General features: G+C 56.0%; 54 protein-coding genes and 1 other RNA gene (2 of these 55 running past the window's edge). 34 read left to right on the top strand and 21 right to left on the bottom strand.

The genetic code is table 11. The features are described 5' to 3' along the window. The 5 genes from AC2TCY_RS03980 to AC2TCY_RS03960 all read right to left on the bottom strand — a co-directional run. A protein-coding gene (locus AC2TCY_RS03980; RefSeq protein WP_480845643.1) for a BolA/IbaG family iron-sulfur metabolism protein crosses the window boundary here: on the bottom strand, positions 1-112 show its 5' end (the start). 125 nt of this gene lie to the left of the window's left edge; the window shows 112 of its 237 coding nt (coding positions 1-112); it begins with the start codon at positions 110-112; its stop codon lies beyond the left edge, outside the window. A 140-nt stretch (positions 113-252) separates the two neighbouring features. Continuing rightward, positions 253-2412: a phosphoribosylformylglycinamidine synthase subunit PurL gene (gene purL, locus AC2TCY_RS03975; RefSeq protein ID WP_480845642.1), complete on the bottom strand. Its 2160-nt coding sequence runs from the start codon at positions 2410-2412 to the stop codon at positions 253-255. Positions 2413-2500: 88 nt separating this feature from the next. Beyond that, a complete protein-coding gene (locus AC2TCY_RS03970; RefSeq protein ID WP_480845641.1) occupies positions 2501-3622 on the bottom strand; it encodes a BamA/TamA family outer membrane protein in 1122 nt (373 codons plus the stop codon). Positions 3623-3697: 75 nt separating this feature from the next. After that, the gene (locus tag AC2TCY_RS03965; RefSeq protein ID WP_480845640.1) at positions 3698-5956 is read right to left on the bottom strand and encodes a mechanosensitive ion channel family protein; all 2259 of its coding nucleotides are present in this window, start codon (positions 5954-5956) and stop codon (positions 3698-3700) included. A gap of 278 nt (positions 5957-6234) precedes the next feature. Continuing rightward, complete coding sequence (locus tag AC2TCY_RS03960; protein ID WP_480845639.1) at positions 6235-7143, bottom strand: LysR family transcriptional regulator; 909 nt, start codon at positions 7141-7143, stop codon at positions 6235-6237. Positions 7144-7312: 169 nt separating this feature from the next. On the opposite strand from AC2TCY_RS03960, the gene AC2TCY_RS03955 reads away from it, so the two are divergent. The 10 genes from AC2TCY_RS03955 to AC2TCY_RS03910 all read left to right on the top strand — a co-directional run bounded on the left by AC2TCY_RS03955 (position 7313) and on the right by AC2TCY_RS03910 (position 18757). Further along, positions 7313-10732: an indolepyruvate ferredoxin oxidoreductase family protein gene (locus AC2TCY_RS03955; protein ID WP_480845638.1), complete on the top strand. Its 3420-nt coding sequence runs from the start codon at positions 7313-7315 to the stop codon at positions 10730-10732. Positions 10733-10810: 78 nt separating this feature from the next. Next, entirely contained in the window at positions 10811-11689 is an 879-nt protein-coding gene (locus tag AC2TCY_RS03950; RefSeq protein ID WP_480845637.1) for a lysophospholipid acyltransferase family protein, read from the top strand. Between the two features lie 8 nt (positions 11690-11697). After that, on the top strand, positions 11698-12507 hold the full coding sequence (gene murI / locus AC2TCY_RS03945; RefSeq protein ID WP_480845636.1) for a glutamate racemase: 810 nt from the start codon (positions 11698-11700) through the stop codon (positions 12505-12507). A gap of 94 nt (positions 12508-12601) precedes the next feature. Beyond that, on the top strand, positions 12602-13630 hold the full coding sequence (argC, locus tag AC2TCY_RS03940; RefSeq protein WP_480845635.1) for an N-acetyl-gamma-glutamyl-phosphate reductase: 1029 nt from the start codon (positions 12602-12604) through the stop codon (positions 13628-13630). Positions 13631-13637: 7 nt separating this feature from the next. After that, positions 13638-14084 carry a cytochrome c maturation protein CcmE gene (gene ccmE, locus AC2TCY_RS03935; protein WP_480845634.1) on the top strand — a complete coding sequence of 149 codons (447 nt, stop codon included), beginning with the start codon at positions 13638-13640 and terminating at the stop codon, positions 14082-14084. A 152-nt stretch (positions 14085-14236) separates the two neighbouring features. After that, positions 14237-14848, top strand: coding sequence for a holin-associated N-acetylmuramidase (locus tag AC2TCY_RS03930; RefSeq protein WP_480845633.1), 612 nt, complete (start codon positions 14237-14239; stop codon positions 14846-14848). Continuing rightward, the gene (locus tag AC2TCY_RS03925) at positions 14839-15417 is read left to right on the top strand and encodes a holin family protein (protein WP_480845632.1); all 579 of its coding nucleotides are present in this window, start codon (positions 14839-14841) and stop codon (positions 15415-15417) included. Before AC2TCY_RS03930 ends, AC2TCY_RS03925 begins: the two co-directional genes overlap by 10 nt. Before the next feature lie 74 nt (positions 15418-15491). Continuing rightward, positions 15492-17456, top strand: coding sequence for a heme lyase CcmF/NrfE family subunit (locus tag AC2TCY_RS03920; protein ID WP_480846358.1), 1965 nt, complete (start codon positions 15492-15494; stop codon positions 17454-17456). Then, a complete protein-coding gene (locus tag AC2TCY_RS03915) occupies positions 17453-17908 on the top strand; it encodes a cytochrome c-type biogenesis protein (protein ID WP_480845631.1) in 456 nt (151 codons plus the stop codon). The genes AC2TCY_RS03920 and AC2TCY_RS03915 overlap by 4 nt, the downstream gene beginning before the upstream one ends. Before the next feature lie 72 nt (positions 17909-17980). Next, complete coding sequence (locus AC2TCY_RS03910; RefSeq protein ID WP_480845630.1) at positions 17981-18757, top strand: enoyl-CoA hydratase-related protein; 777 nt, start codon at positions 17981-17983, stop codon at positions 18755-18757. 9 nt (positions 18758-18766) lie between these two features. Here AC2TCY_RS03910 and bmt read toward each other — a convergent pair whose 3' ends face one another. Both bmt and AC2TCY_RS03900 read right to left on the bottom strand, forming a co-directional pair. Next, positions 18767-19783, bottom strand: a complete 1017-nt coding sequence (gene bmt / locus AC2TCY_RS03905) for a betaine--homocysteine S-methyltransferase (protein ID WP_480845628.1) — start codon at positions 19781-19783, stop codon at positions 18767-18769. 118 nt (positions 19784-19901) lie between these two features. Next, positions 19902-20222: a DUF1476 domain-containing protein gene (locus tag AC2TCY_RS03900; protein WP_480845627.1), complete on the bottom strand. Its 321-nt coding sequence runs from the start codon at positions 20220-20222 to the stop codon at positions 19902-19904. Positions 20223-20409: 187 nt separating this feature from the next. On the opposite strand from AC2TCY_RS03900, the gene purC reads away from it, so the two are divergent. From purC to AC2TCY_RS03865, 7 genes are all read left to right on the top strand, one after another. Further along, the gene (purC, locus tag AC2TCY_RS03895; RefSeq protein WP_480845626.1) at positions 20410-21165 is read left to right on the top strand and encodes a phosphoribosylaminoimidazolesuccinocarboxamide synthase; all 756 of its coding nucleotides are present in this window, start codon (positions 20410-20412) and stop codon (positions 21163-21165) included. Positions 21166-21280: 115 nt separating this feature from the next. Then, positions 21281-21949 carry a MarC family protein gene (locus tag AC2TCY_RS03890; protein ID WP_480845625.1) on the top strand — a complete coding sequence of 223 codons (669 nt, stop codon included), beginning with the start codon at positions 21281-21283 and terminating at the stop codon, positions 21947-21949. A 119-nt stretch (positions 21950-22068) separates the two neighbouring features. Then, complete coding sequence (purS, locus tag AC2TCY_RS03885) at positions 22069-22299, top strand: phosphoribosylformylglycinamidine synthase subunit PurS (protein ID WP_480846357.1); 231 nt, start codon at positions 22069-22071, stop codon at positions 22297-22299. A 24-nt stretch (positions 22300-22323) separates the two neighbouring features. Next, complete coding sequence (gene purQ, locus AC2TCY_RS03880) at positions 22324-22992, top strand: phosphoribosylformylglycinamidine synthase subunit PurQ (protein ID WP_480845624.1); 669 nt, start codon at positions 22324-22326, stop codon at positions 22990-22992. 126 nt (positions 22993-23118) lie between these two features. Next, the gene (locus AC2TCY_RS03875) at positions 23119-24807 is read left to right on the top strand and encodes a sensor histidine kinase (RefSeq protein WP_480846356.1); all 1689 of its coding nucleotides are present in this window, start codon (positions 23119-23121) and stop codon (positions 24805-24807) included. Positions 24808-24820: 13 nt separating this feature from the next. After that, positions 24821-26155 carry a sigma-54-dependent transcriptional regulator gene (locus tag AC2TCY_RS03870; protein WP_480845623.1) on the top strand — a complete coding sequence of 445 codons (1335 nt, stop codon included), beginning with the start codon at positions 24821-24823 and terminating at the stop codon, positions 26153-26155. Between the two features lie 512 nt (positions 26156-26667). Beyond that, positions 26668-29559 (top strand): Rne/Rng family ribonuclease, encoded by a 2892-nt coding sequence (locus AC2TCY_RS03865; RefSeq protein ID WP_480845622.1) that lies wholly within the window; start codon positions 26668-26670, stop codon positions 29557-29559. Between the two features lie 49 nt (positions 29560-29608). Here the strand turns inward: AC2TCY_RS03865 and AC2TCY_RS03860 are convergent, their stop codons facing one another. After that, the gene (locus tag AC2TCY_RS03860; protein WP_480846355.1) at positions 29609-29842 is read right to left on the bottom strand and encodes a sulfurtransferase TusA family protein; all 234 of its coding nucleotides are present in this window, start codon (positions 29840-29842) and stop codon (positions 29609-29611) included. Positions 29843-29948: 106 nt separating this feature from the next. Here AC2TCY_RS03860 and AC2TCY_RS03855 point away from each other — a divergent pair, with 106 nt between their 5' ends. The 4 genes from AC2TCY_RS03855 (at position 29949) to AC2TCY_RS03840 (ending at position 34306) form a co-directional block, all read left to right on the top strand. Next, complete coding sequence (locus tag AC2TCY_RS03855; protein WP_480845621.1) at positions 29949-30701, top strand: cytochrome c biogenesis CcdA family protein; 753 nt, start codon at positions 29949-29951, stop codon at positions 30699-30701. 89 nt (positions 30702-30790) lie between these two features. After that, positions 30791-31999 (top strand): hypothetical protein, encoded by a 1209-nt coding sequence (locus tag AC2TCY_RS03850; protein WP_480845619.1) that lies wholly within the window; start codon positions 30791-30793, stop codon positions 31997-31999. Then, positions 31996-33351, top strand: coding sequence for a cytochrome P450 (locus AC2TCY_RS03845; RefSeq protein ID WP_480845618.1), 1356 nt, complete (start codon positions 31996-31998; stop codon positions 33349-33351). The genes AC2TCY_RS03850 and AC2TCY_RS03845 overlap by 4 nt, the downstream gene beginning before the upstream one ends. 73 nt (positions 33352-33424) lie before the next feature. Continuing rightward, positions 33425-34306: a fructose bisphosphate aldolase gene (locus AC2TCY_RS03840; protein WP_480845616.1), complete on the top strand. Its 882-nt coding sequence runs from the start codon at positions 33425-33427 to the stop codon at positions 34304-34306. Between the two features lie 3 nt (positions 34307-34309). Here AC2TCY_RS03840 and AC2TCY_RS03835 read toward each other — a convergent pair whose 3' ends face one another. From AC2TCY_RS03835 to fumC, 4 genes are read right to left on the bottom strand one after another with little or no spacing between them, the layout of a single operon-like run. Then, positions 34310-34912, bottom strand: a complete 603-nt coding sequence (locus AC2TCY_RS03835) for a DNA-3-methyladenine glycosylase I (RefSeq protein ID WP_480845614.1) — start codon at positions 34910-34912, stop codon at positions 34310-34312. Positions 34913-34970: 58 nt separating this feature from the next. Beyond that, entirely contained in the window at positions 34971-35192 is a 222-nt protein-coding gene (locus AC2TCY_RS03830; protein WP_480845613.1) for a ribbon-helix-helix domain-containing protein, read from the bottom strand. Then, positions 35189-35365: a DUF4169 family protein gene (locus AC2TCY_RS03825; RefSeq protein ID WP_480845611.1), complete on the bottom strand. Its 177-nt coding sequence runs from the start codon at positions 35363-35365 to the stop codon at positions 35189-35191. Before AC2TCY_RS03825 ends, AC2TCY_RS03830 begins: the two co-directional genes overlap by 4 nt. Next, positions 35365-36759, bottom strand: coding sequence for a class II fumarate hydratase (gene fumC, locus AC2TCY_RS03820; RefSeq protein WP_480845610.1), 1395 nt, complete (start codon positions 36757-36759; stop codon positions 35365-35367). The genes AC2TCY_RS03825 and fumC overlap by 1 nt, the downstream gene beginning before the upstream one ends. Before the next feature lie 204 nt (positions 36760-36963). Here fumC and AC2TCY_RS03815 point away from each other — a divergent pair, with 204 nt between their 5' ends. Beyond that, positions 36964-37527 (top strand): hypothetical protein, encoded by a 564-nt coding sequence (locus AC2TCY_RS03815; RefSeq protein WP_480845608.1) that lies wholly within the window; start codon positions 36964-36966, stop codon positions 37525-37527. A 28-nt stretch (positions 37528-37555) separates the two neighbouring features. Here AC2TCY_RS03815 and AC2TCY_RS03810 read toward each other — a convergent pair whose 3' ends face one another. The 9 genes from AC2TCY_RS03810 to AC2TCY_RS03770 all read right to left on the bottom strand — a co-directional run bounded on the left by AC2TCY_RS03810 (position 37556) and on the right by AC2TCY_RS03770 (position 44558). Further along, positions 37556-38023 (bottom strand): SspB family protein, encoded by a 468-nt coding sequence (locus AC2TCY_RS03810; RefSeq protein ID WP_480845607.1) that lies wholly within the window; start codon positions 38021-38023, stop codon positions 37556-37558. A 76-nt stretch (positions 38024-38099) separates the two neighbouring features. After that, entirely contained in the window at positions 38100-39350 is a 1251-nt protein-coding gene (gene chrA / locus AC2TCY_RS03805) for a chromate efflux transporter (RefSeq protein ID WP_480845606.1), read from the bottom strand. Further along, positions 39347-40162, bottom strand: coding sequence for a chromate resistance protein ChrB domain-containing protein (locus AC2TCY_RS03800; protein WP_480845605.1), 816 nt, complete (start codon positions 40160-40162; stop codon positions 39347-39349). Before AC2TCY_RS03800 ends, chrA begins: the two co-directional genes overlap by 4 nt. 132 nt (positions 40163-40294) lie before the next feature. Further along, a complete protein-coding gene (locus AC2TCY_RS03795; RefSeq protein WP_480845603.1) occupies positions 40295-40726 on the bottom strand; it encodes an ester cyclase in 432 nt (143 codons plus the stop codon). A gap of 100 nt (positions 40727-40826) precedes the next feature. Continuing rightward, positions 40827-41173: a transfer-messenger RNA gene (gene ssrA, locus AC2TCY_RS03790) on the bottom strand. Positions 41174-41209: 36 nt separating this feature from the next. Beyond that, a complete protein-coding gene (locus AC2TCY_RS03785; protein WP_480845602.1) occupies positions 41210-41572 on the bottom strand; it encodes a DUF4345 family protein in 363 nt (120 codons plus the stop codon). A gap of 60 nt (positions 41573-41632) precedes the next feature. Then, positions 41633-42283, bottom strand: a complete 651-nt coding sequence (locus AC2TCY_RS03780) for a hypothetical protein (protein ID WP_480845601.1) — start codon at positions 42281-42283, stop codon at positions 41633-41635. 13 nt (positions 42284-42296) lie between these two features. Beyond that, a complete protein-coding gene (locus tag AC2TCY_RS03775) occupies positions 42297-43697 on the bottom strand; it encodes a selenium-binding protein SBP56-related protein (RefSeq protein ID WP_480845600.1) in 1401 nt (466 codons plus the stop codon). Between the two features lie 129 nt (positions 43698-43826). Further along, entirely contained in the window at positions 43827-44558 is a 732-nt protein-coding gene (locus AC2TCY_RS03770) for a FadR/GntR family transcriptional regulator (protein ID WP_480845599.1), read from the bottom strand. A gap of 89 nt (positions 44559-44647) precedes the next feature. On the opposite strand from AC2TCY_RS03770, the gene AC2TCY_RS03765 reads away from it, so the two are divergent. From AC2TCY_RS03765 to bamA, 12 genes are all read left to right on the top strand, one after another. Further along, positions 44648-45439: a DUF2182 domain-containing protein gene (locus tag AC2TCY_RS03765; RefSeq protein WP_480845597.1), complete on the top strand. Its 792-nt coding sequence runs from the start codon at positions 44648-44650 to the stop codon at positions 45437-45439. A gap of 4 nt (positions 45440-45443) precedes the next feature. Then, the gene (locus AC2TCY_RS03760) at positions 45444-46148 is read left to right on the top strand and encodes a DUF1326 domain-containing protein (RefSeq protein ID WP_480845596.1); all 705 of its coding nucleotides are present in this window, start codon (positions 45444-45446) and stop codon (positions 46146-46148) included. After that, positions 46148-46654, top strand: coding sequence for a DinB family protein (locus AC2TCY_RS03755; RefSeq protein WP_480845595.1), 507 nt, complete (start codon positions 46148-46150; stop codon positions 46652-46654). The genes AC2TCY_RS03760 and AC2TCY_RS03755 overlap by 1 nt, the downstream gene beginning before the upstream one ends. Before the next feature lies 1 nt (position 46655). After that, positions 46656-47750: a dimethylsulfoniopropionate demethylase gene (locus AC2TCY_RS03750; protein WP_480845594.1), complete on the top strand. Its 1095-nt coding sequence runs from the start codon at positions 46656-46658 to the stop codon at positions 47748-47750. A 56-nt stretch (positions 47751-47806) separates the two neighbouring features. Next, positions 47807-48802 (top strand): acryloyl-CoA reductase, encoded by a 996-nt coding sequence (gene acuI / locus AC2TCY_RS03745; RefSeq protein ID WP_480845593.1) that lies wholly within the window; start codon positions 47807-47809, stop codon positions 48800-48802. Between the two features lie 184 nt (positions 48803-48986). Further along, entirely contained in the window at positions 48987-49550 is a 564-nt protein-coding gene (gene frr / locus AC2TCY_RS03740) for a ribosome recycling factor (RefSeq protein ID WP_480845592.1), read from the top strand. A 9-nt stretch (positions 49551-49559) separates the two neighbouring features. Further along, positions 49560-50291 (top strand): undecaprenyl pyrophosphate synthase, encoded by a 732-nt coding sequence (uppS, locus tag AC2TCY_RS03735; RefSeq protein WP_480845591.1) that lies wholly within the window; start codon positions 49560-49562, stop codon positions 50289-50291. Continuing rightward, a complete protein-coding gene (locus AC2TCY_RS03730) occupies positions 50288-51070 on the top strand; it encodes a phosphatidate cytidylyltransferase (RefSeq protein WP_480845590.1) in 783 nt (260 codons plus the stop codon). Before uppS ends, AC2TCY_RS03730 begins: the two co-directional genes overlap by 4 nt. After that, complete coding sequence (gene dxr, locus AC2TCY_RS03725; RefSeq protein ID WP_480845588.1) at positions 51070-52242, top strand: 1-deoxy-D-xylulose-5-phosphate reductoisomerase; 1173 nt, start codon at positions 51070-51072, stop codon at positions 52240-52242. The genes AC2TCY_RS03730 and dxr overlap by 1 nt, the downstream gene beginning before the upstream one ends. A 5-nt stretch (positions 52243-52247) precedes the next feature. Further along, positions 52248-53600, top strand: a complete 1353-nt coding sequence (gene rseP / locus AC2TCY_RS03720; RefSeq protein ID WP_480845587.1) for an RIP metalloprotease RseP — start codon at positions 52248-52250, stop codon at positions 53598-53600. A 92-nt stretch (positions 53601-53692) separates the two neighbouring features. Next, positions 53693-53821: a hypothetical protein gene (locus AC2TCY_RS03715; RefSeq protein ID WP_480845586.1), complete on the top strand. Its 129-nt coding sequence runs from the start codon at positions 53693-53695 to the stop codon at positions 53819-53821. Positions 53822-53950: 129 nt separating this feature from the next. Beyond that, positions 53951-55998: the 5' portion of an outer membrane protein assembly factor BamA gene (gene bamA, locus AC2TCY_RS03710; protein ID WP_480845585.1), read on the top strand. The gene runs 313 nt beyond the window's last position; the window shows 2048 of its 2361 coding nt (coding positions 1-2048); the start codon lies at positions 53951-53953; the stop codon falls past the right edge of the window.

Raw genomic sequence — 55998 nt, 5'->3', positions numbered from 1 at the left:
CGTCTACGACCATGGCGGACATATGCACACCGTCCTGACCTCCAACCTGAATCTCCGCGTTCGGAAACGCTTCACGCAGCAGGTGTTCGATTTCGTGGGTGCTCATCGGCATGTAGGTTACTCCAGAAGGTCTTTCTCAAGATGTAGAGCGATGGACGAGCCCGTGCAAGGGGCTGCGATGCTCTCAAAAAAGGCAATCCCTGCACCTTGGCGAAGGTTCAGGAATTGTATTCGGCAGGGGATTGCCGACACTTAGGCGACGGCTTCAGCAAAGCTGGTACGGAACGTTGCGGTCAACTCGTTCAGTGGTGCCTCGGATGCTCCAATCTTGACGGTTTCGCCGGTAAAACGCCCCACCGACACCAACGGAACGCCGGCCTGACCGGCGGTAATCATCAGCGCCTCGGCCTGGTCGAAATTGCAGGCAACCAGATAACGCGCCTGATCTTCACCAAACAGGAATTCGGTCGATGCGTCATCGAGGTGGACACCTATGCCAGCCGCTTCCGCCAGTTCGAACGCGGCCAGCGCAAGGCCGCCATCGGCCAGATCGGTACAGGCTTTGATCATCTCGCGGTTGGCGCGGATGAAATCACCATTACGCGCCTCGGCGTCCAGATCGACATGGGGCGCATCGCCGTCTTCGCGGTTAAATACTTCGGCCAGCAGGGCAGACTGTCCCAGATGGCCATTGGTTTCCCCGATCACCAGGGCAACATGGCCTTCGCGTACTTCGTTTCCAATGATCTCATCTGAATGCTGCAACAATCCGACTGCGCCAATGGTCGGTGTGGGCAGGATCGCCTGTCCATCGGTCTCGTTGTACAGCGAAACGTTGCCGGACACGATCGGCATGTCCAGCGCGCCAACGGCGGCACCGATGCCCTGGATTGCACCGACAAACTGGCCCATGATCTCGGGCTTTTCCGGGTTTCCGAAGTTCAGGTTGTCGGTTGTTGCCAACGGTTTGGCACCAACTGCGGTCAGGTTGCGATAGGCTTCGGCCACGGCTTGCTTGCCGCCTTCGACCGGATTTGCGCGGACATAGCGAGGGGTAACATCGCTGGTGAAGGCCAGCACTTTGTCTGTCCCGTGAACACGTACCATACCCGCGCCCAAACCGGGCGTGCGGTTCGTGTCGGCCATGACCATTGTGTCATATTGCTCGTAAACCCACTGTTTACCCGCGTAGTTGGGCGATGCAAGCAAGGCGCGCAACCCATCGATCGGATCGATTTGCGGTACTTCGGTCAGCGCGGCTGGCTCAGGTGTTGGTTCCCATGGTCGGTCGTACTCGGGGGCAGTGGAGGAGAGTTTGGACAGGACGAGATCGGCCTTAACTTCACCATTGTGCATGATCAGGAAACGGTCTTCTGCGATAGTTTCCCCAACGATGGCAAAATCCAGATCCCACTTTTCGAACACGGCGCGGGCTTCGGCCTCAAGTTCGGGTTTGAGGACCATCAGCATACGTTCCTGCGACTCGGACAGCATCATCTCGTACGCCGTCATGTCTTCTTCGCGCTGTGGTACGTTTTCAAGATCGAGCCGGACACCCAGACCACCTTTGTCGCCCATTTCGACCGCGGAACAGGTCAGGCCAGCTGCGCCCATATCCTGAATGGAAATTACGGCGCCGGTTTGCATCAGCTCCAGCGTCGCCTCCATAAGGCGCTTTTCAGTGAATGGGTCACCGACCTGAACGGTGGGGCGCTTTTCTTCGATCGTGTCGTCGAATTCGGCCGAAGCCATGGTCGCGCCTCCGACACCGTCGCGACCGGTTTTGGCACCCAGATAAACGACAGGCATGCCAACACCCGACGCGGCCGAGTAGAAAATCTTGTCACTGTCAGCCAATCCGGCCGCAAAAGCATTCACAAGGCAATTGCCGTTATAGGCCGGGTGAAAGCGAACTTCTCCGCCTACGCACGGAACGCCAAAGCAGTTGCCGTAGCCGCCGATGCCTTCAACCACTCCGTTGACCAGTTGGCGGGTTTTGTGATGTCCCGGTTCACCAAAAGACAACGCGTTCATGGACGCAATCGGACGCGCACCCATGGTGAACACGTCGCGCAGGATGCCGCCGACGCCTGTTGCCGCGCCCTGATAAGGCTCGATATACGAAGGGTGGTTGTGGCTCTCCATCTTGAAGACCACTGCCTGACCGTCGCCGATATCTACTACGCCTGCGTTTTCGCCTGGGCCGCAGATCACTTGGGGGCCCGAGGTGGGCAGGGTGCGCAACCATTTTTTTGAGGACTTATATGAGCAATGTTCGTTCCACATGGCCGAAAAGATGCCCAGCTCAGTAAAGGTCGGCTCGCGCCCGATGATTTCGAGGATCATGTCGTATTCATCAGGCTTGAGCCCGTGGGCGGCAATCAGATCGGGTGTGATGGCGGGCTCTTGCATCGTTTATCCTGTGTCCAAGTGGGCCGAGATTGCGGGCCTTTTAGGGCAAGGGCGCTCCGGTGGGAAGGGCCAAGAGAGCGCAGGCGCGTCAGAACCGCTGGCCTACGTAGATATACAGGTTGTTTTCCTGCTCGTCATTGCGACTGACGTCGACTGAAAAGTCGAGTGGGAACTTCTTTGAAACACGATACCGCGCACCAATACCATAGGCCGAGTGGGTCCCACCGTCACTGAGGTCGCTGAAGCTGGATCCGACTTGTCCTGCCCCGGCAAAGGCGACCACCCCAATACGTTTCGTCAATCTCTGCCGCGCCTCAACCTGTAGAGATGCCGAATTGAAATCCAGAAACTGAGTGGCCGAAAACCCTCGGAAAGCATCAACCGTACCTAACCCGCATTGATCGAAAAATGGCGTACCCGAGGATGATCCACACACGGATGCCCGAGCGGCCAAGACTGTTTTCTCGCCGGGGCTGAAGTAATGGGTGTAGTTGGCATAGGCCTTCGAGTAATCCTCCAACACGCCTTTCAGTGAGTATCCATTATACGCTTCGACGTGCAGGTTATGGCCCAATGTGGGATAGACCGTGTCGTCGCGTGCATCCCAGTCTGAGATTAGCCCGATATTGCCGTATTCGGTGACCAGAAACTGATCGAAAGGCGGCGGAATTGGCGGCAGATTTGGGAAGTCCGGGGAAATGACTGTGTCCAAGTACCGTAAGCTCAAACCAAATGACAAGTCAGGCGTCACGCCATAGGAAACGCTAATTCTGGCCAGATCTCCGTCCTGTTGGATAGGTAGAACGCCGATATCCGTGAAAAGGTCGTATCGCACATCAGCCCGCCCATACAGTGCCTTGATAATCCAGCGATTTTGATCGAATGCAAGGTTTATAGAGGCGCCCCCGACCGTACTCCCATTATCGGATTTCAGCCCTCCAATTCCGAGAACCGAGGGTTTTGAGCCTTCATCCAGGGTGAAAAGATATCCGGCCCCTAAAACAAGACCAGAACCAATAGTGGGGTTGGAAAACGGGATGGGGGCAAGCACGAAAGACCCCCGCCGAAAGCCAATGTTTTCCTCTTTAGAAGCGCTATCCAGCCCGTTGGTTTGTACATCGACAACACTGCTGGAGCTTTGCGAAAAAGACTTGGTCGGAAGTGTGCCAAGTGAAATCGCAATTACTGCAAACACGGCGTTTCGAAGCATGTCTGCCCCTTCCGTGGCCAATTTGGTTTTCGGGCGAGTGACCCGTCTCCGGGTCACTCGTGCGTCAGGAAATCTCTATTTTCCTTCTTCTTTTTGTTTCGCTTGTTGAGCCACCGCATCACCCGCGGCGGCACCAATCGTAGCTTTCTGTTCATCGCTCAGGTGCTCGGCTTCATCCAAACCGGGAATGGCCACGCGGACCTCACGGCGCGCAAAGTCGATTCCGTTTGCATTGAACTCGGCCTTGACCCGATTGAAGATTTCCTTGCGCAATGTGAACTGTTTGCCGGGCTTCGCCATGAACTTGCCCCGGATGATCATGCCCACATCGTCAAAATCGAACACGCCTTGCGATTTGAACGGCTGTAGGAAGCCTTCCTTGTGAACCTCGTCCGCCATCATCTCGGCACCGATCTTTTTGAAGATCTTCTTGACCTTGTTTGGGTCGGTGTCGAAGGGAACGGTGAACTTCAGCTTCATGATCACCCAATCACGGCTGAAATTGGTCAACTTCTGAATCTCACCGTAGGGAATGGTGTGAACCGGCCCGCGGTGGTGGCGCAGCTGCATCGATCGGATCGAGATCTTTTCTACAGTGCCCATAGTACCGCCCACATCAACATATTCTCCAACGCGGAACGCGTCGTCGATCAGGAAGAAAATACCGCCGACGATGTCCGCCACCAATTTCTGTGCGCCAAACCCAATAGCTAGGCCCAGAACACCGGCACCGGCAAGCAGCGGAGTGATATTGATGCCCAGTGCACCAAGTGCCAACAGGCCGAAGATGACTGCGATCGTTACCTGAGCAGTAATCCGAAGCAACGGCAGTACCGTAGCCAAGCGAGAACCACCGACGCCGCCACCTTCGCCGCCAGCTTCCTCATCCAGCGCCTCTGCTGCGGTCTGTTCCTTGGCCAAGCGGCGGTTGATCCACAGTGAGACTACCTCGTTCATGATATAGCCAACAGCGATGATCAGCAGGAATTCGATGACCGTCCCGCCGACTTCGGCACTGACGCCCGCCGAGGCGACATGGCGAAGATCGAGTTGCCAGGCACGTGCGATCATGAACACAACGAACAAGCCCGCAATTACACGGCCAATCCGGATATAACTGCGCTTGGTTGAACGATAAGCACGCTCTGCCAGGGGACCTTCGCCGGACATCGGTGGCTGAAGGTGACGCACCAATCCGCGTATCAGAGTGTCGAGTGCAGGTGCGATCAACAACCAGAACATGGTGGTGAAATGCGGCCCCTGAACCAACAACGCACGAATTGCAGGATCGCGTTGCGCAGACAGGAACTCGACCAGCAGCCATATCACCGCCGAAACGCCAATGGCGAAGTAGGGGTAATATTGGGCAACCTCTTCGTCGAACTTGGTATGATCGGGATCAGTACCCAGCATCATCTGCGACAACCCCTCACGCGCAGTCCACGCGATTACGCCGATATAGACGTGAATTGCCGCGTTGAGCCAGAAGGCGATACGGGTATCGTCGGGAGTAACGCCGTTAAGCGCATTGAACCGGACGACGAACAACGTAAAACCGATCAGGATCAACAGGCCGATAAGGTTGCGGTGCAGGTATTTCGCCCAGTGATCGTCAATATTAACCAACCGAAACTGCGGCTTTTCGGGTGCCAGAATGAACCGAGAAGCTGCAGCGCCCAAACGAGGAATCCAGATCAGGTAGAACACAAAAGGTGCCGCATAAGTGATCTGTTCAACGGTCAGAAGTCCGCGCCCAACCGCGCGGATGACGACATAGAATACTACCAGCCCCGCAATCTCGCGGCAGAAACGGCGGAAAAGATAACGAACGGCGCCCCAAAGATCCGCTTCGTCTGCAACCTCTGTTGCCGCGTGCCATCTGCGCGTCAGAAAATCAAAAAGCTTCTCTGCTATGTAGCCGACCACCAGAATTGACAGGATCAGCCCCATAAGAACAAACACTCCGGTTGTTCCAAAGGTTGTCGAGAAGTTTTCGAACGCCGTGATTTGTGCACTGACGATATTTGGCAATGTGGTTAGAACATGAGCCCACGAAGTGACCATTTCCGCCCAGATCTCATTTATCTCGGTGAGGGGGTCTTCATGACCCTCCTTGGCTGCAGCTTGCTCTTCGGCAACTGCATCAAGGCGTTCCAGCAAGATGGCACGCACCTGATCGTCAGACATGCGTGCCACAAGGTCGTCGACCTGTTCAGGCGTTAGGTCCTCGGGGATGGTTACGGTTGATGTTGCGCCTGTTTCTTGTGCTTGAAGCGGAACCGCTAAGAATAGAACGGACACCAACGCCAGCAAAAGGCGGAGTGGTTGGAACATGGGTTTACCCTCGAACGCGATATTTTCATCGATTTTTTGAGATCATAGGCTCCGGCGAGCAATTTTCCCAGAGTTTTCGATGACTTGACACGATGCTTCTGGCAAAACCCAAAAAAAAAGGCCGAGCACTAAGCTCGGCCGTAGTCCAACAGGGAGGTATGAAGATGATGAGCGTTACAGCATCACCGCCTTCGATTGCTGATTTAGGGATCACTTTGTGAACGATCAAGGTGTTTTGGACGATAAAGGATCATGCCCGCTATGATCTGGTTGCATAGCTAGAGTTTTCCCATCTGCCTCAAATGCTTGCGGTGGGCAATGATTTCATCCTGCACGAAATCCCGGAATGCGGCCACGCGCTTGGAATGGCGCAATTCCTCGGGGTAGGCGAGGTAAACCGGAACATCGGCGATTTCGATATCCGACAAAACAGGTACCAGGTCGGGGAAGTCTTCGGTGACGTAATCGGGAAGAACGCCGATCCCGAGATCGTGCAGAACACCCTGAAGGACACCAAAGTAGTTGTTGACTGTCAGGAGTGAGCCGGGCTCATAAGTCATCAGATGCCGCACCAATGAGGCGCTTGCGCCGACCTGGGGCGCAGATGGGGTCTGGCAAATCAACCGGTGTTTGGAAATATCTTCAGGCTTTTCCAGCGGTGCGTCGTGCGCGTCCAGATAGCTGCGCGTCGCGTAAAGCAGCATCTGCACCGTCATCAGGCGTTTGCGGACAAGGTCGGCCTGGCTGGGCTCTTTCATGCGGATGGCCACATCGGCTTCGCGCATGGGTAAGTCCAGGACACGTTCCTCAAGCATCAGGTCGATGTTGAGATCGGGATATTGTTCGTAAAGCTTGGGCAGGCGTGGAGCCAGCCACAGAGTGCCGAAGCCGAACGTGGTTGTTACACGAAGGACGCCGAAAACCTCATCCTCGCTATCACGGATACGGGCAGCAGCAGCATCCAACCGTTTGGACATGGCCGAGGTGGCATCGAATAGCAACTCTCCCTGCTCGGTTAGTATCAGCCCACGGGCATGGCGATGAAACAGGGTCGCATTCAGTGATTCTTCCAGTGCGCGAATCTGACGGCTCACGGCAGATTGAGACAAATTGAGCTTGTCTCCGGCATGCGTGAGGCTGCCTGCATCCGCTACCGCGTGAAATATTCTGAGCTTGTCCCAATCCATCGTCGCAACTTTCGTTATCCTTTGGCAGGCCTATATGAAAGACGTAACAATTTCCACATTCAAACGGTGAAATCGTTACGGTTATGGGGAAATTTACTATACAGGTCAGCTTTTATGACCTAAAATAACTGGGAATGAAGCACACTAATCCGACGAGGGGAGACGTCTGATGAGTCAGCCGAAAATTTCGCTGAATGACAGGTTCGACTTGTCCAAGAGTCCGGTTCTGCTGAACGGGACACAGGCGTTGGTGCGATTGATGCTTATGCAGAAAGCGCGCGATAAAAAGGCCGGATTAAATACCGCAGGTCTGGTCACTGGCTACCGCGGATCGCCCTTGGGCGCTGTGGATCTGCAGATGACACGCGCGCAGAAGCAATTGGCCGAAAGTGATGTGACCTTTCAGTATGGGCTGAACGAAGATCTTGCCGCTACGGCGTTATGGGGAAGCCAGCAGGCCGGCTTGCGCAATGATGGCAAGTTCGATGGCGTTTTCGGTCTTTGGTACGGCAAGGGCCCGGGCGTAGATCGGTCAGGTGATGTCATGCGCCACGCCAATATGGCCGGGACCGGCAAACATGGCGGGGTTCTGATGGCCATGGGGGACGATCACACGGGCGAAAGCTCGACCGTGCTGCATCAGTCGGAATGGTCGTTGGTGGACATGTATATGCCGGTGGTCAGCCCGGCGGGTGTGCAAGAAATTCTCGACTACGGAATCTATGGTTTTGCGCTCAGCCGGTTTGCCGGTGTCTGGGCCGGTCTGAAAACCATGAAGGACACGATCGAAGTGACATCCGTTGTTGACGGCAGCCCGGACCGGATGCAGATCGTGACGCCCAAATTCGACATGCCTGAGGGCGGGTTGAACATCCGCTTGGGTGATACACCGCATCTGCAGGAAGGGCGTGTAATCGACTATAAACGTTTCGCTGCTGAAACGTTCTCGCACGCCAATAAAATGGACAAGTGTGTTTGGGGGAAACCCGGTGCCAAGATCGGAATCGTGGCAGCAGGCAAGAACTGGCTGGATCTGGTCCATGCCATGTCTCTGTTGAACATTGACGCAAACGAGGCTGAGCGCCTAGGCATCACTACCTACAAAATTGGCCAGACTTTTCCGTTGGATATGAAGGGCTTCCACGGCTGGGCTGAAGGGCTCGACCTGATCATTATCGTCGAGGAAAAGCGCAAGCTGATCGAAGTTCAGGTCAAGGAAGCGATCTTTGACGATCGGCGCGGTCGTCGGGTCTATGGATGGTACAAAGGCGGTGCGGGTACATTGCACCGCGAGGAGCTGTTTCCCACACGCGGGGCATTGGACCCAATAATGATTGCCGAGAAACTCGGCAACATCCTGATTGAAGAAGGGCACGACACCGATGGAGTGCGTGCCGGTCTGGCCAAGCTGTCAGAAGCGCGCCGTGCGGACAACGCGCAAGAAATTGCGGCGCGACTGCCGTATTTCTGTTCTGGCTGTCCTCATAACAGCTCGACAAGACTGCCTGAAGGTAGCCGCGCCTATGCCGGAATTGGATGCCACTACATGGTGCAGTGGATGGACCGTGAGACAACCGGGTTCACTCAGATGGGGGGCGAGGGCGCGAACTGGATCGGAGAGGAACCCTTTTCGACAACCAAACATGTTTTCCAAAACTTAGGGGACGGAACGTACAACCACTCGGGCGTTCAGGCGATCCGGGCGGCGCTGTCCGCCGGGACAAACATCACCTTCAAGATCTTGTTCAACGATGCCGTCGCCATGACAGGCGGGCAGGAAAACGAAGGTGACCTGACTGCGGAACGGATCGTGGCCGAAGTCACGGCTATGGGCGTTAAACACGTGGCCGTGGTTTATGACGAAAAGGAAGATGTGAACTTCAAGGCTCTGCCATCTGGGGTCGAAACTCATGAGCGCGCCGAGCTGATGCAGGTTCAGGAAAAATTCCGCGAAATCGAGGGTGTATCCGTCATTGTTTACGTCCAGACCTGCGCCGCCGAGAAGCGCAGGCGGCGCAAGCGTGGCACATTCCCGGATCCCGATAAGCGGGTATTCATCAACACCGACATTTGCGAAGGCTGCGGTGATTGCGGTGTGCAGTCAAACTGCGTGTCGATTGTGCCCAAAGAGACTGAACTTGGACGTAAACGCGCGATCGACCAGTCGAGCTGCAACAAGGATTTCTCTTGCCTGAACGGGTTTTGCCCGTCGTTTGTCACGCTTGAAGGGGCGAAGATCAGGAAAGAAGCCACAACCGACATCGACCTTCCGGACTTGCCGGAGCCGATTTTGCCGCGGATCAACGGCACGCATAACGTGGTGATCACCGGAGTCGGTGGTACCGGCGTTGTCACCATCGGCGCAGTTCTGGCACAGGCTGCCCAGATCGATGGCAAGGGCGCCGGCATGATGGAGATGGCAGGGCTGGCGCAAAAAGGCGGCGCGGTTCATATCCACTGCCGTCTTGCCAATCGACCAGAAGATATCAGCGCCATTCGTGTTGCAACCGGAGAGGCACATGCCCTGATCGGAGGCGATCTGGTGGTGTCTGCCGGAGCTAAAACTCTGGGTCTTACACAAGCAGGGCAAACCGGTGCGGTGATCAACAGTCACGAGATCATTACGGGCGACTTCACGCGTGATACCGATTTCCGAATACCCGCTGATCAACTGGAGCTGGCATTGCAAGCCCGCTTGAAAGAAAACGTCGATCTGTTCGACGCGACAGATTTGGCGCGCGCCGTGATGGGGGACTCAATTTATTCGAACATGATGGTGTTTGGCGCAGCCTGGCAACGAGGGCTGTTACCGATCCGGCAGGAAGCAATCCTGCAAGCCATCGAGTTGAATGGCGCCGCGGTTGAGCGCAACAAGCGTGCGTTCGAGGTTGGTCGGTGGGCGGTTTTGCACCCGGAAGAGGTAGCGAGAATCCTAAGCCCAAATGTAGCCGAATTGCCGAAATCGATGGATCAGATGATCGATTTCCGGGCGGGCCACCTGACCAGCTATCAAGGCACGCGTTTGGCGAAGCGGTATCGCAAGCTGCTGGCGACCATCGATGATGCAGACGTCAAAGAGGCGGTCGCAAAAGGGTATCACAAGCTGCTGTCTTACAAGGATGAATACGAGGTCGCGCGCCTGTTGCTGGACAGTCGTAACCAGGCAGCAGCCGAATTTGACGGCGATTTCAAAATGACATTCCATCTGGCACCGCCGGCACTGGGTGGCAAAGGTGCCGGTGAGCGCCCACGCAAGCGTGCGTTTGGCGAATGGTTCCTTGGCCCGCTTAAGCTTTTGGCGCGGCTCAAAGTTCTGCGCGGAACACCGTTTGATCCGTTTGGTTACAGCGCCGAGCGGCGGATGGAGCGGGCACTGATCCGGCAATACGAAAAAGACATGAAGCAGGTTCTGCCCAAACTGACTGCGGGTACGCGTGACGCGATTGCCGCGCTGGCCCGCCTGCCTCTGGATATCAGAGGGTTTGGTCCTGTTCTCATTGAAAACGAGGCTAAGGCAGCAAAACGGCGCGAAGAGCTTTTGGCAGTAATCGGTGACGGCAGGCCGCAGGTCAGGTCTTCGGCAGAGTGAAGCTTCACATGCCTGTTACGCTACGCGGTAAGAATTGCTACCTACAACTAACCACTGGTTCTGATATCGGAGTTTTCGATGCCCTCGTCACGCCATATCGCTCGTGACATTTCTTATGCCTACTCCGCTGAAACCAAGGGTGGGCGGATAGTTATCAGGTTGATGGAAAACACCACCGGCCGTCTGCGGTTGATCAAACGGGCACACGGTTACGAACACGAGGTGGCCAAGGGGCGCGATTTCTGGTCGGTCATGGTAGATCGCTACGGGCTGTCTCTGGATGTGGTCGGAGGATCACTGTCGAACGTCCCGAAAAACGGGCCGCTGATCCTGATTGCTAACCATCCTTACGGAATTCTGGATGGATTGATGATGGGGCATATTCTGGCGCAAACCCGCGGTGATTTCCGTATTCTGGCCAACCGGGTATTCCGCAAGGCGGAGGACTTGAATCGGATAGTCCTTCCGATTTCGTTTGATGCGTCGAAAGAGGCGATGAAACTGAACCTCGAAACCCGCAGAACGGCGTTGGACTACCTGGGCGAGGGTGGGGCGATTGGCATTTTCCCGGGCGGAACCGTCAGTACTGGCGTCAAGCCGTTCTCACACCCGATGGATCCAGGCTGGCGTGGCTTTACAGCGCGAATGGTTGCCAAGTCGAACGCGACGGTGGTGCCTGTTTTCTTTGATGGCCACACCTCGCGCCTGTTCCAGATTGCCAGCCATCTTCACAACACGCTGCGCATGGGTTTGCTGATCAAAGAGTTCAAAAAGCGCGTTGATACCCCAGTCAGCGTCGTGATTGGCGAGCCAATCGGCCGCGACGTATTGGACCCGTTGGCAAAGGATACGCGCAAGATGATGGATTTCTTGCGCAAAGCCACGTATGAGCTGTCCCCACAGCCGTTGAAGTCCTATGACTACGGCTATGAATTTGAGGAACGGCATCGCGCCTGAAGGGGCAAATGGCAGTAGGTATCTTTGATTCCGGATTGGGCGGGCTGACCGTCCTGAACTCCGCGCAGAAACGTCTGCCGGACGTGGATTTCCTGTATTTTGCGGACAGCGCGCATGCCCCATACGGCGTGCGCGATGCCGAAGATATTTTTCAACTGACGCGTCGTGCCGTCCATGATCTGTGGTCCCGAGGCTGCAATCTTGTGATTCTGGCATGTAACACCGCCAGCGCTGCCGCACTGCGTCGAATGCAGGAAGAAGGCGTGCCCGAAGGTAAGCGCGTTCTGGGCGTATTTGTCCCCTTGATCGAAGCGCTGACCGAGCGGCAATGGGGCGACAACTCGCCCCCGCGCGAGGTTGAGGTGCAGCACGTTGCATTGTTTGCCACACCGGCGACTGTCTCCAGCCGCGCGTTTCAACGTGAACTGGCCTTTCGTGCGATCGGCGTCGACGTCGAGGCGCAGGCCTGTGGTGGTGTCGTTGATGCCATAGAAGACGGTGACATGATCCTGTCCGAAGCATTGGTGCGCTCGCATGTTGATGCGCTCAAACGCAAGATGCCGGATCCGCAGGCTGCAATTCTGGGCTGTACGCACTACCCATTGATGGCCGAGACATTTCAGGCGGCACTTGGTCCAGATGTAAAGGTCTACAGCCAGGGTGATCTGGTCGCAGAGAGTCTGGCCGATTACCTGCAGCGCCATCCCAACATGACAGGTGAAGGCGATGGTGGTTTTCTGACCACCGGGAAACCGGGGTTCGTCAGTGATCGTGCGACCCAGTTTCTCCGACGACAAATCACCTTTGCGGCTGCCTGACCTAAGTCAAGGACGGTCTTTTACCGACTCTTTAATTCGATGACCGTCGCATTGGCGGTCGTAAGATGTGGCACATAAGTGAAAGAGGTCTGACATGACCCACAAAATCGCAATTCTGGGCGCGTCCGGTTATACCGGCGCCGAACTGGTGCGGCTGATCGCCGAGCACCCGAACATGGAAGTTACAGCTCTGGCCGCCGAGCGTAAGGCAGGCCAATCCATGGCACAGGTGTTTCCGCATTTGCGGCATTTGGACTTGCCGGTCCTGTGCAAAATTTCCGAGATCGATTTCTCGCAAATTGATCTTTGTTTTTGCGCTTTGCCACATAAAACAAGCCAAGAAGTCATTCGCGAGCTGCCAAAAGCACTGAGGATCGTTGATCTTTCAGCCGATTTCCGGCTAAGCGATCCTGAAGAATACGAAAAGTGGTATGGCAATCCACATTCCGCCATCGCGCATCAGGACGAGGCGGTCTATGGCCTGACTGAATTCTACCGGGACGAAATCCGGTCTGCTCGGCTGGTTGCCGGAACGGGCTGCAATGCGGCGACCGGGCAATATGCTCTGCGTCCCTTAATTGCCGCTGGGGTGATCGACTTAGACGATATCATCCTTGATCTGAAATGCGCTGTTTCCGGTGCAGGGCGGGCATTAAAAGAGAACCTTCTGCATGCGGAGCTAAGCGAAGGTTACAACGCCTATGCCATTGGTGGTACGCACCGGCATCTCGGTGAATTTGATCAGGAATTCTCTAAACTCGCCGGGCGGACGGTTCATGTACAGTTTACACCCCACCTGATCCCGGCCAATCGCGGAATTCTGGCGACTACGTATGTGAAGGGCGACCCGCAAAGCGTCTTTGAGACGCTGTGTTCGGCCTACGAAGCCGAGCCATTTATTCAGATGTTGCCATTTGGCGAAACACCTTCGACTCATCACGTCAGGGGGTCGAACTACTGCCATATCGGCGTAGTCGCGGATCGGATCGAACGTCGTGCCATTGTGGTGGCGGCATTGGATAACCTGACAAAAGGTAGCAGCGGGCAAGCCTTGCAGAATGCCAACCTGATGTTAGGTGAAGCTGAAACGACGGGCCTGATGATGGCCCCTCTGTTCCCGTGAGGACACTATGAAAACGCTCAAGAAACGTCGTCGTGTACAAGTGATATTGCTGGCTGTGGTTGCCCTTGTTCTAGCGACAGGGTTGATTGGGTATGCAATGCGAGACGGCATCAACTTTTTCCGCTCACCCAGTCAGGTGATCGCCGAGCCACCAAAGCCGACCGAAGTGTTCCGCATTGGCGGTCTGGTCGAAGAAGGCTCAATCATTCGTGGGCAGGGCGAGACGGTACATTTTGTTGTGACCGATGGTGGTGAAAGCGTACCAGTGGCATTTACCGGTGTTTTGCCGGATCTGTTTTCTGAAAATCAGGGGATGGTCGGGACCGGAAGTTACGTGAACGGCGTCTTTGAAGCTACTGAAATTCTTGCGAAACATGACGAAACTTACATGCCTAAGGAAGTTGTCGACGCTTTGAAGGAGCAAGGTGTTTACCAAGAGGCCGAAGACAGCTGAACTTAGCTGAGTCGAAGCCCTCGGGCAGAGATGTTTGGGGTCAGAATTAACAGGGCGTTGCGTGCGTTTGAGCATGCAGCGCCCTTTTGTTTATCGCTGGTTTAACGTCTTTCCGTGACCGTTTTCCCCAATCAGGTCAAAAGGGGAGCGGAATGCAGACTGTTCGGCAGATAGCTATGGGTATCGTAGCTCGGGAAGGTGGTTATGTAGATGATCCGGACGACCCTGGCGGGCCTACAAAATTTGGTGTGACCATTCATACCATGCGCCGCCTCGGGCTGGACCTGACGGGTGACAGGTCCATCACACGGGCAGATGTACGTGCATTGAGCAAAGAGCAGGCCGTCGACATTTTCCTGGAACATTACTTTGACAAGCCGCGTGTTGCTTTGACCCCAGCGGAATTGCAGGCGTCGCTGTTCGATATGTATGTCAATGCGGGTTCTCAGGCTGTGAAAATCTTGCAACGGTTATTGGGCCAAATGGGGTTCGACGTCGTGGTTGATGGTGTAATCGGGTCTCATACTGCGACCGCCGCTCACACCGCGGCTACACCCAATCCGGTCGCACTACGGGATGCGTACGGTGTTGCGCGACGGAACTATTATTTCGACATTGCGGATCGACGATCTTCGTTGCGCAAATATGCGCGGACTCGCGCTGGCGAGAAGGGCGGTTGGATTCGCCGGGCCGAAGAGTTTCTGTCCGCCTCATATCATCTGACGAACGAAGAGTTTCAGAATAGGGTCTTGGCATGGGGTTGATCTCAGGAATTTTGGGATTGTTGTTTGGCACGGGTCGCAACGTAGTTCGCGAGACAGCCGAAGTGTTTCGAGAAAACGCCGAAGCAAGCGCTCGGCGCTCTGTTGGCTTGCAGGAACAAGCAATGCAGCAATTCGGAGCAGAGTTCCAAGCCGGTCAGAAGGGGGGATATGATCGCCTCATTGATGGCCTGAACCGTTTGCCGCGTCCGGCGCTGGCTTTGGGAACACTGGGGCTGTTTGTTGCGGCAATGGTTGATCCGTTGTGGTTTGCTGCCCGAATGCAGGGGATTGCGTTGGTCCCGGAACCGCTGTGGTGGTTACTGGGTGTGATTGTGTCATTTTATTTTGGCGCGCGACATCAAGCCAAGGTGCAGGATTTACAGCGCGAAATCGGTGCCACAATGCTGCGCGCGCCCACTGTCATGGCGAATCTGGAGGCACTGAGGCAGATGCGCAGCGACAGTCCGGGGGTCGCGGACCCGGGGCCGGATGCTGAGCTGGTTCAACATCTATCCGAGCAGGGCGAGAATCGGGCGTTGGAGGATTGGCGCCGCCTGCAAAAGGCCTAGGGCGCGACACTATGTGCCCGGCGACCGGGCGAATGTGAATGGCACTTGCCGAGTGGCAGCAGTATAAACGGCCCATGATTACAGAGCTCGGCCACTTCGCCCTTATCCTCGCCTTCCTGGTCGCCATCGTACAGAGCGTTGTACCCCTTGTCGGGGCTGCCAATCGATGGACCGGTTGGATGGCTTTTGCCGAACCTGCGGCAATCGCCCAGTTTCTGCTAACGTCTTTTTCGTTCGGTGCGTTGGTCTGGGCCTTTACCACTTCGGACTTTTCGTTGCGGATTGTTGTCGAGAACAGCCACTCGGCGAAGCCGATGCTGTACAAGATCAGCGGCACATGGGGGAACCATGAAGGTTCTATGCTGCTTTGGGTTCTGATCGTAACGATTTTTGGCGCCATGGCGGCGTTTTTTGGTGGCGGGTTGCCACCGACGCTGAAAGCGCGGGTCCTGGCAGTGCAATCCGCCATTGGTGTGGCATTTTTTGCCTTTATCCTGTTCACGTCGAACCCGTTTGACCGCCTTCCTGTACCGCCCTTTGACGGTCGAGATTTGAACCCTTTGCTGCAGGACCCCGGTTTGGCCTTCCATCCGCCGTTCCTTTATTTGGGTTATGTGGGTCTCAGCATGGCATTCAGCTTTGCCATCGCCGCCCTGATCGAGGGGCGTGTAGATGCCGCATGGGGCCGCTGGGTGAGACCATGGACGCTGGCAGCCTGGGTTTTCCTGACGATCGGGATCGCACTGGGGTCCTGGTGGGCATATTACGAGCTTGGCTGGGGCGGTTTCTGGTTCTGGGATCCGGTTGAAAACGCTTCGTTTATGCCGTGGCTTCTGGCGGCCGCGTTGCTGCACTCGGCCATTGTCGTGGAAAAACGTGAGGCGTTGAAAAGCTGGACGATTCTGCTAGCGATCATCGCCTTCGGATTCTCGCTGATCGGGACATTTATCGTGCGCTCGGGTCTGCTGACCTCGGTCCATGCCTTTGCCAATGACCCTGAACGTGGTGTGTTCATCCTTATCATTCTGGTGATCTTCATCGGTGGTGCACTGACGCTGTTTGCGGCACGCGCGCAGGCGATGGAGGCCAAGGGTGTCTTCGGAATGATCAGCCGCGAAAGCGCGTTGGTGTTGAATAACATCCTGTTGGCTGTCAGCTGCTTTGTCGTGTTTTTCGGCACCATGTGGCCGATGGTGGCCGAAATGGCGTTTGACCGTAAACTTTCGGTTGGGGCACCGTTTTTCAATGCTGCTTTCACGCCGTTCATGATCGCGCTTGGGATCGCCCTGCCAGTCGGCTCGATGCTGCCGTGGAAGCGGGGCAAGCTGGGTCGGGCTGCGTGGTCTTTGCGCTATGCGTTCATTTTGGCCGTCGCATTGGCCATCCTTGTCTGGGTCATGCAAACGGGTCGGAGTGCGCTAGGGCCGGTGGGTCTTTTCCTGGGGGCGTGGGTCACCTTTGGCGCGGTCGTGGACCTCTGGAGCCGCACTGGCCGCAAGGGTAGTCTGGCGCGTCTGTTCCGCCTGCCTCGTGCCGATTGGGGTAAGGCGGTGGCGCATACCGGTTTGGGCGTCACCATGTTCGCAATTGCGGGTCTAACCGCATGGGAAGTCGAAGATATCCGTGTCGCGCAGCCTGGTAAGCCCTTCGAGGTCGGAGAATTTACGCTGACCCTGAAGGATGTACGCAACGTGCAGGGGCCAAACTACTTCTCGACTATGGCAGACGTGACATTGGAAAAGAACGGTCGTCAAATTACCACGCTGCACCCGGAAAAACGTGACTATCCGGTAGCTCGGATGCCGACTACCGAGGCTGCAATCGACTACCGGATCTTGCGTGACGTTTACGTGGTGATCGGAGACCAACAGGCCGATGGCGGTTGGGTCATGCGTACTTATATCAAGCCCTTGGCCAACTGGATCTGGGGCGGATGTATCCTGATGTCCCTGGGTGGTGTCCTGAGTTTGTCCGACCGCCGTTTCCGTGTCGCAGCAGGAGCACGCAAAACCCCGCAGTCAGGAGTTCCTGCAGAATGAAACGTTTTGTTCTGATCCTGATGATGCTGGCCTCACCTCTGATGGCGGTCCAGCCTGACGAGGTTCTTGACGACCCAGCGCTTGAGGCACGCGCACGCGATATCAGCACCGGGCTGCGCTGCCTTGTCTGCCGCAATGAAAGTATCGACGAAAGCAATGCCGAATTGGCCCGTGATCTGCGGATACTGCTGCGGGAACGCTTGGTTGCAGGAGACACAGATAAAGAGGCGGTGGATTTCATTGTTGATCGCTACGGCGAATATGTCCTGCTGAAACCGACCACGTCCGGCGCTAATCTGATGCTATGGCTGGCGGGTCCGATCATGTTGTTGATTGCAGCGGCCATGGGGTGGAGTTTCCTGCGCAAGCGCGCACAGCACCAGAAAGCCGATCAGACCGACGCTCTGAGCGAAGAGGAAAAGGAACGGTTGCGCCGAATTCTGGAAGACTGACGCGCGGTTCCACTTTCGCTTGCCTCACATTTACGTCAGGGTTTTACAAACACTGCGCAGGTGAGGATTTCTATGGAATACGAAGCGGTTGATCTGGACATCACAGAGGGTTTGGCGGTTCTGACGCTGAACCGAGCGGACAAGATGAACGCGTTGACAACGCGGATGCGTGCCGAAATTACTCACGCGATGAAACACGCCGCGCGTCATGCACGTGCCGTGGTTCTGACTGGCGCGGGCAAAGCGTTCTGTTCAGGTCAGGACCTTGGGGATGCCTCCAGCACCGGTAAGATTGATCTGGAACGCGCATTGCGGGACGAATATGAGCCCATGCTGGAATCTGTCTATGATTGTCCGATCCCAACTATTGCCGCTGTCAATGGACCGGCAGCCGGGGCAGGGGCCAACCTTGCGCTTTGCGCCGATGTGGTAATTGCAACCGAAAGTGCATATTTCCTGCAGGCTTTCGCGCGGATCGGTCTATTGCCGGATGCGGGGGGCACATGGTTCATGCCGCGGCAGATGGGCTTTGCCAAGGCAATGGGGGCGGCTTTGTTCGCAGACAAGATCAGCGCCCGGCAGGCTGACGATTGGGGTCTGATTTGGGAGGCAGTTGCCGACGACGCATTTGAGGCTCATTGGCGCAAGCGCGCCGAGTATCTGGCCAGCGGTCCCACCGCAGGTTTTGCCGCGATCAAGCAGGCGATCCGTGGCACCTACGAAAAGACACTTCCGCAGCAACTTGCGACCGAGGCTCATCTGCAGGGCGATTGCGGACGCACCCGCGACTTTGCTGAGGGTGTCGTAGCTTTCCTGGAAAAACGCCCCCCGGTATTCGAGGGGCGCTGATTACATAGGCTATGCCCGACGACGACGGCGTGACCGACGTTCGGGAGCGCCAGCACCGTCCTCGGTGCCGTCCGAGGCAGACGAAAACGCTCCAAGTGCCATTGTGATCTGATCCAAGGTGGGTCGTTCCCCGCGCGGGCATGTATCCAGCGCCTCGCGCATTTTGCGCAGATGGTCCGGCATTGTACCGCAGCAGCCACCGATGATCGTCGCACCTGCGTCGCGGGCCATGGCGGCGTACTGCCCCATCAGCTCCGGCGTGCCATCATAATGGATATGGCCGTTCACGTATTTTGGGATGCCTGCGTTGCCCTTGGAAATCAACGGACGCTCGGTGCCTTGAGCGGCAAAGCCCAAAACAGTGCGCAGGATATCTGAGGCGCCGGTACCACAATTGGCGCCAAACGCGATTGGCGGGTTCGGCAGGGTTTCGACCATTTGCGCCAGGTCGGCGGACGTCACGCCCATCATGGTGCGTCCGGCAGTGTCAAAGCTCATGGTGCCGCACCAGGGCATGTCAGCCAAAGCAAAAGCTTCGGCCGCCGCACGGAATTCTTCTGGCGCACTGATGGTTTCAAGCCAAAGGACATCGACCCCACCGGCCTTCAGTGCCTCAGCCTGCTCGTGGAACATCTCAACAGCGTCGGCGTGCGTCAGGCTACCAACAGGCTCCATGATCTCACCCGTCGGACCGACCGAGCCTGCGACGATCACCGTGCGCCCGGCTTTGTCGGACACTTCGCGACCCAGCTCAGCGCCGGCGCGGTTCAATTCGCCAACGCGGTTCTGTGCTTCGTGCAATTTCAAGCGCGCAGAAGTGCCACCGAACGTATTGGTCAGAAACAGATCACTGCCCGCATCCACCGAACCCTGATACAGAGCCCGAATCTTGTCTGGGGCGTCCACGTTCCACAATTCCGGCGCATCGCCCGATTGCAGGCCCATATTGAACAGATTGGTTCCGGTTGCCCCATCCGCCAGAATGGCATCAGTGGTTTCCAGAAGTTTGCTGAGCGCGTTTGTCATTGGGGCATTCCAATTTTTGGCCCGCAGGGCCGATAATATAGACGCCCCGTGTCCCACGACCGGAGCGTCAAATCAAACTCATAAAACTCATGAAGATCATGAGGGTCGGATAAAAGCCTTAGATTTCGGCCTCAGTCATGACCTGCTCTTTGGCTTCGACCAGCAATTCCGCCATCTTTTCGCGAATCTTTGCTTCGTCGGCCAGGTCGCCCAGATAACCTTTCACCGCTTCAACAACGTCATCTTCGCTGACGTTTTGCAGGTCGGTATGGACCAGTTCCTGGCCATAAGCCCGAGCCTTTTCAACGGGTTCGCCTTTCAGAGCCGAGGCCCATACGGCCATAAACCGGTTGCGGCGCATCCGTGCAACGAACTGCATTTTTTCGTCATGCGCGAACTTGTTTTCAAACGCGGCTTCACGTTCGTCAAATGTGGTCATGGGTTGGGGACCTCTTGGATTACATCTTCTTTCCTCATGATATGACTATACGACAGCTTGGGTGCAAGGGATTTGCGCTGCGTCAAAGCCTCTCGGGTCGGTGAACTTGCGGGAAAGCAGGCCTTGCACTATGAGGGCGCCAACGCGAAGGGACTCATTCCCTCGCCCCGGACTGGAAAGGTCGCTCATGGCGCGTCGCAAAAAGATCTACGAAGGTAAGGCCAAGATCCTGTATGAAGGCCCCGAACCGGGCACTATCGTCCAATATTTCAAGGACGATGCCACCGCGTTCAACGCCGAGAAGAAAGACGTGATCGATGGCAAGGGGGTCTTGAACAACCGTTTGAGTGAGTTCTTCATGACCGGCCTGACCCAGATCGGAGTGCCGAACCACTTTATCCGCCGTCTGAATATGCGCGAGCAATTGGTCCGCAATTGCGAGATTGTCCCGCTGGAAGTCATCGTGCGCAATTACGCCGCCGGATCGATGTCCAAGCGTCTGGGCATTGCAGAGGGTACTCAGCTGCCGCGCCCGATTGTCGAGTATTGCTACAAGGATGACGCGCTTGGTGACCCGCTGGTCACTGAAGAGCACATCGCCGCCTTTGGCTGGGCCAGCCAGCAGGACATGGACGACATCCTCAGTCTTGCGCTGCGTGTAAACGACTTCATGAGCGGCATAATGCTGGCCGTGGGTATCCGTCTGGTCGATTTCAAAATCGAGATCGGTCGGGTGTACGAAGGTGACTTCCAGCGCCTAATCGTTGCTGACGAGATCAGCCCGGACAGCTGCCGACTGTGGGACATCGAAACCGGGCAGAAACTGGACAAGGACGTATTCCGCCGGGATCTGGGCAACCTGACCGATGCCTATTCCGAAGTGGCTCGTCGCCTTGGCGTTCTGCCTAAAAGCAACGTTACCAAGCCGACGCTGATCAACTGATCTCGGCACTCGGCTTTGACTTCAGAAGGCGCCACCTTGGTTGAGGTGGCGCTTTTTTCTTTGTATCTGCTAGTTTAGCGCATCCTATTTAGCGTGGCATCAAGGTGACCTTCACATGGCCGAACTCTTTGATCAGGCAGTTTTTCTAAAGTTTTTTGCCGCTCTGCTGGCGATCTTTAATCCGCTTTACGGTATCCCGATTTTTCTGAGCATGACCGAAGGGTATTCCACCGCGGAACGGCGCCGTGTTGCCTTGGTCGTGACGGGAACGGTGGTGGTGGTTGCGCTGATCTCGGTCATGATCGGTGAGGAAATACTGGCGTTCTTTGGGATTGATATTCCGTCATTTCGTATTGCCGGCGGGTTGATCATTCTGGGTGTTGGCATGGCTATGCTGAATGCCTCGGACCGACCAGAGGGAGATCAGCAAGCGATTCAGGAAGGGCAAGCCAAGAAAAGCAACATTGCGGTTGTACCGCTTGCTATTCCGCTGACGATTGGACCGGGCACAATCGCAACAACAATTGTTTTTGCGCATACCCTGTCTGATGGGGCCGAGATCGTGACCCTTGGGTCAGCAGTTTTGATTGCCTGTGCAATTGTCGGGCTGGGATTGCTCTTTGCCGATGCGATCTCGCGAACGGTCGGAACAACGATGATCAATGTGATCACCCGTGTGATGGCCATCATTCTGGTCGCTGTAGCGGTGGAAATGGTTCTGACCGGGATCTTCCATGCCATCGATACGCATTATCCGGGACTGTCTGCAGCAATTGGTAATTGAGGCATACAACTGCGATCATCCGTCCTGTCCAAGAAGGGTTGTCCAATGATCGCAAGCAGGGTATCTCGCGCGCAACGGAATGGACCCCGGTCATCGGGTCTGCAGGTGGAGTTGCGAAAATGAAAGCACGGGTGCATGTGATGCTCAAGAACGGGGTTCTGGACCCGCAGGGCGAGGCCGTTCGTCACGCGTTAGGCGCCATGGGCTTCGATCAGGTGGAAGGCGTGCGCCAAGGCAAGGTCATCGATCTGGAACTGGCCGAAGGTTCGACCGAGGCGGACGTGACCGCAATGTGTGAAAAGCTGTTGGCCAACACGGTCATCGAACGCTTCGAGATCGAACTGATCTGAGTTTCCCACCAAGGAGGGTCCGCCATGCGCGCTGCCGTCATCGTTTTCCCCGGGTCCAACTGCGACCGCGATCTTGCTGTGGCCTTCGAACAGGCCGGGTTCTCGGTCGACATGGTCTGGCACAAGGACGCTGCATTGCCCGAGGGTGTGGATATTGTCGGCGTGCCCGGAGGGTTTTCGTACGGTGATTACCTGCGATGCGGGGCAATTGCAGCGCAATCCCCGATCTGCAAGGCGGTGGCCCAGCATACGGAACGCGGTGGCTACGCCGTTGGTATCTGCAACGGATTTCAGGTGCTCACCGAAACCGGCATTTTGCCGGGTGCGCTTCTGCGCAATGCCGGTTTGAAGTACATCTGCCGGACGGTCGGCCTAAAGGTTGAAACCAGCGACTGCGCCTTTACCGAAGGTTACAATGCTGGCGATGTGATCGACATTCCCATCGCTCACCACGACGGTAACTATTTCGCCGACGACGAAACTTTGGCCAAGCTGAAGGGTGAGGACCGGATCGCCTTTACTTACGCCGAGAATCCCAACGGTTCGCGCAACGATATTGCAGGCATTCTGTCGCACAACCGGCGCGTGTTGGGAATGATGCCACATCCCGAACGGGCGGCGGATTCGGGCCACGGAGGCACCGATGGAACGGCGCTCTTCCGCGCATTGGCGGGTGTGCTAGCGCCAGTGTGACTTGAGGTCATTGGCCCGGGCGCGTAGCGTCTTGGAATGAGTTCAGAAGTGCAACCAGACAACCCCGGGTTTTTTGGGCGGCTCCGTGTGGCGCCGCTGGGTTGGCGGTTGCGTCTGGCCATCATCATGTTGTTGATGGCCACGGTGACGACGGTCTGGATCACAAACAGCCTTTTGACCAGTCGATTTACGGAATCAACACGCAACCGTGCCGAGGTACGGCTGGCTCTGTATTCCGGCAACTTGCTGAGCGAACTGCGCCGAAACTCCATTGTGCCACAACTGCTGGCGCGCGACCCGACGCTGATTTCAGCCTTGCAATCCAGCGACTTCTCGCTTTCAACCCAGCGCCTGATTTCCTTTGTCGAAGAGATTGGTGCCGCCTCATTGGTATTGTTGGACCGCGACGGCCGCACGGTGGCGGCAACGGACCGCAACCGTCTGGGTGAGGCACACCGGAGTAGCCCGTATTTCATTGATGCAATCCGATCGAATGCGACCATCTTTTCTGTCATTCCTCGGGAGTCTGGCGGGTACAGTTTTGTTTACTCTCGCCGCATCGAGGGTGGCTCGGAATTTCTGGGCGTTATCGTAGTTGAGGTTGATCTCCAGAAATTCGAACGCGCCTGGGCCGGGATTTCAGATGCCGTGTTGGTAACCGACAGCACGGGCAATATCATTCTGTCGACCGAACCTCAGTGGCGCGGCGTGGACGAGGATGCCGCGATGCTGCGACAGCCGCCACAAGGCGCCATTCAACGCGCAATCCGGGCAACGACGGATTGGACGGCGTTGCCTCCCGATGCCTACCTTCAGGGCGAGGCGGTGATGCGTATGGAGACGCGCATTCCGTTCCGGGGATGGCAGATGACGTCGTTCACGACCTATTCCTCGATTCGGGAAAAGGTGAACAGCGTACTTGCACTCGAGATCATGGGATTTGCGATTCTTCTGGCGTTGGCTTTCTATGCGCTCAGCCGCCGCGCCACGTCGCGGATGACTTTGTTCCAGCGCGAGTCGGCGGAGCTTCGCGCATTAAACACTAGGTTGCAGCGGGAAATTGCTGAACGCGAACGGGTTGAAAAGACACTGGAAGTGGCTGAACAAACCCTGGCCCAAAGCTCGAAACTGGCAGCGTTGGGTGAAATGTCGGCCGCGGTCAGCCACGAGTTGAACCAACCATTGGCGGCGATGAAAACGTATCTGGCCGGTGCACGCCTTTTGCTGCGCCGCGACCGCGCCGAAGAGGCGTTGGCCAGCTTTGGCCGCATTGACGGGCTGATCGAACGAATGGGCGCGATAACACGACAGCTCAAGTCTTATGCGCGCAAGGGTGCGGACGCGTTTTCCCCAGTAAATCTTGGCGAAGCGCTGGCATCATCCTTATCGATGATGGAGCCGCAATTGCGGCAGAGACATGTAAAAATCACTCAAATTCTGCCAGAGACCCCTGTTGTCGTGATGGGGGACAGGATGCGGATCGAACAAGTGATGGTTAACCTCTTGCGTAATGCGCTGGATGCCACCAAATCGGTACCAGAGCCGGATGTGGAGATCATTCTGGCAGCGGGCGACTCGGCGGTTTTGACCGTGCGTGACAACGGGCACGGTCTTGAAGACATCGAGAACCTGTTCGAACCGTTCTATACAACCAAGCAGCCGGGCGATGGTGTTGGCCTGGGGCTTGCTATCTCGTCCGGGATCGTGAACGACCACGGTGGACGTCTGACTGCGCGCAACGGTCAACACGGCGGCGCGGTGTTCGAGATGCAACTGCCGATACTGGGAAGCGACGGCCTTGAGGCCGCTGAATAACAAAGGAATTACTATGGCACAGGCCATGAAAATCGCCATTGTGGATGACGAACAGGACATGCGCCAGTCGATCAGCCAATGGCTGGCATTGTCGGGTTATGACACTGAAACCTTCGCCAGCGCGGAAGATGCGCTCAAGGTTCTGGGGCCCGAATATCCGGGGATCGTGATTTCGGACATCAAGATGCCGGGGATGGATGGTATCCAATTGCTGAAAAAGCTGATGGGCGCTGACAGCACGCTGCCAGTCATCATGATCACCGGCCACGGCGACGTACCAATGGCCGTCGAGGCGATGCGTGTTGGTGCTTTTGATTTTCTCGAAAAACCATTCAATCCCGACCGAATGTCCGAACTGGCCAAGCGGGCCAGTAATGTGCGCCGACTGACACTGGATAACCGCGCTCTGCGGCGCGAACTTTCCGGCGGCACTCAGATCATGAACAAATTGATCGGCGCCAGCCCGGTCATGGAACGGCTGCGCGAAGACATTCTGGATCTGGGTCAGGCCGATGGTCATGTACTGATCGATGGTGAGACGGGCACGGGCAAGACCCTGGTTGCACATGCGCTGCACGCAGTGGGCAGCCGGGCAGGCAAGAAATTCGTACTGGTATCCTGCGCTGCGCTGGAAGAGGACGCGCTGTCCAAGCGGTTGTTTGGCCCAATGATGCCAGAGGACACACAGCTGCCTGCTATCGAGGAAGCGCGCGGTGGGACTCTGGTTTTGGAAGATGTCGAGGCACTCAGCGATACGTTGCAGGCTCGTCTTCTGAGTGTCATGAACGAACAGGGCACACCTGCCGAAACCCGGATCGTTGCAATTTCGAACCTGCAGGAAGCGGGCAAGACCAGCGAAGACGTTCTGCGGCCGGATCTGTTTTATCGCCTGGCAGCGCTGCGCATCACCATGCCGCCACTCCGGCAGCGCGGTGAGGATATTCTGACGCTGTTCACCCGCTTGAGCGAGCAGTTCGCAGAGGAGTATGGCTGCGATGCGCCTCAGGTCAGTGCGCAGGAGGCCGCGCAGCTGTTGCAAGCCCCATGGCCGGGAAACGTGCGCCAGTTAATCAACATCGCCGAACGTGCCGTTCTGCAATCGCGCCGCGGGTCCGGCACCATCGCCTCGTTGCTGATGTCGGATCACGAAGAAATGCAGCCGGTCATGACCACCGAGGGCAAGCCGCTCAAGGAATATGTCGAAGCATTCGAGCGGATGCTGATCGACAACACGATGCGACGTCATAAGGGCTCGATTGCGTCGGTGATGGATGAGCTTTGCCTGCCGCGCCGGACGTTGAACGAGAAAATGGCCAAATACGGGTTGCAGCGGTCGGATTACCTTTAAAGGCGGGAAGGGGCGCGGCCCCTTCTGTTGGCCGACAATCAACGCTTATTGGTTCTTTTTGAGCCAAATTGAGAGGTGCTGAGCGGCGCCAACGAACTGCGATGCAGTTTGCCCATTGTCTTTTCCACAGGACTGCTTTTATTGTGTCCTAACGGGCCGGGCAAAATTGCGCCTGCAAGTCCCGTTCTTTTGAGTTTCGCTGTCACGCTGCTGCTGAGGATCAATCCCACGAGGCATGGCAGACCGATTGTGCCCCACACTCGGGGCAACAGAGTACCTGAGCCCGGAAAACCGGGCGAAAGGAAATAATGGGCAGGCGGCGGCACGATCCGCGCCTGTCGGAGAAGAACCGCGATGACGCGCGCGCAACGATTGAGAGACCGGGCAGGGGGCCACAGCGCCGATCCCTGCCGCGCGCCGTCTGATATCGCCCTGACAAGACACCACCCCAAAAGCGCCCGTCCGCCAGGACGGCTACGGACAACGCGTTTGGCGCGGTGCACCAAGGACACATGGCTAAGAAAATGCTTATCGATGCCACCCACGCGGAGGAAACCCGCGTTGTGGTGGTCGACGGAAACAAGGTTGAGGAGTTTGACTTTGAATCCGAAAATAAACGCCAACTAGCTGGCAATATCTATCTGGCAAAAGTGACGCGGGTAGAGCCGTCGTTGCAGGCAGCGTTCGTAGATTACGGCGGGAACCGGCACGGTTTCTTGGCGTTTTCCGAGATTCACCCGGACTATTACCAAATCCCGGTTGCGGACCGCGAAGCCCTTATGGAGGAAGAGCGCGCCTATGCCGAGGCAATGAAGGCACGGGACGACGCAGAAGATTCCAAGCCGAAAAAGCGCCGTTCCCGCTCGCGGAGCAAGGCCGAGGATGTGAAATCCGATGATCCGGTTGAAACTTTGGATGTTTCGACTGAACCAAGCGGTATGGAAACCATCGACCTGGATGAGGCCGATGAGGCCGATGCGCCGGTGCCGGAAGGCACGTCGCCCATGGAAATGGTCGCCGACACGCCGGTGGAAGAACCGGCCGATGAAGCGGCAGAGCAACCGGAAGATCAGGAGGCAGACACGACAGTCGCCGCCTCAAATGAGCAGGGTGAAGCGGACGCAACTGCGACCGAAGAAGCCAACATTGAAGCTACTGCTGAAACAGATGTCGAGGCGCCTAAGGATGAATCTGGCGATGACGCTGGAGAAGCCGAAGCGAGCCCTTCCGATGCTGATCCGGAAACGGACGGGTCTGAAGAGAACGACGATGCGGACGTAAAAGGCAAGACCTCGGATGCTGCATCCAAGGACGACACAATCGAATCCGTCGCCGACGAGGATGACAGTGAGGACATCCGTCCCCCGCGCAAACCGCGTCCACGCCGTTACAAGATTCAGGAAGTCATCAAGGTTCGGCAGGTTCTGCTGGTGCAGGTGGTCAAGGAAGAGCGCGGCAACAAGGGTGCTGCGCTGACCACGTACCTGTCGCTTGCTGGTCGCTATTGCGTCTTGATGCCCAACACCGCTCGCGGAGGCGGTATCAGCCGCAAAATCACCAACGCTGCCGACCGTAAGAAGCTGAAGGAAATCGCGTCTGAGATTGATGTGCCCACGGGGGCGGGCTTGATTGTTCGTACAGCTGGCGCCAAACGCACCAAATCCGAGATCAAACGCGACTATGAGTATCTGCAGCGCTTGTGGGAGCAAATTCGCGCCCTGACCCTGCAGTCTATTGCGCCTGCGAAAATCTACGAAGAAGGCGATCTGACTAAGCGCTCTATCCGCGATCTCTACAACCGCGACATTGACGAGGTTCTGGTCGAAGGCGAGGGCGGATACCGCATCGCGAAAGACTTCATGAAGATGATCATGCCGTCCCACGCCAAGAACGTGAAGCGGTACGAGGATGCACTGCCACTGTTTGCGCGCTATCAGGTGGAAAGCTATCTGGCCGGGATGTTCAATCCGACCGTTCAGCTGAAATCCGGTGGCTACATTGTGATCGGCGTGACCGAAGCGTTGGTCGCAATCGACGTGAACTCGGGTCGGGCAACCAAGGAAGGCTCGATCGAGGAAACCGCGCTGAAAACCAACCTCGAGGCGGCGGAGGAGGTGGCGCGGCAGCTGCGTCTGCGCGACCTGGCAGGCCTGATCGTCATTGATTTCATCGATATGGACGAGCGCAAGAACAACGCCGCCGTCGAAAAGCGCATGAAAGAGCGGCTGAAAACCGACCGCGCACGCATTCAGGTAGGCCGCATCTCAGGTTTTGGCCTGATGGAGATGAGTCGTCAGCGTCTGCGCCCCGGAATGATCGAGGCGACGACCCAACCGTGCCCGGCCTGTCATGGAACCGGTCTGATCCGGTCGGACGACAACATGGCGCTTTCGATACTTCGTCAGATCGAAGAAGAAGGCACCCGTCGCCGCTCGCGCGAGGTGTTGGTGCGATGCCCCGTCGGCATTGCCAACTTCCTGATGAACCAAAAGCGCGAACACATCGCCCAGATCGAGTCGCGTTATGGACTGTCCGTTCGGATCGAAGGGGATGTGCATCTGGTCAGCCCAGATTTCTCGATGGAGAAATTCAAAACGGCCAGCCGGATCGTACCCGAGGCAACAGCGCCCGTTGTGTCTGTGGATGCGTCCCTGATGGATCTGGTGGATTCCTCGGATGAGGACAAGAGCGAGGACGAGGAAGAAACCGTTCAGGCGGAAGAGGAAACCAAACCCAAACGCAAACGCCGCCGCCGTCGCCGTAAAAAGACTTCTGGCAACGCCGATTCATCCGAGACCAATGATGACGAGAACGACGCTGCAGAAGCAAGCGACGCCTCCGAGTCGCCTGTCGCAGAGGATGAGGTGAAGGAGGCCGCGAGCGAAGAGGGTGCAGAGGGCACCGAAAAGGTTGAGGAACCGGAAAAGCCTAAGAAACGTCGTGCCCCGCGTCGGCGTAAAAAGGCTGCTGATGACACGGTCGAGGCCGATGTACCGGCCGTAGACGCCCAGGCCACCGAAACGGCCACAGAGGCTGAGGTACCTGCGCAGGAAGCCGCTGTTGAGACGCCCGAGGTTGAACCCGTTCAGCAAAGCGACGAGCCGGCAGCAGAAGAAACGGTGGCCGCTGAAGTGACTGAAGAGGTGCAAGATGACGCGCCGTCCTCAGAAGAAGAAACGGTCGTGACTGAGGTGATCGACGCGGTGCAGGAAATACCGGTTGAAGCTGAGGTGGAAGCAGAAGCGTCAGAGCCGGAAGTCGCCGAAGACGTTCAACCTACTGAGCCCGAGGACGAGGCACCAGTGATCGAACCTGCCGAGGCGATTCTGGAAACTGTTTCGGAGGAACCTGAACCGGCCCCGGCCAAGCCCAAACGGCGTGGTTGGTGGTCAATCGGTCAATAATCCAAAAGGCGGGCTCTCGGGTCCGCCTTTTTAAGGGCGGATTGCCGTATCACGATGATTTTCGGATGACATAGACCTGATGGCTCTCGACCGTTTCTTGTGCAATCAGGGTATGACCTGCCTCAGCGCAGAAATGTGGAACGTCGATAATTGCCGCGGGATCATCGGCTAAAACTCGCAGGATTGCACCTGCAGGCATGGATTTGAGCCTTTTGCGGGCTTTCAGGACGGGTAAAGGGCACAGCAGGCCCAACGCGTCCAGCGTTTCGGTCTCTTTGGTCATGTGAAACGGGATATGTCCAACTTGCGATGCTGTCCAGCGGGCAACCACGAGGATGTGACCGAATGGCCCCGTGACGCGGCGCGACGGATAACATATGTGCTGAAGCATGTTCGGAATAGACATCATCGACGCAGGGCTTCTGCCCGCCATGTTCATCGCCATGCTGGGCGGGCTGATCAGTTTTCTGTCGCCCTGCGTGTTGCCCATCGTGCCACCCTACCTGGCCTATATGAGCGGCGTTACGATTAACGAGATGCAGGATCAGGCTCAGGCCCGGCGCAAGGCGACATTAGCGGCACTGTTCTTCGTCATGGGGCTGTCAACGGTGTTTCTGCTTCTGGGGTTCACGGCTTCGGCGTTCGGGGCATTTGTACTTCAGAATCAAGTGTTGTTTGCAAAGCTGTCTGGTGCAGTGGTGATCGTGTTCGGCCTGCATTTCCTGAATGTGTTTCGAATCCCGCTGTTGGACCGCGAAGCGAGGGTTGAAACCGGTGATTCCGGCGGCTCGGTTTTTGGTGCCTACATCCTTGGTCTGGCCTTCGCCTTTGGATGGACACCCTGCATCGGTCCGCAACTGGGCGCGATACTTTCCTTGGCCGCGTCCGAGGCATCGGTAGCGCGCGGTACCCTATTGCTAGGTGTTTATGCGGCAGGCCTCGGTATTCCGTTCCTGCTGGCTGCGATGTTCCTGAATCGCTCGATGGCGGTAATGAATCGGATTAAGCCTCATATGGGAACAATCGAAAAGGTTATGGGTGGCTTGCTGTTGTTTGTGGGGATCATGCTGATCACCGGCCTGTTCACCGAGTTCAGCTGGTGGCTGCTTGAAACATTCCCGGCGCTGGCAACTCTGGGTTAACTCTTTGAGTTTTTAGGGGGAATTCATCGTCGACTAGGTCTTACCCTAGTCGCCGCGCTACGCTAATCTGCGCGGCAATGGTTATGGGCATGAGCAGTAAAACTCCGCAAAAAGTGGTGCGCCGCCGCCGGGTTTTCTACATCCCCGGCTATGATCCGATTCATCCCCGCCGCTACCGTGAACTGTACCGGAAAGAAGGTCGTTCACAGGCTGATATCTCAGGTTATGAACTCGCAGTGTCCGCCAAATCGGGGGATGGGCCTTATGGCTGGCACGTCACGTCAGTTCAGGATGGGGTGACGGTGCAAACGGATGTCGAAGTTCTGGTCTGGTCAGATATCGTCCGCGACAGCATGGCCAGTTCGATTCCGGCGACCTATTTGCAACTTTCCCGTACGGCATGGATCTATTTTTCTACAGGTGCCCTGTGGCGATTAATGCAGTTGCGAAAGGGGCCTGTGATCGCTGCGTTATACCCCGTGGGTATGCTCTTGCTGCAACTGGTCGCCGCCCTTTTGGTGGCATGGATCGTGACAGAGGGTCTTGAACCGCTGATAGGGGTATTGGCGTATATACCAGCGGCACTTTCCGCATACGTCCTGATGCGCTGGTTCCGCCAGATCGACAACCGGTTGTTCGCCTATTACCTGATGCATGACTATGCGCATTCCGCGCGTCTTCGGGGCGAGATCGCACCGGACTTGCAGTCGCGGTTGGACCAATTCACGACTTTGGTCGAACAGGCCCTGGAGGCGGATGTTGATGAGGTGCTGGTAGTTGGCCACAGCTCAGGCGCGCATCTGGGTGTTTCTGTATTGGCTGACCTGATGCGGCGCCGAAATGGGGTCGGACCGACCCTTTCGTTTCTGACTCTGGGACAGGTGGTTCCCATGGTATCGTTCCTGCCCAATGCGCACCAGCTGCGGTCGGATTTGCTGTTTTTGTCCACTTGCTCGAACGTCTCCTGGGTGGATGTGTCGGCGCCCGGCGACGGATGCGCTTTTGCGCTGTGCGATCCCGTTGCGGTCAGCGGCGTCGCGAGCCAGGAAAAACTCTGGCCACTGGTGCTATCCGCCGCGTTTACAAAAACACTGTCGGCCGAGCGTTGGCGGGCATTGCGCTGGCGGTTTTTCCGATTGCATTTCCAGTATCTTTGCGCGTTCGACAAGCCCGGAGACTACGACTATTTCCGCATCACTGCGGGACCTCAAACCTTGTCACAACGCTACGAAAACCGCGCGCCGTCGGCCTCGAGGATCGAGCGCGCAGTTTCGAAATACACATCGGTGCAAGTATGAAACCACCCAAACCCCACGCCCGGCCGGACAAGGTTTCGCTATTGCAGTACCTGAAACTGTTCCGTCAGGACCTGTTGTCGGCGCAACCGCAGCGCTTGTACCGCGCCTGGATGGCGGAGTTTCGGACGCCGTTCTTTCGTTCTTATATGGTCAACCAACCGGACCTGATTGATTCAGTTCTCAAGCAACGGCCAGATGATTTTCCAAAGTCCGGTCGGATCAGCGAAGGGCTGCGCCCGCTGTTGGGTAATTCTGTGTTTCTGACAAATGGCGAGACTTGGAAACGCCAGCGCAGGATCATCGACCCGGCATTCGAGGGGGGGCGGTTGAAGGCCACGTTTCCTGCGATGCTGGCTGCGGCTCAGGCCTGTGTAGGCCGGCTGCAAGCGCGGGTCGGCACAAATATAGAATGCGAAGAAATCACCAGCCACGCGGCTGCAGACGTGATCTTTCGAACGCTTTTCTCGGTTCCGATCGAGAACGAAATTGCGTCCGAGGTATTTGAAAAGTTCCGGTCCTACCAAAGGGAACAACCGTTGCTGAACTTGGCGGCATTTATTCCGGTTCCACGCTGGATTCCCAGGTTCCATTCACGCCAGACACGCAGGAACGCACGCGATATCCGGGCACTGATTGCGCATCTTACGTCTGAACGGGCTAGCCAAATTGCCGCCGGCTGTGCGCCTGATGATCTGGCAACCAAGATCATGACGACACCGGACCCGGAAACCGGGCGCTGTTTCGAAACCGACGAAATGGTAGATCAGGTCGCCATTTTCTTTCTCGCCGGGCATGAAACCAGTGCTTCCGCATTGGCGTGGGCGTTGTATCTTTTAGCACTTTACCCTGAATGGCAGGACCGGGTCGCGGATGAGGCAAAAGTACTGGACGAGGACGACCCAGAATATTCCGTTGTGTCCAAACTCCGCCACAGCCGGTATGTGTTCCGCGAGGCGCTGCGGCTTTACCCTCCGGTCCCGATGATGGTCCGCGAGGCTGCCTGCCCGGAGAATTTCCGAGACCGGGAAATCGCCGAAGGATCGCAGATCGTTCTCAGCCCATGGCATCTGCACCGGCATGAGCGGCTTTGGGACAAGCCCGACGAGTTCGATCCGACCCGCTGGAACACCGAAAATGGCAAGGCGTGCCAGCGAAAGGCTTATATTCCGTTCTCCGCAGGACCGCGCGTGTGCACGGGTGCGGGTTTCGCAATGGTAGAAGGCCCGTTGATCCTGTCCATGCTGCTTCGCACTTACCGATTGGAAACAATTGAGGGGGAAACGCCTGTTCCGGTCGCGCATCTGACGGTGCGATCCAAAGATGGCATCCGGTTGCGTCTGGTTCAGCGCTAACAAACTACCATTGTCCAACCCCTTCATGTATGCGGTTGAAAAAAGCGGAATCAATATTGAACGGGAAAGAGTTATGTCCAAGGCAGAACAGCGCACGCAGATGTCCGAAGGTGCAGGATTCATAGCAGCACTGGATCAGAGTGGCGGTTCAACCCCTAAGGCTCTGGCGCTATACGGCGTTGAGAGCACAGATTACAGCTCGGACGAAGAGATGTTCGGCGAAATCCAGAAAATGCGCGCCCGGATCATTCTGGCGGATGACTTCACCAAGGACAAAGTAATCGGCGCCATCCTGTTCGAACGAACGTTGGGTGAGAAGATCGACGGCCGTCTGGTCGCGGATTATCTTTGGTCGGTCAAAGGGGTCGTGCCGTTTCTGAAGATCGACAAGGGTCTTGAAGACACGGCGAACGGTGTCCAGATGATGAAGCCGATCCCGGGTCTGGCTGAAACTCTTGCCAAAGCGGAAGGGGTGTTCGGCACCAAGGAACGCTCGGTTATCCACGAAGCAAATGCCGAAGGCATTGCTGCCGTCGTTGCACAACAGTTTGACGTTGCCCGTGAAGTCACTGATGCAGGTATGGTTCCGATCGTCGAGCCCGAGGTGAACATTCACTCGGAGTCCAAAGCCGCAGCCGAGGATATCCTGAAGGTCGAAATCCTGAAAAACCTCGATCAGTTGGGCGAGGGGCAGGAGGTCATGCTGAAGCTGACCATTCCAAGCCAGGCGAACCTTTACGACGCTCTGGCCGACCATCCCCGCGTGCTGCGCGTTGTTGCACTGTCGGGCGGGTATTCGACCGCCGAGGCCTGCGACCTGCTGAACCAGAACGGTAAGATGATTGCGTCCTTCTCGCGTGCATTGACCGAAGGATTGTCGAAGCAGCAATCAGATGCGGAATTCAATTCTGCTTTGGGCGGCAATATCGAAAAGATCTACCGCGCTTCGATTTGATTACTATTCAGGCTTTTTGAACGAGCGGCGCAACTGCGCCGCTTTTTCACGGCCAATACAGCCCTCAGCATGATCATTCACCAGCCCCATGGCTTGCATGAACGCGAATACTGTTGTTGGGCCAACAAATTTCCATCCGCGTTTTTTGAGGTCTTTTGACATCGCCACCGACTCGGGTGACGTCGATGCTGTTTGCGGAGCCGAATGGGACTTGGGCTCATAACTCCACGCATAGGCAGCCAAAGAACCCTCTGCCGCGATCAACTCTTGTACGCGTCGTGCATTGTTGATCACCGCTTCAATCTTGCCACGATGGCGGATGATGCCTTTGTTCTGCAGAAGCCGGTCAATGTCTGTTTCGGAAAAGTCAGCCACCTTATTGAAGTCAAACTCACAAAAGGCGCGACGAAAATTTTCACGTTTGCTGAGGATGGTGCGCCAGCTCAGACCAGACTGAAAACTCTCCAAGCACAGCTTTTCGAACAAACGCTGATCATTGGCTACCGGATAGCCCCATTCATTATCGTGATAGTCGAAAAACTCGGGTGCCGCTTGGCACCATGCGCAACGCGGTTGACCGTCAGGGCCCGGAATGGTCTTGCTCATAATGTACGCCTTTTGTTCCGGGGTACCTTAACCGGGGTCAAATGCGTGAGGCAAGGGGTCAATTCCGGCTTCGGTACCAGTTAAGAACAAACACCCGAATGGCCGAGGCAAGACCGGTTTCAGGATCGCGATCAGCATCAATTTCTGACGCTAAAACGTTGATAGGAAGTTCTTTTTCACGAGAAATTTCCCGAAATGCCTGCCAGAACTCATCCTCCAGAGAAACCGATGTGCGGTGCCCCTTGAGCGTCAATGAGCGTTTGGCGGGCCGGCCACTCATTCCTCAACCTCATGGTTGTCCAGGTCGCGACGTTGTTTTTCCTGCCGAAGCCGCAGCTCTTCCTTCTCGGATTTTGTACGTCCAAATTTAACAACGTTCTGTTCTGCACGGGCCTTTTTCTGGGCCCGTGCTCTTTCCTTGCGATACCGGTTCAGGTTGACCGGCTTGCCCATCAGCTTTTGGGACCGATCATGTGTTCAGGGCGGACAACGGCCTCGAATGTCTCCTCGTCCACAAAGCCCAGCGCAATCGCCTCTTCCTTGAGCGTAGTTCCATTCTTGTGAGCGGTTTTAGCGACCTTGGTGGCGTTGTCATATCCAATGGTCGGCGCCAGCGCGGTCACCAGCATCAGTGATTCCTTCATCAGCTTGTCGATGCGTGGTTCATTGGCCTTGATGCCCATAAGCATCCGTTCGGTAAAGCTGTCCGTGGCGTCGCCCAATAACTGTATCGACTGCAGCAGGTTGTAGGACATCATGGGGTTGTACACGTTCAACTGGAAATGTCCCTGCGATCCGGCGAATTTGATGGCCGTATCGTTACCAATCACATGAGCCGCAACTTGGGTCAGTGCTTCGGCCTGAGTGGGATTCACCTTGCCCGGCATGATCGACGACCCCGGTTCATTCTCAGGAAGAATAAGTTCACCCAGACCCGAGCGGGGGCCAGAGCCCAGCAACCGGATGTCATTGGCGATCTTGTAACAAGACCCCGCGATGGTCGCCAATGCGCCGGATAAAAAGACCATAGCGTCATGAGCCGCAAGGGCTTCGAATTTGTTGGGCGCGGTGACAAAGGGCAGGCCGGTGATCTCGGCCATGTTGGCCGCGACGGCTTCATCCCAACCGTCGTGGGTGTTCAGGCCGGTGCCAACAGCGGTGCCGCCTTGCGCCAGTTCGTAAATTCCGGGCATTGAGGCCTCGACACGAGCGATGCCCTGACGGATCTGATGCGCGTATCCGCCGAACTCCTGCTCCAGCGTCAGCGGTGTCGCATCCTGCGTATGGGTGCGGCCGATCTTGATGATGCCTTCGAATTCCTTAGCCTTCTCCTCCAACCCAGTGGCGAATTTTTCCAGACCAGGCAGCAGCACGTCGCGAACGCTCATCGCAGTGGCGATATGCATTGCGGTGGGGAATGTGTCGTTGGACGACTGACCCATGTTGCAGTGATCGTTCGGGTGTACAGGTTCCTTCGATCCAATCACGCCGCCCAGAATTTCGATTGCACGGTTCGCGATCACTTCGTTCGAGTTCATGTTCGATTGAGTGCCCGAACCGGTCTGCCAAACGACCAAAGGGAAGTTGTCGTCGAATTCACCTTGGATCACTTCTCCAGCCGCCTGAATGATCGCATCGGCAATCTTCGCGTCCAGCTTGCCTGTGGCTTTGTTCTCCATGGCACAGGCCTGCTTGATCACGCCCAGCGCGCGGACGATGGCCACGGGTTGCTTTTCCCAGCCAATAGGGAAATTCATGATCGAGCGCTGTGTCTGTGCGCCCCAGTATTTGTTGGCAGGTACCTCTAGCGGGCCAAAGCTGTCGGTTTCGGTGCGGGTCTGAGACATCTGTCACTCCGTCTGGTATGCAGTTGTATGCCGTTTAGCCTCAGCTGTGTCGTGACGCAATCGGCCAGTTGCGCGCACCATAAACTTAAGTCTGTCAGACGTATAGACAGAGGTATGGTGCAAACAATTGACGTTAGCGAAAACAGTGCCATTGTGCATGAACGGGCTAAAGTTATTATACCAGTAACCGCGACGGAGGCAGTCATGCGCGCACTATTTTCCGGCAGGCCGATGCACATGGCGTTCTGTACGTTTGCAGCGTCGCTCTGGCTTGTTGCCCTATCCATGCAGGCAGCAGCCACTGGTATTGATGCCTTTGTGGGCGATTATGTCGGTTCAGCCAATGTTGTAGACGCAGATGGCACCGAGACGCCGCGGGATATGAGCGTATCAATTGAGAAAACCAAAGACGGTTTTAACGTCAGTTGGTCGACGACGACGTACAAACTGGACGGGCGCGTCAAGGATGAAAAATTCTCGGTTGATTTCCAAACATCTGCACGACCGAATGTATATTCCGCGGCGATGAAGCGTAATGTTTTTGGGCACGAGGTGCCGCTGGATCCGATGAAGGGCGAGCCGTTTGTTTGGGGCCGGATTGAGGGCGAAACGCTGACAGTTTTTTCCCTGTTTATCGACCAAAACGGTGGTTACGAATTACAGCAATTCGACCGAACTCTGGCTGATGGAGGGCTGGACCTATCCTTTTCGCGGTTCCGAAACGGCATGAAATCCCGTTCGGTAGAGACGTTTCTGAAAAGGAAATAAACCCCGCATTGGGCGGGGTCCAAGTAAGTTACTTGCGGAAGCTGTCCAGCGACACAACGTCTGCATCGCGATTTGGTTCATCTTCTTCGGGTTCAACCTCGATTGGTTCTTCCGCAACCTGATCTATCTCTTCGTCTTCGTCCTCGGGGCTTTCAAAGCGCAGACCGAATTCGACTGACGGATCCACGAAGGTCTTGATCGCCAGATAAGGAATATACAGCGGCTCGGGCGCGTCACCAAAGTTCAGTGTGATAGAGAAACCGTCTTCGCCAACCTCAAGGTTTTCGAACCAATGTTGCATGACGATTGTCATCTCATCGGGATATCTCTGATGCAGCCAGTCGGCCAATTCGACCCCGTCTTGTCGGGTATCGAAGGTGATAAAAAAATGATGTGCGCCGGGCAGGCCATTTTCCGACACACCGGTCAGCACGGTCTTGATAAGACCGCGCATGGCCGTGTGCATCAGATTCCCGTAGTCGATGTCTTGCGACATATTTGATCCTCAAAAGTGGTTATTCTCAGCATAAGGGATTCGAACGGAAACGAAAGGCCGGGATGAAGGGTATTGATCACAAAACCTGCGTCAACATTCCGGCTAGCACCATTGTCGTCAGCGTCGTTGCTAAACCGGATTTCAGACGGAAAATCAACAGCCCTGCGGCTATTGTCAAAGCGACGGCAGCGGTGTTCAGCGATGATGGATCGGGCAAGGGCAGTGAAATTGGACCCCAAGCCCAATCGGACACCTGTACGAACAGCACGTTAAGCCCGAACCACACCGAAAGGTTGAGAATCACTCCTACGACTGCCGCTGTTATTCCGCGCAATGCAGCACCCAGGCGAGGTCGCGCTGCGATCCTGTCCAAATAAGGTGCCGAAAGGAAAATCCACAGAAAACAGGGCACAAAAGTCGCCCATAGCGCCACAAACCCTGCGGCCAGCGCAAGTGCCGGCCCGCCAGCGATTTGTCCGCTGAGCATCGCCACGAATTGCGTTACCAGAATCAACGGACCTGGCGTAGTTTCCGCCAATCCGAGCGCGTCGATCATTTGATCGGTTCTGATCCATTGGTAGGTCTCGACTACGGTTTGGGTCATGTAGGCGAGAACCGCATAAGCCCCGCCAAAGGTCACCACAGCCAGCTTGGCAAAAAACCAGCCAAGATCGCTCAGCAATTCCTGACCGCTGAGTTCCAACGCAACCAGCGGCGCAAGCCACAGGGTCAGCCAAAGGGCCGCCGTTCTGACCGGCCGCGCCAAAGCGGGCGCTGGCGCGGTGGCTGTTGCGACATGTTCCTGAGAGGTTGCAAATCCCCAAATGGCTGCAATCAGAATGATAAAAGGAAAAGGCAGGTTTAGCGCAAAGATTGCCAGAAACGCCAATCCTGCAATGACCCGAGATTCTGTTCCGACCAATGCCTTGCGAGACAAGTTGAGCAGGGCCTGAACGACGATCACGATTACAGTCGCCTTAACGCCAAGAAATGCTGCCTGCACCAGGGGAAGATCCCCAAATGCCGCGTAAAGGCCCACCAGAATGGCAATAACGACAGCGCCGGGCAGGACAAACAAGCCGCCTGCAATCAGTCCGCCGACAACGCCACGCAAACGCCAGCCTGCATAGGTGGCCAATTGCATCGCCTCGGGCCCCGGCAGCAACATGCAGAGAGACAGTGCCCGAAGGTAGGTCTGTTCGTCTAGCCATGTCCGGCGTTCGACCAGTTCCTGATGCATCAACGATATCTGTGCCGCCGGCCCACCAAAGGACAGCAGGCCGATCCGGCCAAAAACTTTGACGAGCTCTTGCGTTGAAGGTGTCATGATCCGTGGCCGGCAGGCCAATCGTGTCCCTCATCGAACCCGTCTCGTGCCCAGCGGAAAAGCGCATCGTACACGTGTAGTCCGGCCTCCAACTGTGCATGATCGTCACGGTATTGGCGAGAAAGACCAACAGAGATAGCCAACAAGCCAGCGGCCTCGGCGGAAAGTTGATGGCGATTGGTGTCGGCGGCACGAATGACGGTTGCCATCCGGTCTAATGCCGGAGAGCGCAGACCGAATTCTTCGACCATTGTATCAAAGGTGCAGGCCTCACCGCGATGGCTCCAGAAGGTGCCTTCAATATCAAAGGGAGTCGCGCCGAAGTGTTCAACGACGCCTGGAATTTCTGCAGGTGCAACGAACAGGAAGCGGGCATTTCTGTCGACGAATCTGCGGATCAGCCAGGGACAGGCGATGCGGTCAATCTTGGGGCGGTGTCGCGTAACCCACAATGTGCCGCCATCCACTGCTGGAGGGATAGAGGCTTGCGGTACAAGCGGTGCCTCTGGCAGGGCGGACCACGCATAAGTGCCTCCCTCCAGATATTCGCTTTGATGTCCCAGGCCGCGAAGCCACGACACGACGCCCTGGCTTAGCTTTTTACCCTTTTGACACACGATGACGCTTGGCTGGTCACCGATTAGTTGGCTAATTCCGCCGATGTCAGTGTGTGGCAGGCGCACTGAACCGGGAATTTTTCTTGGATCTTCGTCGAAATCAGGGTCAGTGCGGATATCAACCAGCACTGGTGCATTAGGTGTACCTATCAACCGAGCCAGTTGTCGGGGAGTTATTGCATTTGGGGCAGCCATAGCATGTTTCCTTTGTCACTTCGGATACATGCGAAACTTGGGCTGCCGCCTCACGGGGTGTTCGCAAGCTGACCCCTTGCGCCCGTGCTACCTTGGAAGGGCGCGTTGGGTCAAGTTCGCGTTGAGTTCAGGTCAGGCCCAATCAAGCCGTTGCCCGGTCATGCAGACCGGCAGCGTGTCCTGTGGGAACTGTCCCAGCTGTTCGAAAAATGAGATAAAGTCGAATTGGTTGTACGCCTCGACCATCTTGTCACCCTTAAAGCGGGCCATGACCTGACCGGTGACCTCAAGAGGGGCACCGTTGTCGGCGCGGCAGGTACGCACGTGCAAAATACCGGAAACCCAATCCCCATTCTCGATAACTTTTGGCAAGTCCACTGAAATTTCGCCCAGCACATGCCGAAACGCCGTTACCAGATCGCGAAAATCATCTGCGCCGACCTGCATCTCGGGTATCAGGCCTTCGGCCATGGTTTCGGGCGCAAAAAACTGATCAATTGCGTCTGTGTTCCCTTTTTCCCAAACTTCGGAATACCACTCTCGCAACCTATCGGATTTTGTCATCTCAGCTCTCCTGTCAGTCCAACAGGAAAATGGCGCAGAGAAATAAACAAACTCTGAACTTTGGATGAGTTGTGCGACAAAAGCAGACATAATGATAGGAAGTGCAGGTTTCTGTTGCCAGGTACCTGCGAACCCCGCCTTACGCGGCTAGGCGCAAGGGCTTAAGTTTCGGTCTTGCTACTGCTTACGCAGCAACTGCAACCGGAGCACGATTGTCATTTGCAATTGTACTTTTTGGGCCGGTACGGTGGCACCCCGCCGAGACAAAGCTAACCCCTTTAGACGTTCGTCGATCCTATTTCGGCCCCATGATCCCCAAATGAAGGATGTTTGGTGGAGCCGCCGGGTACCGCCCCCGGGTCCGATCCGCTTATTACGAGCGCGTTTATGTCCATAGTCCCGAAGGACATGTCTTATATAGGTGAGGTGGTGGTTAGATGCAAACTCAGATTGAAAAACTGTGAGTATTTATAAATCAGCTACTTACGTGGATTTATTCATGTTTGCGAGAATGAGCCAGGCAGCCAGGATCAGTTCGATTCCACCAAACGCCAGGGCTTTGATCAGCGGAGGGTTGTCCAGCGCGACAGAAACAAAACGACCCAGTGCAGCTCCGCCATACACAACACCCAACATCAAGTAAGCCATAGGGTTGTTCAGCCACAATACTGCGACCCCTGTGACGACAAACAAACCACCAACCGATGCACGCATCTCGCTCAGCCCCATTGTGCTGCTGGTGGGGGTCAGATCCAGCGAAGCTGCAGTCCAGGCTGGTGCCAGAAAGCCAAACAGGCCAAAGCCGATGGTCAACACTGCGGCAATCATGTTTAGCGTTGTTATCATGTTTACTGTCCCCTTGTTCTGTCAGGCAAAACTAGCGTCTTAAGATGTCGAGAAAAGCGTCTAAATTGCGGACCAAAGGCCTAATACGCCGACCAATATCAGGCTCAGGGCCCAAATCAGTTCGAGATTGAACCAACTTCGAGACAGAAATTGCAACCCTAACCAGCGGTAGACCGCGAAAGCGAGGAAGCCGCCCCCCAGAAGCATCGCGGATGTATGGATGGCGGCGACCGCAAGTACCAACAGCCCATTCGTCGTCATTATCTCTGAAACGGCTCGGTGCCCCGCGTCCAGTTCATCCAGTCCGCACAGTCCCAGATATATTGGAATAAGCATCAGTGCGGCTCCGTGGGCCAATGCCACCAGAAAGGACCATAGGGCCAGCTTGCTGGGCGGAACCCGGGACAGCATCCGGAGGTGTCGTCTGGTGATAGCGATATAAGCACCCATCGCTATGACGATCAGAGCCGCACCTATTCGGATTTCGCGCTGGTATTCAACAAGTGCGGCCATGAGGGCAAACGGCAGTAAGACCCCAAGCATGGCCACGAAATGTCCGCTGGCCAACGCTGCCAATGCCCGCCAAAGCGCCGACTGCTTTTGCTCCATCAAGGCGGCTGACACGGCCAGTGGCCATCCCATACCAGGGTTCAGGCCGTGGTAGGCGCCGCTCAGGACAACGGCCAGCCAAAGGCCGGCCGTCGATGTCATCGAAACATCCAACTCAGACGGAAGGGTAGCAGAAGCTGTCTGTCGAGCAGTCGCCGCCCTCAAGCCGGATCTGGTGGCTGCGATAGCCATCGGGGAAATCGACCCAGAATTTCGGGTTCAGCGCCAGCCCGCCGTTTTCGCCGACTTCGGCCATGACCATGGCAGCACCGCCTTCACCGGGGTAAAACTGATCATCCCATGTGGAATAGAGCGAATTGGTCCAGTAGACCCGCTTGCCATCACGGCTGATTTCCACCATTTGCGGGCCATAGCCAAAATCCTGACCGTTTGGGTGCTTGGTCTTTTTGACGATACCCCCGATTTCCACTTTGCCTGTCAGTTTCGGGTTCATTGGGTCCGAAACATCATACTGGTGCATTTCTCCCGTCCCCCAGCAAGAAACATAAAGATACTGATCATCCAGACTTAGGTCGATATCGGTGACCAAGGGTGGAACCGCTGAGAACCCTTTTAGCAGGTCGGGCAGGTCGTCGGGATCGGCGGGTTGCGGATCGATGGTGATGGTTTTCTTAGCCTCGAAAGTGCCATCGTTGTTGCGCCACCAGGTAAAGATCGCGCCTTGCAGATTGGTTGTATCCACAACGACGCCACAGAACCCATGTTGCTTGACGGGATCGTGTGCGGGACGAATTTCCAGAGCCATCTGATGGTTTTCGCCCAGATCGATGGTCTGGATATTGGTGCGATTGCGCAGGTTCCAGAAATGTATGCGGTGCCCGTATTTATTCGACAGAAGATCCTCGGCTACAATCCCATTTTCGAACTGCGGTGGTAGTGCCCATTCCGAGCTGACCATGTAGTCGCGCGGCAGATTCCACCAGAAATCATAATGCTTGTCCTGCACCCCTCGCTCGATCTCATAACGCCCGATGATCTCGAAGCTCTCGCAATCCATGATGAAGATACCCGGAGGGCCATCAGTGCCATCCGCGCCACCGCCACCCAAAGTGCTGACATAAATCCCCTCAGGGCCGCAATGAATGGTATGCGGGCGCGAGTATCCGGTTTTTGCAAAGACCTCTTCTGGTTCGATGATCTTGTGAATCTTGGCTTCCAGCGGGCTTTTGACGTCGACGATGTAAATCCGGCTGGATCGTATCCCCGGGATAATCAAATACCGGCGCTCCAGAAACGCATGACCGCTGAGCGGTGAAAGTGACGATGAGCACGCGTTCCAACCGAAATGGTGAAACTCATCACCTTTTTCCGGCATGATCACCTGATGAACGATTTTGCCATAATCGCTGGATGTCGGATCGACGTTCACGATTGCCAATCCGTCTGGTTGCGAAAAATCAGGGCTGAGCATTAGCGTGAAAGCCAGCGTCTCAGTCGGTCCCTCCATGGCCAATTTGGCAGATGGATAAAAGGTCGGGTCCGGTCTTTGGTTCATAACATCCTCCCGTAAGTAATTGATATTCAATTTGTATTGAGAGTTCCGGTCTTGTCGCCGGTCGCTATGCTGCCTGCCCGATTCTCCTTTCTGCTGCCTCACATCGTCAAGACATATTCTGATTTGTTTTTAAGCGGATCTTTTTCGTTTTTCTGCGACGTCCCGCGCCAACTTTCGCGTGTATGTTTCAAGATCGATCAATGCCGAGTCTACGGTTGCCGCGTCATGAGTATCCAAAGCGTCAGCGATCTTGCCGTGCAGCGCGATGATCTCCTCGCGCGAACGTTCGCTGAAGGTGATCATGTTCATCAACGGCTGCATTGCCTCGACGGCTCCGGCCAACTGGTAGGATAGCACCGGGTTGCCCGCGCCATCCACAAGCGCCCGATGAAATGCAACATCCGAAGCGCAAAAAGCCTCATCTGTCAGGCCAGGTTGAGATTGGCGAAAAATTTCGGCGCGCATGGAGGCCAGTTGGTCCGGTGTACGACGTTCAGCCGCTAGCGGCGCACAGGCCCGTTCAAGCGCAAAGCGCGCCTCGCATGCGGTGTCAAAACTAATCGCGTTCATAGACAGCAACAGAGTCGACGTGGTGATTTGTTGGGAATAGGCGTCCGGAAAGCTTAGCCGGTTGACAAATGCGCCCCCGGATGCGCCGCGCTGCGTGCGTATAAGTGATTGAGCTGCAAGCCGTTTTAGGGCCTCTCGAACCGTTGGGCGCGAAACTCGAAACTGATCAGCAAGTTCGGCTTCGGAGGGTAGTCGTTCATCGACGATCAATCGTCCCGAAACTATCGCATCCCGGATCGCCTCCGCGATTTGGGCTGACAAGTCAGTGCGGCTCTGAGGATCGATTTTCATTATTGACGTGTTCCGGGGTGAATTTTTATTTGTCTGACATTTAAAAGTCTGACATTTGAAAAGCAAGGGCGATGAGTCGGGAGGGACAGGTGAGTCGCGCAATTTTCCGAAACGGGCTTTGGCTGGGCTTCTACGTCGCGATCCTGTGGTCGTGGTGGATGATAGTCTTGATGAGCCGCAACATGGATCTGGACTGGATCGGCCGACCTGGACCCATGGGCGCGGCAATGCAGGCCATGGACCCGCGGATGGACATGTACATGCCCATGGCGGAGTTCGGTCCTCTGTTCTGGATGTGGGCGATCATGATGGCCGCCATGATGCTGCCAACGCTGGTTCCAACCTTGCGCAGCTATGACGATCTGATCCACAGCGCCAACGGGACGCGAGCAGGGTGGTTGGGCGTTCTGTTCGGATATTTTGTCGTTTGGGTCGGATTTGCGGCACTGATTACTGCGATGCAGCTTGCGCTATTGTTTGGCGGCGCTGTTGATATGCTCGGTATCGCAAAATCTCCATTTCTTGCCGGCGGGTTGATGATCGCGGTCGGCGCCTTTCAGTTCAGCCGCACCAAAGAGGTCTGTCACGGCGTCTGCCATACCCCGATGACCTATTTTCTGGGCCACTGGAAAACCGGGTTTTCGGGCGGTCTGCGTATGGGGTTTGGGCTTGGTGCATTCTGCGTTGGCTGCTGTTGGGGCTTTATGGCGCTTGGCTTTGTCGGTGGGGTCATGAGCCTGTTGTGGATGGGCTTGGCGACCTTGTTCATGGTTTTAGAGAAACTCCCTCAGATCGGTCATATCGTAACAAAACCGCTGGGGTTTGCATTGATCGCGGGCGGCGTTGGCCTGCTCGTTTACCGAATTATTTACGGAGGATAACCTGATGGCAAAAAACAAGAAACCTGAAGCGGACAGATTGCCAATCAGTCAACGAATTGACAGCCGGATGCCCAATCCCAAACGGCGCGAGATGAGTCCGACGGACTGGGCGATCAAGGGCGAGTTGATCCTCAATTGCTCTTGCGATGTGTTTTGCCCCTGCGTCGTATCTCTGGGTGCGCACCCCCCGACCGAGGGCCATTGTCACGCATGGATGGGAATCATCATTGATGAAGGCAATTATGAAGGCGAAGACCTGTCCGGGCTAAATGTTGGTCTGCTGGTCGATATTCCGGGCCGCATGGGAGAAGGACAGTGGAAGGTTGCTGCCTATGTAGACGAACGCGCCAGCGGTAAAGCCTATAACGGGATATTGCAGATTTTCAGCGGCCAGGCCGGTGGCACCACTGGTCTGTTCACCATGCTGGTCAGCGAGATCATCGGTGCCGAGCGTGCCCCGGTTCAGATTGAGCGGGATGGCAACAAACGGCGGATCGTAATCGGTCGTAAGATTCAGGGCGAAATCGAAATGCTCGCCGGCAAGGACCCCGAGCATCCGGTGATGGTATCAAACTCGAAATACTGGATGGGACCAGACATCATCGTCGCACGCGGCATCAAGTCCAAAGTCCGTGACTATGGCCGCGTATGGGATTTCGGCGGAAAATCCGCTGAAATTTGTCCGATTGACTGGCACGGGCCAAAGTGATGATCACAGGTGCCTATACGCGTGAGATGGCCCGCTATAATCGCTGGCAGAACAATCAGTTGTCTGGTTATCTCAAAGCGCTTCCAGCATCGGAATTAATCAGAGATCGCGGGGCGTTCTTCGGCTCGATCATGGCGACGGCCAATCACTTGCTTTGGGGGGATTGGATTTGGATCTCCCGTTTCGATAAGGGTGAGGGTCCCGGCGGTGGCATTCCCGACAGTGTCACGCTCTGCTCTGATCTTGCGGCCTGGCTACCGCTACGAGCGGAGATCGATACACGCATCGCCGCGTGGGCGGAATCGCTGGGCGACGCACCTCTGACGGGTGATTTCACTTGGTATTCTGCGGCAAAAGAAGATGATGTGACAAAGCCTTATGCGCAATGCATCATTCATATGTTCAATCATCAGACGCACCATCGGGGCCAGTTGCATCAGATGTTGACCGAGGCGGGCTCCAAGGCGCCGATCAGTGACCTGGTCTTTCTGCCCGAAGGATATTGAAATGGCAGTCATCACCCCCAACCGCCGGGTTCGCAAAACTCCGTTCACCCGTGGCGTCGAAGCTGCCGGAGTGGGCGGTTACACGGTCTACAACCACACATTGCTGGCAACTTTCTTTGAAAGCGTAGAGGCGGATGCCGCGCATTTGAAAAAGCACGTACAAGTCTGGGACGTCTCCTGTGAGCGGCAAGTGCAGATCAAAGGTCCGGATGCTTTGCGCCTGATGCGTATGCTAAGCCCGCGTGACATGGACCTGATGCGGGATGATCAGTGCTACTACGTTCCGATAGTCGATCAGAACGGCGGCATGCTGAATGACCCGGTCGCGATCAAACTGGCAAACGACCACTATTGGCTGTCCGTAGCGGATGGCGATTTGTGGCAATTTGCGTTGGGAATTGCCATCGCGCTGAACCTTGATGTTGAGATCACGGAACCCGATGTTTCACCTTTGGCTGTTCAGGGACCCAAGGCAGATGAGCTTATGGCCCGCGTATTCGGTGATGAGATCAGAGACATTAAGTTCTTCCGTTACAAGCGCTTGATGTTCGAAGATAAAGCGTTTGTCGTTGCTCGTTCCGGCTGGTCCAAGCAAGGTGGGTTCGAGATTTATGTCGAAGGCGCGGACTACGGTATGCCACTATGGGACTGTCTGTTTGCCAATGGGCAGGACCTGAAAGTTCGGGCGGGCTGCCCGAACAATATTGAGCGGGTCGAAAGCGGTTTGCTTAGCTTTGGTTCGGATATGCGGCGTGAAAACACACCGTATGAATGTGGATTGGCCCGGTTTTGTAACTCGCCTCTGGATTTCATCGGCAAGGCGGCGTTGGCGGATCAGGCAAAGAACGGGCCGCCGCGGATTATTCGGCCTATGGTGATCGAAGGCAATATTGGACCGTGCACTCAATCCTGGCCGCTATTGGCAGCGGGACAGCCAGTTGGCCAAATCGCGTCGGCGGTCTATTCGCCCGAGTTTGAGGTGAACGTTGCCATTGGCATGGTCGACCGTGCGCATTGGTCCGCCGGAACACGAGTCGAGGTCATGACTGAACACGGTATGAGATGGGCTGAGGTGCAAGAGAATTTCTGGCGCTGAGTAAAACAGGTTTTGGAAGATGGCCTATGGACAGGCCGACCAAAGGAGAAGACATGATGTTCAATGCACTAGTTGTTGAAAAAGATGAAGAAAGTGGTCTTGCAAGTGCGGCCGTAAAGCAGATGTCTCTGGACGATTTGCCCGTCGGCGAAGTGACGGTTGCTGTCGAATTCTCGACCGTAAACTACAAGGACGGTCTGTGCATGTCGCCCAAAGGCGGCGGGCTGGTGCGGAGCTACCCTCATATCCCGGGTGTCGACTACGCAGGTACTGTCGAAACCTCAACTGACGACCGTTACAAGGCGGGCGAAAAGGTTGTATTGACCGGATGGCGCGTGGGTGAAGCCCATTGGGGCGGGTATTCGCAAAAAGCAAATGCGCGGGCGGATTGGCTGGTTCCTCTGCCGGATGGGCTGGATACCCGGCAGGCAATGGCTGTGGGCACCGCAGGGTTTACGGCAATGCTCGCGGTCATGGCGCTGGAGGATCATGGAATGGAGCCGGGTCATGGACCGGTTCTGGTCACTGGCGCAGCCGGAGGCGTTGGCTCGGTCGCGACGGCCATTTTGGCCAATCTCGGCTATGAAGTGGCTGCGGTGACAGGGCGACCCGAGACTGCGGATTACCTGAAGTCCCTGGGTGCAACGACCATCGTGGCGAGGGATGAGTTGAACGAAACCACTAAACGACCGCTTGAGAGCGAAACCTGGGCAGGTTGCGTGGACGCTGTCGGAGGAGCCATGCTGGCCCGTGTTCTTGGGCAGATGAAGTATGGCTGCTCGGTCGCCGCGGTAGGGTTGGCGGGGGGCGCCGCCTTGCCGGCGACGGTGATCCCGTTTCTGCTGCGCGGTGTCAATTTACTGGGCATCGACAGTGTGATGCAGCCCTATGACAACCGTGTGCGCGCATGGCAGCGGATTGCGACGGATCTGCCGATGGACAAGCTTGATGCGATGGTGCACCCGGCGACTTTGTCTGACTTGCCGAAATTGGGCGCTGACATTCTGAATGGGCAGGTGAAAGGTCGCGTTGTCGTCGACGTTAACAGTTGATTCCCGAACATTTCCAGAACCGGCTGTTCATCAAAACGGCCGGTTTTCCCGTAATCCGGTTTTTACGTCCCGAGTGGAAACAACTCTGGTCATTGACACAATTCCTGCTCATGATTGCTATACATCCCATTTGCGATGGCTTAAGACGCATCCCAATAGCACCTGAAGACGGGGAGTGAGCAGAATGTCTGACGATTTCGAACTGGACACCGATGATCTGAAGCGCCGCATGGATGGCGCAATGGCCAATCTCAGGACTGAATTTGCATCTCTTCGAACCGGTCGTGCGTCGGCCTCGATGCTGGAACCGGTTATGGTTGATGCGTATGGCACGATGACCCCGATCAACCAGGTTGGGACTGTAAACGTTCCCGAATCCCGCATGGTCACCGTGAACGTTTGGGATAAGTCCTTGGTCGGTAAGGTGGAAAAGGCGATCCGCGAAAGTGGTCTTGGCATCAATCCCCAGCTGAACGGGACGATTATCATGTTGCCGATCCCCGAGTTGAACGAGGAGCGCCGACGTGAGCTGGGCAAAGTTGCCGGTCAGTACGCCGAAAGCGCCCGCGTTTCCATTCGCAATGTTCGCCGCGATGGCATGGACCAGATCAAAAAAGCCAAGTCCGACGGCATGTCCGAAGATGACCAGAAATTCTGGGAGTCGGAGGTGCAGGATCTGACGGACGCGATGATCAAAACCGTCGACGAAGCACTTGAGACCAAACAAGCAGAGATCATGCAGGTCTGACCCGCTGATATGCCCAAGGATCCTCATAATACGCCTGCCGTAGGCCCCACGCATGTGGCGATCATCATGGACGGCAACGGTCGTTGGGCACAGGCGCGGGGACGACCCCGGTTATTCGGCCACCACGCGGGTGCTCGACGTGTGCGTGAGGTGGTTGAAGCCTGCCCGGGGTTGGGGATCAAGTATCTGACCGTTTTTGCCTTTTCGACCGAGAACTGGAAACGGACTCAGGCTGAAGTGGCAGGGCTGATGAGTCTGTTTCGCCGGTATATCGTCAAAGAGGCAAGGACCCTCAAGGAAAACGGTATTCGTGTTCGTTTCATCGGAGACCGCGTTCGCCTTGATTCCAAGTTGACTGAGCTGATGGACACGCTTGAGCGGGAAACGCAGGACAATGATCTTGTTCACTTGACGGTAGCTCTGAATTACGGCGGACGAGACGAGGTGGCGCGGGCTACCAAACGTCTCGCTCGCGATGTCGCTGAAGGCCGTTTGCGCCCTGAAGACGTCGACGAAGAGACCTTGCCAAAATACCTGGATACAAGGGTATTGCCGGATCCGGATCTGGTGATCCGTACCAGCGGCGAAGCGCGCATTTCGAACTTTCTGCTCTGGCAATCGGCGTATTCGGAATACGAATTCATCGATACTTTATGGCCCGATTTCACGGCAGCCGAGTTGGAACGTCTATGCCGCAGTTTCGGGGCCCGCGAACGACGGTTCGGGGCGGTTTCGGTATGAGCGACGGCCGATGGTCTGATCTGACGGCCAGGGTTTTGTCTGCGGCGGTGCTGGTGGCTATCGGCGCAGTCGAAGTCTGGTTGGGCGGGCTGTGGTTCGAGATCTTTATCGCTGCCGCCTGCGGCCTGATGACATGGGAACTGGTACGGATGATTGATCCGGAGCGGTTCGGTGTTGCGCTTCAATTGGGGATTTTAACCGGTGTCGCCGTGGTTCTCAGTTACCATCTACCACCGCTCTATAAACTACCGTTCCTTTTGGCACCTGCGCTCGTCGGCGCCGGGCAGATCAAACGTGCAAAGGGAATTTACGTGCTGTTCGCGGTCTGGATTGCCGCATCAGGGCTGGGCTTTATCTCGATCCGCGAGAATATGGGCTTCGGCTGGATGGTCTGGCTGATCTCGATCGTGGTGGCTACGGATGTGGCGGGGTACTTTGTCGGCAAGGCGATCGGCGGGCCCAAATTCTGGCCGCGGGTCAGCCCAAAGAAAACCTGGTCCGGAACGGCTGGTGGCTGGGCGGCAGCGGCGCTGGTGGGCACATTTTTTGCAGCTCACGCGGGGTTTGGCGTTGCATTTGTCGCCATCTCGGTACTGGCGTCGATGGCAAGTCAGGCGGGTGACATCGTCGAAAGCGCAACCAAACGGAAGTTCGGTGTGAAAGACAGTTCAAATCTTATCCCCGGTCACGGCGGATTCCTGGATCGTTTTGATGGTATGATGGGGGCATCGCTGTTCATACTTCTCGCAGGGTTGTTTTATGCACCCGGAGGAATGTGATGCGTAAAGTGTCGATATTCGGTGCAACCGGTTCGGTTGGGCAAAACACAATTGATCTGATTTCCCGCGATCCTGCATCCTATGATGTCGTAGCTTTGACCGGCGGCGCAAATATTGCGCAACTTTCCCGGGACGCGCAGCGTTTAGGGGCGGACTTGGCGGTCACGGCTTTCGAGGATCGGCTGGATGACTTGCGCAGTGCGTTGTCGGGAACTGGAATCCAAGCGGCAGCGGGGCAGGCGGCTTTGACCGAGGCCGCATCGCGTCCGGCGGATTGGGTGATGTCGGCCATTGTTGGCGCCGCAGGGCTGGCGCCGGGCATAGCAGCGCTTGAACAAGGCGCAACATTGGCCCTGGCAAATAAAGAAACGCTGGTTTGCGCCGGTCCGCTGGTACTGGAAACCGCGCGCAGACACGGCGCGCGCCTGTTACCGGTGGACAGCGAGCATTCCGCTGTCTTTCAGGCTCTTGTGGGTGAGGATATGGCCTCGGTCGAGCGCATTATCATCACTGCCAGCGGTGGAGCGTTTCGAGATTGGCCACTGAGTGATCTGGCTAATGCGACGGTTGAGCAAGCCTCAAGCCATCCTAATTGGAACATGGGGCAGCGCATCACTATCGATAGCGCTTCGATGTTCAACAAAGCGCTGGAAGTCATAGAAACAAAAGAATTTTTTGGCATTCATCCTGAAAATATCGAAGTGCTCGTGCACCCCGAGTCTATCGTACATGCTCTTGTCGGTTTCCGTGACGGCGCGATCATGAGCCACCTCGGCGCCCCAGACATGCGTCATGCTATCGGTTACGCGCTGCACTGGCCCGAACGGAAGGCATTGCCGGTGCCGCGACTGGATCTTGCGGCGCTGGGGCAATTGCGTTTTGTGGCCCCCGATGAAGCCCGCTATCCCGCATTGCGTCTTGCGCGTGAAGTAATGGACCGTGGCGGGTTGTCCGGAGCTGTGTTCAATGCAGCGAAGGAAAGGGCGCTTGATCATTTCATTGCCCGCCGCACGGGCTTTTTGGACATGGCTGACATGGTGTCGTCGGTTCTCGACCGTTTCGACACTGCAGACAGCCTTATTGATGCCGCTTTGACCCTTGATAACGTGCAGCAAACGGACCATCTGGCACGTAAGTGGATCGATGAAGCCGTACTTGAACGAGCAGGATAAAACTTTTGGACATATTCTCTTTGATCCCACAATTTGGCGGTTTGCTGTACACTGTGCTGGCATTTGTAGTGGCGCTATCCGTCATCGTAGCCGTTCATGAGTACGGCCACTACATCGTGGGTCGCTGGTCCGGCATTCATGCCGAGGTGTTCTCGATCGGCTTTGGTCCTGTCCTATGGAGCCGCGTCGACAAGCGCGGAACACGGTGGCAGATCGCTTTGTTGCCCCTTGGTGGCTATGTGAAATTCCTGGGCGATTCCAACGCAGCTTCGGGAAAAGACGAAGAGGCGATGGGCCAAATCTCGGAGCAGACCCCTGAAGAACTGCGCCGTACCATGCATGGAGCGCCCTTGTGGGCCCGAACCGCGACCGTGGCGGCTGGACCGGTGTTCAATTTCGCGATGTCCATACTGGTCTTTGGTCTGATTTTCTGGTCACAGGGCGTATCACGCGAACCTTTGACCGTTGGCGCGCTGCACCCATTGCCCGGCACAGTTCAGGGTCTTCAGGATGGTGACGAGATTGTTGCCATCGCTGGTATCACGACACCGGATTTCGATGACCAGAGCACCTGGTCCGAATTCACCGATGCGCTGCCAGTTGAGCCGGTTCTGGATTATAGGGTCATCCGAGACGGACTGACTATCGACGTATCGGCGCCTTGGCTGTTTCCCCCATTGATTCAGCAAGTTGCGCCACGAAGCGCGGCGATGGACATTCAACTGCAGGCCGGTGACGTCATCACGGCCGTGGACGGCGACCCGATCTTTGCTTTCGAACAACTCAAGGAACACGTTGAAAGTTCGGATGGGCGGGCTCTGTTGTTGGACGTTTGGCGGGACGGAGCCGATCTTGAGTTTGCGTTGGCCCCGCGCCGGACAGATGAACCTCGGCCTGAAGGCGGATTTGTAACGCATTGGCGCATTGGCATTGTTGGTGGGATGATGCTTGAACCGGCAACAGTTCCGGCTGGAGTGTGGGATTCGCTAACGGGCGGTGTGCGCCAGACAGTCCGTATCATTGAGGGATCGTTGTCCGGCATGTGGCACATGATTACCGGGGCTATCAGCACGTGCAACATATCCGGCCCAATTGGCATCGCCGAAACCTCGGGTGCGATGGCCAGCCAGGGAGCGCAGAACTTTGTCTTTTTCATCGCGGTTCTGTCGACAGCTGTAGGTTTGCTGAACCTGTTCCCGATTCCCGCGTTGGACGGCGGGCATCTGGTGTTTTACGCCTATGAGGCCGTTGCGGGGAAACCTCCCAGCGACAAGGCGCTGCGTGTGCTGATGGGAATCGGTATAACGCTGATCCTGTCCTTGATGCTTTTTTCAGTCAGCAATGACCTGTTCTGCTAAATAAGGCAGGGTCGGCACGGTCGGGACGCAAAAATGCCTTATTTCGAGGGTAAGTTCTTTTGTGCAAAATCTGACTAACGGACCCTGTCGCTATGACCAAGGCGCTGCAAAAATCTTATAGGAGTTTCAGTTTCCTGTTCCTGTTGAACTGGGACATGCTGCTCAGCTTTGGTGTGACCGCGTTAGCTCTGGCCGCTGGTGCGTATATCCTAGGTCTGTGATTCTTCTGAAATTGTCGACTTGTTAAGTGCGCAAAACAATGTGCGCCTTTGCCGTTTGGTCTTTTGACAAGACGGGGCATACCCGCTACTCAACTGCTAAAGTCTGAAAATTCTGGGTAGAAAAAAAACATGGCGGACAGCAGAGGTACGGGCACATCCTGCGGCTTGAACATGTCGCAAGGCAAGATTTTGTGGCGAGCACTAGCGTTTCTTTTTCTCTTTACGGGGCTGAGTTTACTGGCTTTGCCGCAGGCGGTTCAGGCGCAGACTTACACGATCACCAACTTCCAGGTTGAAGGAAATCGGCGGATCGAAACCTCGACGATTATCACGCGAACGGGAATCGAAGCTGGTCAAACCGTGACAGCTGGGCAGCTAAATGATGCCTTTCAGCGTTTGCTTGACAGTGGCGTTTTTGAGACAGTTGAACTGACGCCTCGAGGCAGCACTCTGGTCATCGAAGTCGAGGAATATCCCACGATCAACCAGATCAGCATTGAGGGGAACCGCCGCGTCAAAGACGATATTTTGCTGGATGCGATCGCGTCTCAGCCGAGACGCGTATTTACTCCGCAGGTGGCGGAAGCGGACGCGGATCTGATCGCTGAAGTGTATTCCGCACAGGGTCGGATTGCGGCCACCGTCATTCCGCGCATCATTCGTCGTAGCGACAATCGTGTTGATCTTGTTTTTGAGGTTGCCGAAGGCACCACCATCGAAATCGAACGCGTGAGTTTTGTGGGCAACCGGGCTTATTCCGACCGGCGTTTACGCCGCGTTCTGGAGACCAAACAGGCCAATTTCCTGCGGACCTTCCTGCGTGGGGATACCTTTATTGCGGATCGGATCGAATTCGACAAACAGGTGCTGCGAGATTTCTACCTATCTCGAGGTTATGCAGACTTCCGCGTCAACAGTGCGAATGTGGAACTGACCCGCGAGCGCGATGCATTCTTCCTGGTCATCAATGTTACCGAGGGGCAGCAGTTCAAATTCGGTAATATTTCGACCGTAAGCGAAATTCCGGGCGTAGATGCGGCCGCTTATCAGGACGCACTCAAGATCAAACCGGGCGTTGTTTATTCACCTACGTTGATCGAAAACTCGATCGCGCGTCAGGAGCGGCTGGGCATCAAGCAGGGTGTCGACTTCCTGCGGGTTGAACCCCGTGTGACCCGTAATGAACGGGATCTGACCCTGGATGTTCAGTTTGTTCTAACCAAGGGTCCTCGGATCTTTGTCGAGCGTATCGATATCGAGGGTAATACCACCACACTAGATCAGGTGATCCGCCGTCAGTTCGACACGGTTGAAGGCGATCCGTTCAACCCGCGCGAAATCCGCCAAAGCGCAGAGCGCATCCGTGCGCTTGGGTTCTTTGCTGTGGCAGACGTTGAAACCCGCGAGGGCTCTACCCCCAGTCAAGTGATCGTGGACGTAGATGTCGAAGAACAGCCGACAGGCTCGCTTAGCCTGGGTGGCAGTTACTCGGTTTCAGATGGTATCGGGATCGCAATCGGCTTGAACGAGTCCAACTTCCTGGGGCGTGGTCAAAACCTTGGGATTACACTGTCAACTGCACAGGACTCGGAACAATACGTAATAAACTTTAGCGAGCCCTATTTGCTAGGTCGGAAACTGCGGTTTGATCTCGGAACTGGTCTGGCCACCACCAATTCAAGTTTTGCGACCTTTGACACCAAAAGCGTGTTCTTCAATCCTCAGCTGAGCTATGCCATCGGCGAGCTATCCTCGCTGCGGTTGCGCTACGGCTGGAATCGCAGCGAAATGACTGAGCAAAGCGGGCAAACCAGCGGCGCCGTGATTTCTTCGGAAATTGCACAGGGTAAGCGGACCGCCAGTTCGATTGGTCTCTCTTATGTCTACGACAGTCGCTTGGGTGGTCTGAACCCCAATGCCGGCGTGCTTCTTGAAGCGAATGTTGATGCCGCCGGTTTGGGTGGAGACAGTGAGTTTATAAGGACGACAGCTCGCGCGATTGCGCAGCAAAGAGTGCTGAATGAAGAAGTTGTTTTGCGCGCCACACTGGAACTTGGCGCCCTGAATTGGACCGGCAACGACTTTAGCCGAACCCTTGATCGCTTTGTTTTGGGGCCGAGTGTTTTCCGAGGCTTTGAACCTGCCGGCATTGGCCCGCGCGATTTGTCTAACGGTCA

The sequence above is a fragment of the Ruegeria sp. HKCCD7181 genome (assembly GCF_057221055.1).
This window is presented reverse-complemented; position numbering and strand designations above follow the sequence as displayed.

Bases quoted from the DNA above. Each gene is read 5' to 3' on its own strand.
- purL (WP_480845642.1), bottom strand. From the start codon at position 2,412: ATGCAAGAGCCCGCCATCACACCCGATCTGATTGCCGCCCACGGGCTC.
- AC2TCY_RS03970 (WP_480845641.1), bottom strand. From the start codon at position 3,622: ATGCTTCGAAACGCCGTGTTTGCAGTAATTGCGATTTCACTTGGCACA.
- AC2TCY_RS03965 (WP_480845640.1), bottom strand. From the start codon at position 5,956: ATGTTCCAACCACTCCGCCTTTTGCTGGCGTTGGTGTCCGTTCTATTC.
- AC2TCY_RS03960 (WP_480845639.1), bottom strand. From the start codon at position 7,143: ATGGATTGGGACAAGCTCAGAATATTTCACGCGGTAGCGGATGCAGGC.
- AC2TCY_RS03955 (WP_480845638.1), top strand. From the start codon at position 7,313: ATGAGTCAGCCGAAAATTTCGCTGAATGACAGGTTCGACTTGTCCAAG.
- AC2TCY_RS03950 (WP_480845637.1), top strand. From the start codon at position 10,811: ATGCCCTCGTCACGCCATATCGCTCGTGACATTTCTTATGCCTACTCC.
- murI (WP_480845636.1), top strand. From the start codon at position 11,698: ATGGCAGTAGGTATCTTTGATTCCGGATTGGGCGGGCTGACCGTCCTG.
- argC (WP_480845635.1), top strand. From the start codon at position 12,602: ATGACCCACAAAATCGCAATTCTGGGCGCGTCCGGTTATACCGGCGCC.
- ccmE (WP_480845634.1), top strand. From the start codon at position 13,638: ATGAAAACGCTCAAGAAACGTCGTCGTGTACAAGTGATATTGCTGGCT.
- AC2TCY_RS03930 (WP_480845633.1), top strand. From the start codon at position 14,237: ATGCAGACTGTTCGGCAGATAGCTATGGGTATCGTAGCTCGGGAAGGT.
- AC2TCY_RS03925 (WP_480845632.1), top strand. From the start codon at position 14,839: ATGGGGTTGATCTCAGGAATTTTGGGATTGTTGTTTGGCACGGGTCGC.
- AC2TCY_RS03920 (WP_480846358.1), top strand. From the start codon at position 15,492: ATGATTACAGAGCTCGGCCACTTCGCCCTTATCCTCGCCTTCCTGGTC.
- AC2TCY_RS03915 (WP_480845631.1), top strand. From the start codon at position 17,453: ATGAAACGTTTTGTTCTGATCCTGATGATGCTGGCCTCACCTCTGATG.
- AC2TCY_RS03910 (WP_480845630.1), top strand. From the start codon at position 17,981: ATGGAATACGAAGCGGTTGATCTGGACATCACAGAGGGTTTGGCGGTT.
- bmt (WP_480845628.1), bottom strand. From the start codon at position 19,783: ATGACAAACGCGCTCAGCAAACTTCTGGAAACCACTGATGCCATTCTG.
- AC2TCY_RS03900 (WP_480845627.1), bottom strand. From the start codon at position 20,222: ATGACCACATTTGACGAACGTGAAGCCGCGTTTGAAAACAAGTTCGCG.
- purC (WP_480845626.1), top strand. From the start codon at position 20,410: ATGGCGCGTCGCAAAAAGATCTACGAAGGTAAGGCCAAGATCCTGTAT.
- AC2TCY_RS03890 (WP_480845625.1), top strand. From the start codon at position 21,281: ATGGCCGAACTCTTTGATCAGGCAGTTTTTCTAAAGTTTTTTGCCGCT.
- purS (WP_480846357.1), top strand. From the start codon at position 22,069: ATGAAAGCACGGGTGCATGTGATGCTCAAGAACGGGGTTCTGGACCCG.
- purQ (WP_480845624.1), top strand. From the start codon at position 22,324: ATGCGCGCTGCCGTCATCGTTTTCCCCGGGTCCAACTGCGACCGCGAT.
- AC2TCY_RS03875 (WP_480846356.1), top strand. From the start codon at position 23,119: ATGTTGTTGATGGCCACGGTGACGACGGTCTGGATCACAAACAGCCTT.
- AC2TCY_RS03870 (WP_480845623.1), top strand. From the start codon at position 24,821: ATGGCACAGGCCATGAAAATCGCCATTGTGGATGACGAACAGGACATG.
- AC2TCY_RS03865 (WP_480845622.1), top strand. From the start codon at position 26,668: ATGGCTAAGAAAATGCTTATCGATGCCACCCACGCGGAGGAAACCCGC.
- AC2TCY_RS03860 (WP_480846355.1), bottom strand. From the start codon at position 29,842: ATGACCAAAGAGACCGAAACGCTGGACGCGTTGGGCCTGCTGTGCCCT.
- AC2TCY_RS03855 (WP_480845621.1), top strand. From the start codon at position 29,949: ATGTTCGGAATAGACATCATCGACGCAGGGCTTCTGCCCGCCATGTTC.
- AC2TCY_RS03850 (WP_480845619.1), top strand. From the start codon at position 30,791: ATGAGCAGTAAAACTCCGCAAAAAGTGGTGCGCCGCCGCCGGGTTTTC.
- AC2TCY_RS03845 (WP_480845618.1), top strand. From the start codon at position 31,996: ATGAAACCACCCAAACCCCACGCCCGGCCGGACAAGGTTTCGCTATTG.
- AC2TCY_RS03840 (WP_480845616.1), top strand. From the start codon at position 33,425: ATGTCCAAGGCAGAACAGCGCACGCAGATGTCCGAAGGTGCAGGATTC.
- AC2TCY_RS03835 (WP_480845614.1), bottom strand. From the start codon at position 34,912: ATGAGCAAGACCATTCCGGGCCCTGACGGTCAACCGCGTTGCGCATGG.
- AC2TCY_RS03830 (WP_480845613.1), bottom strand. From the start codon at position 35,192: ATGAGTGGCCGGCCCGCCAAACGCTCATTGACGCTCAAGGGGCACCGC.
- AC2TCY_RS03825 (WP_480845611.1), bottom strand. From the start codon at position 35,365: ATGGGCAAGCCGGTCAACCTGAACCGGTATCGCAAGGAAAGAGCACGG.
- fumC (WP_480845610.1), bottom strand. From the start codon at position 36,759: ATGTCTCAGACCCGCACCGAAACCGACAGCTTTGGCCCGCTAGAGGTA.
- AC2TCY_RS03815 (WP_480845608.1), top strand. From the start codon at position 36,964: ATGCGCGCACTATTTTCCGGCAGGCCGATGCACATGGCGTTCTGTACG.
- AC2TCY_RS03810 (WP_480845607.1), bottom strand. From the start codon at position 38,023: ATGTCGCAAGACATCGACTACGGGAATCTGATGCACACGGCCATGCGC.
- chrA (WP_480845606.1), bottom strand. From the start codon at position 39,350: ATGACACCTTCAACGCAAGAGCTCGTCAAAGTTTTTGGCCGGATCGGC.
- AC2TCY_RS03800 (WP_480845605.1), bottom strand. From the start codon at position 40,162: ATGGCTGCCCCAAATGCAATAACTCCCCGACAACTGGCTCGGTTGATA.
- AC2TCY_RS03795 (WP_480845603.1), bottom strand. From the start codon at position 40,726: ATGACAAAATCCGATAGGTTGCGAGAGTGGTATTCCGAAGTTTGGGAA.
- AC2TCY_RS03785 (WP_480845602.1), bottom strand. From the start codon at position 41,572: ATGATAACAACGCTAAACATGATTGCCGCAGTGTTGACCATCGGCTTT.
- AC2TCY_RS03780 (WP_480845601.1), bottom strand. From the start codon at position 42,283: ATGACATCGACGGCCGGCCTTTGGCTGGCCGTTGTCCTGAGCGGCGCC.
- AC2TCY_RS03775 (WP_480845600.1), bottom strand. From the start codon at position 43,697: ATGAACCAAAGACCGGACCCGACCTTTTATCCATCTGCCAAATTGGCC.
- AC2TCY_RS03770 (WP_480845599.1), bottom strand. From the start codon at position 44,558: ATGAAAATCGATCCTCAGAGCCGCACTGACTTGTCAGCCCAAATCGCG.
- AC2TCY_RS03760 (WP_480845596.1), top strand. From the start codon at position 45,444: ATGGCAAAAAACAAGAAACCTGAAGCGGACAGATTGCCAATCAGTCAA.
- AC2TCY_RS03755 (WP_480845595.1), top strand. From the start codon at position 46,148: ATGATCACAGGTGCCTATACGCGTGAGATGGCCCGCTATAATCGCTGG.
- AC2TCY_RS03750 (WP_480845594.1), top strand. From the start codon at position 46,656: ATGGCAGTCATCACCCCCAACCGCCGGGTTCGCAAAACTCCGTTCACC.
- acuI (WP_480845593.1), top strand. From the start codon at position 47,807: ATGTTCAATGCACTAGTTGTTGAAAAAGATGAAGAAAGTGGTCTTGCA.
- frr (WP_480845592.1), top strand. From the start codon at position 48,987: ATGTCTGACGATTTCGAACTGGACACCGATGATCTGAAGCGCCGCATG.
- uppS (WP_480845591.1), top strand. From the start codon at position 49,560: ATGCCCAAGGATCCTCATAATACGCCTGCCGTAGGCCCCACGCATGTG.
- AC2TCY_RS03730 (WP_480845590.1), top strand. From the start codon at position 50,288: ATGAGCGACGGCCGATGGTCTGATCTGACGGCCAGGGTTTTGTCTGCG.
- dxr (WP_480845588.1), top strand. From the start codon at position 51,070: ATGCGTAAAGTGTCGATATTCGGTGCAACCGGTTCGGTTGGGCAAAAC.
- AC2TCY_RS03715 (WP_480845586.1), top strand. From the start codon at position 53,693: ATGACCAAGGCGCTGCAAAAATCTTATAGGAGTTTCAGTTTCCTGTTC.